The sequence below is a fragment of the Haladaptatus paucihalophilus DX253 genome, from assembly GCF_000376445.1.
GTDB lineage: Archaea > Halobacteriota > Halobacteria > Halobacteriales > Haladaptataceae > Haladaptatus > Haladaptatus paucihalophilus.
The window spans coordinates 2,059,674-2,116,858 of record NZ_AQXI01000001.1 but is presented as its reverse complement, the minus strand read 5'-3'; the positions used below and the strand labels follow the sequence as shown (position 1 = coordinate 2,116,858).

Sequence of the window (57,185 nt, the reverse complement as noted above, 5' to 3'; positions counted from 1 at the left end):
AAAGAGGAGTTCGTCGCCCTTTACAACGAAATCGCGGAGGATCTCTACGGCGAGCACGTCTCGCTGATGGACGGGTTCCACGACCTGCTCGACGGCCTGCGTGAGGACGGCGTGGAGGTTGCCCTCGTGTCGTCGTCGCCGCACGACTGGATAGAAATCGTCATCGACCGCTTCGACTTGGAGTTCGAGGAGGTCGTCAGCGCGGACGACATCGACGCGCCGGGAAAGCCGGAACCCGCCATCTACGAGTACGCGGCCGGACTGCTCGACTATCGAGCGGACGAGTGTGCGGCGGTCGAGGACTCGGAACACGGCGTCGAATCGGCGGCTCGGGCGGGGACGTACTGCGTCGGCTACCCGAACGGCGCGAAGGACCTCGACCTCTCGATGGCGAACGTGGTGGTCTCCTCGCCCGCGGAGTTGCGTGAGGAACTGCTCACTCGACCCGCACGGACCGAGCGTCAGTAAATGGAAGAAGGGGGACGTCGGGGAACGCGACGCGGACGGTGAACTCCATCTCGTCGTCGGTACCGCCGAAGACGCCGACGGGGACGGTCGTTTCCCCGTCGAGGTAGGTCGATTTCGTCGTCATCTCGACCCCGTTGACGGTCACGTCCATCGCGGCCTGCTCGCCGTCGCCGTGATTTCGCACGGTGACTTCGCGCATGTCGTTTTCACCGCGACCGATTCGGGTCGGGAACGACCCCCACTCGACTTCCACGTCGGGGAGTTTCCGCGCGCTCGCTTCGACCTGTTCTGCGACGCCTTCCGAGAGGCCCGCAGCGACCAGTCCATCGACGCCCGCCTCGCACACGTCGGCGGGGGTTTCGAGGCCCTCCGTCGCCAGTTTGCTGGCTCGCCCCGCACCAACGCCGTCGATTGCGGTGAGGCCGACCGAACGCTCGCCGACGCCGTTCTCCACGCGGGCCTCGATTCTGGTGACGAGGTTCGCGGCGAACGGCCTGTCGAGGCGCTTCAGGAACGCCCGGAGCGCCGCGAACAACCGGACCGCGTTCTGCTGGATGACCCACGCGTCGCTTCTGAGGTCGCCCGGCGTCGAACCCGTCATGCTGGAGCGGAGGATGGCGAGTACCTTCCGCCCGCCCGCTTCGAGGTCGCCCGAATCCTGCCCGACGAGGACGGAGTTGATGGCGTCGCGCTCTGACTGGCGGGAACTCACGCTGTCGAACTCTGCCGCACCGGCGACCGTCTCGAGGATTTTCGACGCGTCTATCTCCTCGGTTTCCGCGAGACGGCGGAACCGTTCCGCCGTATCGAGGTCAAGGTAGAACTTCGAGGCGAGCACGGCGAGCGCCGTCCCCTCGATTTTGAGGTCGTCACCTCGCTCGACGAAGCCGCGCGAGACGAGGCGCTGAAGGGTGTTTCTGACGCGTTCGCGGTGGTTCTCGAAATCGTACTCGTCGGGTTTGCTCTGGGCGCGGACGTAGTAGAACGTCGTCCTGAGCCACGACATCACGTCGTCCAAGTCCGATATGGTCCCCATGGCGATTTCGGCGTTGAGGTGCGAGTCCAAGTCCTCCGCCAGTCTGGATTCTATCTCCTTCCCGTCGCGCAGGAGCTTCCGGTATTTGTCCGCATCTTTGAAGTCACAGACGACCCACCCGTAGCCCACGTCGTCGTAGCCGGGACGGCCCGCCCGGCCGAGCATCTGGAGCACGTCGAGCGGACTCATGTCCACCTCGCCTTCGAGCGGGTCGTGCAGTTTGGTGTCGCGCAAGACGACGCACCGGGCGGGGAGATTGACGCCCCACGCGAGCGTCGAGGTGGAAAAGAGGAGCTGAATCTTCCCCTGCTTGAACCACTCCTCGACCCTATCGCGGTCGTTCTTCGCCAGTCCGGCGTGATGGAAGGCCACCCCGTCGAGCACGGAGTTCCGCAGGGTTTCGTTGCGCAGTTCCTGCGTTTCGGTGTGGAAATCGTAGTCGCCGCGAGCGCCGATGGGGATGTCGCGCTCGGCGATTTCGTCGCAGGCCTTCTTCGCGGCCTGTACGGTGTCCTGTCGGGAGGCGACGAAGACGAGCGCCTGCCCGTCCTCGCGGATGTGCGGCTCCGCGAGGTCGAGGGCACGGTAGAGTCGCCGGTACTTGTCCGCGAAGGAATTGTCCCCGTGGGTGTACGTCTTCACGTCCGCGTGCAAATCGACGGGACGGTAGTCGTCCCCGAACTCGAAGGTGGTCTCCGGCGGCGCGTCGAGCCAATCGGCCACGTCGCTCACGTTCGGCATCGTCGCGGACAGCGCGACGACGCGGGGGTCACAGAGGCGGCGAAGGCGCGAAATGGTGACTTCGAGGACGGCACCGCGCTTTTCCGAATCGAGCAAGTGCACCTCGTCGATGACACAGCAGTCGATGTCGGTGATGAACGAATAGCGGGCCGAATCGTGTTTCCGGGTCGCCGAGTCGGTCTTCTCGGGCGTCATCACGAGGATGTCGGCGCGCTCGGCGCGCCGCGGATTCAAATCGCGCTCGCCCGTGACGACGTAGACGGAGTAGCCGAGGTCCTCGAACCGCTCCCAGTCGCTTTCCTTCTCGTTCGTCAGCGCCCGGAGCGGGGCGATGAACAGCGCGGTTCCGTCGTCGCGCAGCGCCTTGCAGATGGCGAGTTCCGCGAGCGCCGTCTTTCCGCTCGCCGTCGGCGCGCTAGCGACGACGTTCTCGTCGCTTTCGAGCAGCGCAGGAAGCATCTCGCGTTGCATCCGGTTGAACTCCTCGAAGGCGAACGCCTCCGCGAACTGTGGAACCGCCTCGGAGACCTGCATCGTTTCGTAGGGGGAGTGGGGAACAGAAAGGCGTTTCTGTACCGGTTCGATGAGTTCGGTGGACGTAGCGGGTCGGATACGACCGCCGAAATCCGAATCGGTGTATCTCAAATGGTTCTTTGAGTCATGACAAGATAGTTTCATGGGCGGTGCTGACACTCCCTATGAGACGACGGACCGTTTGTGCGTCGGTTGGCGGGGTAGTAGCTCTTCTCTCCGATTACAGGGGTCTCCTCACCGAATTCGGAAACGGTACATCACTCAGTACCGGCAGAATCGAGGAGACCGAATTCGAGGCCGAGACTCACATGGAACCACTGTTCACGTGCTGGCAGGACGGCGTCACCGTTTCTCGAATCGGCGCAAAAAACCAAATCCGGATTGCCGGGCAAATCGAAAGCGGGGGACGGAGTTGTATGGAGACGGTGCTGGAGACGGTCGGAATCGACGAAGATACCGACACGCTCCTCGTCGTCGTCGCCGACAGACAACAGCAAGGAGCAAGCAGTTGTACGCTGGAGGAAGCACTCGTCAGGTACGATGCGACGATGACGTTGAAAGATGCCGTTCCGAACCGAGTTCGGGTCCGACATCGGAGTGAGCTCGGACGGGGTGGGAGTCACGACCAGTTCGACGAAACAGTCGTCTTCGAGACCGGAGAGGGGGAAACGAGAACCGTTTCCTGTTGATCGACGGCAAATCGAATCGATTTCCGACCGACTCCCCAGCGAGTAACCGTGAGCGCCACAGATATTCACTCAAAATCGGTCTCTCTTCTTCCAACCGTCACCGAATTCCCGGATTCGGTTCCCAAACGATAAAGCGTCGCAAAAACTACCGACAACCATGCTAGAGCTCGAAGACGTGCTGGCGGCGCGGGACCGGGTAGCCGAGACGTCCCGCCACACACCGCTCGACTATTCTCACACGTTTACTCGAATGACCGGGGCGGAGGTCCACATGAAACTGGAGACCTTCCAGCGAACGGGGTCGTTCAAGATTCGCGGCGCGACCAACCGCATCATGACGCTCTCGGAGGCAGAAAAGGACGCGGGCGTCGTCACGGCCAGCGCGGGCAACCACGCACAGGGCGTCGCGCTGGCGGCCACTCGGAGCGGGGTCGATTCCAAAATCGTCATGCCGAAACACGCGCCGATTTCGAAGGTCCGCGCGACGGAGAACTACGGCGCGGAGGCGGTGCTCCACGGCGAGGACTACGACGAGGCCGCCGAGCACGCCCACGAAATCGAGGAGATTGAGGGTCGAACCTACGTCCACGCCTTCGACGACGAGAAGGTGATGGCGGGGCAGGGGACCATCGGACTGGAGATCATGGACGACCTTCCCGAGGTGGAAACCGTCGTCGTTCCCATCGGCGGCGGCGGCCTCATCAGCGGCATCGCAACCGCCGTCAAGGGTCGAAACCCGGACGTTCGCGTCGTCGGCGTGCAGGCGGACGGCGCGTCCAGCGTCGCCGACTCGCTCCAGAAGGGGTCGGTCCAGACCCTCGACAGCGTGGACACCATCGCGGACGGCATCGCCACCCGGAGCGTCGGCCAGCAGACATTCGACGTCATCGACTCGCGCGTGGACGAGGTGGTCACCGTCTCGGATTCGGAAATCGCGGTGGCGCTCGCCTACCTGCTCGAACGGGGCAAGACGCTCGTGGAAGGAGCGGGTGCGACGTCGCTCGCCGCAATCCTCGAAGGCGCGTTCGACTACGAGGACGGGGAGGTCGTCGTTCCCGTCCTCAGCGGCGGCAACATCGACATGAACCTCCTCACGACGGTCATCGTGCGCGGGCTGGTCGAAACCGGCCGCTACGTGAAGCTCAAAACCGTCCTCAAGGACCGACCGGGGTCGCTCCGAACGCTCCTCGACGTCATCGCCGACGCGCAGGCCAACATCTACGCCATCCAGCACGACCGCACCTCGCGCGATATCGGCATGAACGCGACGGAGGTCGAACTCGACCTCGAAACCCGCGGGCCGGAACACGTCGAGGCACTCCTCGACTCGCTCCGCGAAAACGGGTTCGACGTGGAAGTCCTCGTCTGACTTGCAGGTCGTTCGATTTTTCGCACCCTTTTGACGTAGGTTTAAGTTATAGGAACCGAAGACACCGACATGAAGCGAACTATCAGCACGCAGGACGCCCCGGAAGCAGTGGGAGCGTACAGCCAAGCGACGACGAACGGAGACATCCTCTTCACCGCGGGACAGATTCCGATGACACCCGACGGCGAACTCCTCGACGACGAGGAAATCGCTGTCCAGACGCGCCAGAGTCTGGAGAACGTCAAGGGCATCCTCGAAGAGGAGGGCCTGACCATGCAGGACGTGCTGAAGGTGACGGTGTTCATGGACGACATCGAGGACTTCGACGAGATGAACGAGTCGTATCAGGAGTACTTCCAGGACAACCCACCGGCGCGGAGCGCGGTGGAGGTCGCCAACCTGCCCAAGGGCGTGGGCGTCGAAATCGAGGCCATCGCCAGCACCGAGTAACCGTGAATCCCCGCGTCAAGACGAGTCTGCTGTGGGGCGCAATCGGCGTCCTCTCGTTTCTCGTCCTCCTGCAAGGCTACGAGCTAATCAGCGGCTATCGATATTCGATAGCGGTCAAGGCAGGGGCGACGCTCGTCGTCGCGGTCGGCGCGCCGGTCCTCAGTTACGTCGGCGAAGGGGTACTCAACTAGAACAGAAGGGTTTAAAAGCAACACCGGGTAACGAATTGGTAGGCCGGGATGGCCGAATGGCAAAGCGCACGCCTGGAAAGCGTGTTCCCTTATGGGATTCTGGGTTCAAATCCCAGTCCCGGCGTATTTCTCCGCGAAGCAAATCCGTAAGCACCGCGTAGCGTGTGCTTACGTCGACTGGAGCGAGAAATCGCTGAGGGATTTGAGCAGACGAGTCGCATGCCCGGAAAGCGAACGAAGTGAGTGACCCGGAACGTCTCGGCGAGCTCAAATCCCAGTCCCGGCGTTTTCGAGTGAACTAACCGATGAGCACCCGCTCTGCGGTGCTCATCGAAGCGGCGAACAAGAAAACGTTATACTGGATTCGAGCAGCCCGGACACGGCCCGCGCAGCCGAACGAATGTGAGGCGAGCAGGAATGTCCGGGCGAGCTCAAATCCCAGTCCCGGGGTTCGGTATCAGTCAACCGACGCCCACTCCCACTCCTCGTCCGGTTCCGCCACCGAATCGTGGAGGTGGCACGCCGCCGGATGTCCGGCACCGGTCGCCCGTTCCTCGGGAGCCCTCCGTTCGCAAATCGTCGAGAACTCCACCCGAAGTCGTTCGTCCGCATCTTCGATGGTCCCCGAAACGACGTCCGAGAGGGCGGCCGACAGCGCCGATTCGGCGTCAGCGTCGGTCAACTCGTCGGGAATGTCGTACTCCTCGCGGAGCGCGGAGCGGAGGTGGGTATCGGTTACTGCCCCTTCGCTCTCGGCGGCACCACGTGCGACTGCAAGTTTTCGAAGCGCGTCGAGGTTCACGTCCTCGTCCGCGACCGCGACGCGGAGGTCCATGACGGACCGCCACTCGTCCTGCTCGAAGTCGTACCGCTCGGGGGGGATGACCGCCGGGCAGCGCGGATGGAACCGACACCCCGTCGGCGGCGAGGCGGCGTCGGGAACGTCGCCGCGGAGGGGAACACGGTCGGTTGCCGCATCCGGGTCCGGCGTCGGAATCGCCGAGACGAGGGCTCGCGTGTAGGGGTGTTGCGGGTCGCGGAACAGGTCTTCGGTCGGACCGCGTTCGACGATTTCGCCGAGATACATCACCGCCACGCGGTCACAGATTTCGCGGACGACACCCATGTCGTGGCTGATGAGGAGCAACGAGAGGTCGAACTTCGACTGCAAATCCGAGAGCAGGGACAGAATCTCGGCCTGCACCGACACGTCCAGCGCCGAGACGGGTTCGTCCAAGACGAGCAAGTCGGGGTTCAGAATCAACGCCCGCGCCAACGCCGCACGCTGTTTTTGCCCACCGGAGAGTTCGTGCGGGTAACGGTCGAACTCCTCCGCCGATAGGCCGACGCGACCGAGCAAGTCCTCGGTTATCGTCCGGCGCTGGTCGGCGTCGGTCATGCCGTGAATAGAGAGGGGTTCCGCGACCGACTCGCCGATTGTCATCCGCGGGTCGAACGTCGTCGTCGGGTCCTGAAACACCATTTGAGCGCGGCGGCGGAACGCCTTGGTTTCGGTGCGGTCGAACGTACCGATGTCGTCGCCGTCGAACACGACCGTTCCGTCGGTCGGGACTTCGAGCGACAGCAGCGTCGTCGCGGCGGTCGATTTCCCGCTCCCCGACTCGCCGATGAGTCCGACCGTCTCGCCGGGGAACACGTCGAAGGAGATGCCGTCCACCGCGCGGATTCGGCCCGTCTCCTTTCGGGTGATTCCCTCCGTGACCGGATACTGCTTTTTCAGGTCGCGGACCGAGAGGAGCGCGGAATGGTACTCCTCGTGCGGGTCGGCCGTCGCGTCCGTTCCGGTCGGGTCGTTCGCTTCATTCGCTTTCATTGCCGTTCCTCCGGTATCGGTTCGGGATCGGCGCCGAGGACGACCGACGAATCGCGGTCCTCGCGGTAGAAGATACACGACGCGTGTTGGGAATCCGTCACGCCCTGCAACGGCGGTTGTCCGCTCCGCTCGCAATCGTCGGTCGCGTGCGGACACCGCGGATGGAACCGGCACCCCGACGGCGGCGATACCGGGTCGGCCATCGACCCGCCGATGGGTTGTAAACTCGCGCCGCGACCGGGGAGACACGCGAGCAACGCTTGCGTGTACGGATGGGCGGGATGGTCGAAGATGTCGTGAACGCTCCCTCGTTCCATCACCTTCCCGGCGTACAGCACGACCACGCGGTCGGCGATTTGGGCGACGACGCCGAGGTCGTGGGTGACGAACAGAATCGCCATGTCGCGCTCGTCCTGTAAGTCCGCGAGCAACTCCAGAATCTGAGCCTCGATGGTCACGTCGAGCGCCGTCGTCGGCTCGTCCGCGATGAGCAGGTCGGGTTCGCCCGCCAGCGCCATGGCGATGACGACGCGCTGGCGCATCCCGCCCGAGAACTCGTGGGGATAGTCGTCCGCCCGAACCTCGGCCTTCGGAATCCCGACGCGGTCGAGGAGTTCAACTGCGCGGCGACGGGCCGCGCTCTTGCTCACGTCCCGATGGTAGCGGACGGATTCGGCGACTTGACGTCCGACGCTGTACACCGGGTCGAGCGCGTTCTGTGGGTTTTGAAAGACGTACGCGATGCGGTCGCCTCGAATCTCGCGGAGTTCGCTCGACGAGCAGTCGCGGACGTCCTCGCCGTCGAAGACGATTCGACCGTCCGTGATTTCGCCCGGCGGCGTCGGAATTAGCCGCGTTATCGACTCGCAGGCGACGGTCTTCCCGGAGCCGCTTTCGCCGACGAGACAGACCGTCTCCCCGCGGTTCACGTCGAACGAAACGCCGTCGACCGCCTTGACGGTCCCGCGGGACGTTTCGAACGTCGTCCGGAGTCCCGACACGGAAAGCAACGGGTCGGTCACAGTCCCTCCCTCGTTCTGGGGTCGAGAATCTCGCGGAGCGCGTCGCCCAAAAAGCTGAACGAGGCGACGGTGAGGACGATGAGGACCACCGGGATCACCTCCGCCCACCAGAGGAACGTCGGGTGGAAGTCGTTGTGGAACGCGGCGTAGATGAGATAGCCCCACGAGTTCTGCCCGTCACCGTGGAGTTTGAAGTAGCCGAGCATCGCCTCGATGAGGACGAGGGTCGGAATCTGGAGCGTCACGGAGACGAGGACGGTGCTCGATACGTTCGGAAGGAGGTGGTCGCGGATGACCCGGAGGTGGCCGCTTCCCGCACCTTTCGCGGCGCGGACGAACCCGAGTTCGGTCTTCTGGAGCGCCTCGCTCCGAACGAGCCGGGCGGTGCTTCCCCAACTGAGCAACCCGAACACGGCGATCATGAGCAGGATGCTCCCGCCGTAGAGGGCTTGGAGGAGGAGAAAGACGAACAGCGGCGGGATGGCCTGTTGGAGGTCCACGTAGCGCATCAGCACTTCGTCCACCCTGCCGCCGAAGTAGGCCGCGACGGTTCCGACGGCGGTCGCGAGCGGCGCGATGAGCGTCGCGCTGATGAGGGTCACTTCGAGCGCGACGCGCATGCCTTGGAGGATTTCTATCAGCAGGTCTTCCCCGCTTCCGGTCGTTCCGAGGGGGTGAATCAGACTTCCGTGACACGCGTTGTTCGCCAACTGGCCGACACAGCGCGTGATGCCGATGCCGTAGAACGGGACGGTGAACCCGAACGGGGGCTGGTACGGTGTGATATCGTATCGGAACCCGTCCGCGGCCACGATGGCGTCCCGAAGGGGAGAGAGGAACATCGGCGCGACGAGTCCGGTAACGAAGAAGAAGACGAGATAGCCGAGACTGGCGACGGCGACCGGATTCGCTTTGAGTTGCTCCCAGCGACGGCGAGTTAGTTCCCGATTTTGGGCGAGCGGGACGAGAACGTAACAGAAGAAGATTGCGAGCGAAAGCGTGAATATCCAATCCAGCGGGGTCGGGTTCCACTCGAAAACGAGGGGTTCGGTGTCGGGAAAGAAGAAGAGGTCGTAGAGAAACCCGAGAGCGACCGCGAGCGCGACGAGCGAAAACGCTACCGTTCGTCGCGCTATCGACCGCGAGTCGGTCGTGTACTCGCTCCATTCTATCGTATCGAACGTGTCGTTTCGTGTAGCCATGGGCGGTCGAATCCTTCTCTCGTATCCCGTGACGGCGGGAGTCTCACCCGCGGACGAGACAATTCAATGACAGACTAACGCTAACAATGCAACAGGGGTATAAAAAATATGGCCATCGGTAGGCGGGCCGTCCGTCGGGGTGCCCGATTCGACATCGGCGAGAGGTCTGTAACACAAGAAACATTTATTCGGGAGGGACGAATTGTGGGCATCAATAGCATGGGGACGAGTTCACTGCCGACTCGACGCGGGACGGCACCGATAACGCCGGTCGAGGACGAGGAACCGCGAGCGGACGGGGTGCCGTAGCGTGCGTCGATACATCGCCAAACGGGCGCTCTGGACGATATTCGCGGCGTACCTCCTCCTCTCATCCATTTTTCTCGTGTACGCGTACGCGCCGGACCCGAACCAGAGAACCGCGGGGCTCTTAGCGGGGATGGGTGGCGGGTCGGTGGAGAAGGCCGAACACGCCTACGGTGCGGCGAGGAACTACGACCAACCGATACTCGACCGGTACGTGAAGTGGATCGTCGCGTACACGACGTTCGACTGGGGGACGAACATCGGGGGCACGCCGGTAACGAATCTGTTAGCCGACGCGGTTCCGCTCACGCTCGTCTATCTGATTCCCGCCGTCGTGTTGTCCACCATCCTCGGAACGTACATCGGCCTGTACTCGGCGGTGCATCAGCACGGCTACGTGGACCGCCTCGTCACCGCCGTCACGTACCCGGGATTGGGGATGCCGGGCTTTTGGCTGGCGAGTTGGTCGTCGCTCATCGTCCTCGAACGGGTGAGCATTCAGGCGTCGTACTTCGACGGTCGATACGGACTCTGGACGTCCCAGAACCTCCCGTTCATGCTGCTCCCGATATTCGTCGTCACGGTAAACTTGCTCACCGTGCAGATTCGGTACGCGCGGTCCACGTCGCTCGAATACGTTCCCTCCGAGTTCGTGAAGACGCTCCGGGCGAACGGTGCGAGCGCGCGGGACGTCGCACGGCACGTGCTCCGGAACGCCGCGCTACCGCTCGTCTCGCTGTTCTTCACCGAGACCCTCACCATGCTGTTCATCACGCTCCTCGTCGTGGAGATGGTGTTCGGCATCCCCGGGTTCGGGTCGCTCGCGTTCCAAGCCATCAAGAGCCGCGATGCGGGTCTGATTCTGGCGACGACGATGATACCCATCCTCATCGGACTGGTCGGTAACTTCGTACAGGACGTGGCCTACGTGCTCGTGGACCCGCGGGTCAACTACGAGTAGTTCAAGGGACACCGCCCGGACATTCATCTTCGCCGGGGTCGAAAGGCAGACGAATGCGCTCGCTCGTTCCCGTCGCCCTCGTCCTCCTGACAGTGCTGTTTTTCGGGTCGTACTTCGCGGGCTATCACGTTCCCGGCGAACGGACGCTGGATTCTGCACAAGGCGCACGAGTCATCGACGTGCCACACGACCGGCCGGGACGGCTCACGAACCCGAACACGACGCGGTTCCGTCGCTGGGTCGAGTTCTACGTTCACGTCGCGGTAAACGAGGAGCGGACGAAACACGGACTCGACCCGCTCGAATTCGACGCCGCGTTGCGCGACATCGCGCGAAATCACAGCGCCGATATGGGACGGAAAGGGTATTTCGAACACGTCTCACCGACGGGTGTCGACCCCGGCGACCGCTATCGCCGAGAGGATTACCACTGTCTTCGCGGTGCGGGGGAAAACATCGCGTACACGTACTTCGATTTACGAGTACGAACCGATACCGGAGACGTCGTTCGGTATCGAACCGCGAGAGCGTTGGCTCGCGGACTCGTGACGCAGTGGATGCATTCGCCCGAACACCGAAAAAACATCCTTTCGAAACACTGGGAACGAGAGGGAATCGGCATCACCTACACCGAGAGCGGACGTGTATACGCAACGGAGAACTTCTGCTGAATCCGGGCAAAATATTAAATAGCTTGAGACACCTCTCGAAAACAAACATTCGCGGTCGACGGGTCGACATCTAATGAGTAAACGAGCCGACGGGATGGAGAAGACGCCGCTGTCCAGAGACATTATATTTCAGATACTTAGTAATCGACGCCGACGATACGCGATTCACTACTTACGACGGAACGAAGGACCGGTCGAAATCGGCGAGCTCGCGACGCAAATCGCGGCGTGGGAAAACGACGTCACCGTCGAGGAAGTGACCTCACAACAACGCAAGCGGGTGTACAACACGCTGCAACAAGCCCATCTTCCGAAACTCGACGAAACGGGGTTCATCGATTACGATGCGGCACACGGCGACGTCACGCTGACGGAACAGGCGGAACCGCTGAACACGTATCTCGAAATAATCCCCGACAACAACCTCCCGTGGTCCGAGTACTATTTCGTGTTGGGCTGTATCAGTCTCACACTGCTGACCGGAGCGTGGTTCGACGCCGGACCGCTCGGCCTGGTCCCGGACATCGGGTGGGCGGTCGGACTCGCTGCACTGGTGACCGTCTCCGGGGCGACACACATGTACTACTATCGAAACCTCAGGCTCGGCCACACGGAAGTGCCGGAAGACGAGTAATCCGCGACGAGCCACGACGAGGGAAACGGGGAGGATAAGAAACGGAACGAAGCACTCGCCAGCGAATGCGTCGAGCGAGGAAAGGAGGAAGAAAAGTGGCAACGTTCGAGCGAGGAGCCACCGAGCATCAGAGCATATAAATAGAAGTTTGAGACGAGTGTCGAAGAAAAAGAGACGTGTTAACCACCGACACGGATTTCCGCATTTCCGGCCGCCTTACAGTGGTTTCCAACGCTGACAAGATATCGAATACCGTATCCTAACGAACGCCTGGATAAAGATTTATATAGAAGCACAAACATAGTCGCTCTTGTACTATGAGTCAGCGCATGCAAGGTCAGCCGATGATCGTAATGTCCGAAGATTCCCAGCGAGTCAAGGACAAGGACGCGCAGGAACACAACATCACCGCGGCGCGAGCGGTTGCGGACGCGGTACGCTCCACACTCGGCCCGAAAGGGATGGACAAGATGCTCGTCGATTCGATGGGCGACGTCACCATCACGAACGACGGCGTGACCATCCTCAAGGAGATGGACATCGACAACCCGACGGCCGAGATGATCATCGAAGTCGCCGAAACCCAAGAGGACGAAGCGGGTGACGGCACGACGACGGCCGTCGCGGTCACGGGTGAACTCCTCAAGAACGCACAGGACCTCCTCGAACAGGACATCCACCCGACGGCGGTCATCAAAGGGTTCCACCTGGCGAGCGAGAAGGCCCGCGAGGAAGTCGACAACATCGCCGACGAAGTGGATACCGACGACGAGGAACTCCTCCGCAAAGTCGCCGAAACCAGCATGACCGGCAAAGGGGCCGAACTCAACAAGGAAGTCCTGAGCCAGATTATCGTGGACGCCGTGCAGGCGGTCACCGTCGAGGGCACCGTCGACCTCGAATACGTCAACATCGAGACGCAGACCGGCCGCTCCGCGGGCGAGTCCGAACTGCTCGAAGGCGGCGTCATCGACAAGGACCCCGTTCACGACAACATGCCGACCTCGGTCGAGGACGCGAAGGTTCTCCTCCTCAACGAAGCCGTCGAAGTCGAGGAGACCGACGTCGACACCGAAATCTCCATCAACGACCCCGACCAGCTCAAGAACTTCCTCGACCGCGAGGAAGCCCAGCTGAAGGAGAAGGTCGAGCAGATCAAGGACACCGGCGCGAACGTCGTCTTCTGCCAGAAGGGCATCGACGACCTCGCACAGCACTACCTCGCCAAGGAAGGCATCCTCGCCGTCCGCCGCACGAAGAAGAGCGACATCAAGTTCCTCCGCGAGATTCTCAACACGACCATCGTCTCGGACCTCGACAGCGCGAGTGAAGACGACGTGGCGGAAGGAAGCGTCACCCGCGACGAGAGCGACGAGCTGTTCTACGTCAGCGGCGGCGACGACGCACACGGCGTCACGCTCCTCCTCCGCGGCTCCACGGACCACGTGGTTGACGAACTCGAACGCGGCATCACGGACGCGCTCGACGTCGTGGCCCAGACCGTCAGCGACGGCCGAATCGTCTCCGGCGGCGGTGCCATCGAGGTCGAACTCGCCTCCCGACTCCGCGACTACTCCGACAGCGTCGAAGGCCGCGAACAGCTGGCCGTCGAGGCGTTCGCCGACTCGCTCGAACTCGTCCCGCGCGTCCTCGCCGAGAACGCCGGACTGGACTCCATCGACACGCTCGTTGACCTCCGCGCAGCCCACGAGGACGGCGACAAGCGCGCTGGCCTGAACGTCTTCAGCAGCGACGTCGAAGACACGTTCGAGGCGGGCATCGTCGAACCCGCACACGCCAAAGAGCAGGCGCTCTCCAGCGCCACCGAGGCCGCGAACCTCGTCCTCAAAATCGACGACATCATCTCCGCCGGCGACCTCTCCACCGACAAGGGTGGCGACGAAGGCGCTGGCGGCGCACCCGGCGGCATGGGTGGCATGGGCGGCATGGGCGGTATGGGCGGCGCAATGTAAATTTCGACGAAAGGAGAAATTTCATTGCACGGCCGAGGTTGCCTCGGCCAAGGCTATGTAAGCGAGGTTTCGAAGAAACCTCGAATGTCGAACGGGCGAAGCCCGTGAGACGGAAATCGGTCAACGGCCGATTTCCGCCCAACCGCACCCGAAGTATCGTCTATCGAACTCGAACCGATTTTTTGAACTCGTACCGGATAGCGGTGCGTTTCCGGTACATTCGCTAGTTCTAACAGGTCGTTTCGAGAATCGTGCCAGAATTGCTATTTTCACGCCGCAGAGATTCGAAAGTACCGTGTCCACCCCGAAAGACAACGCGGACGAGAACGATGTACAATCACGAAAGTTCGGTCGTCGCCGCCTCCTCACGGCCGGTGCCGGAGTCGCCGTGACCGCAGTCGAAGTTCCTTCCCTCAGCAGTACCGCAGTCGCCCACTTCCCGCAGAAACTCGACATCGACGTGAAACCGGATAGCGAATCGAACGAAATCGACCTCGACAGCCGCGGCGTCGTCCCCGTCGCCGTCCGCCAAACCGATGCGTTCGACCCGACCGGCGAGGCAGTTCGGTATCGATTCGGCGCTCCGGACGCCGTCGCCGACGGCGGCGGAGCGTGCCTGATTCACGACGGGCACGTCGAAGACGTCGATGGAGATGGCAGCGACGAATTGGTTCTGCACTTTTCCGTCGCGGATGTCGAATTCGACGCCGACGAGACGGAGGCCGAACTCCGCTGGGAGCGGGACGAGTCCGGCGAACACGGGTTTTCCGGCCGGGATTCCGTGCAAATCGTGGGTCGTGGCGACGAGCACAGTGGAGAAGACGACCCGATGGACGGAAGCGGGAACGGAAGTGAGCACGATAGCGGAGGCGAACACGAACAGGGCGGCGACGGGCAACACCAGCACGGAAGCATGGAGAAGGACGGAGATAGGTGCTGACGGGGGTCGTTCCCGGAGGAACCCACATCTGTTCGTATCGGGTTTCGGCCGTCTTTCGTCGGCCTCGTCCGAGAAATGACCGTTAATCGGATTTGAACCGATTTCTTGGACACAAGTCGATGAGTGATACCTTTGCCGGATACGACTGCCAACAGCGGTTCGAGAGTGGATATCAATTCAACCGTCGTAAAGGATAATTTTCTGCATGTTTCGTAGTGACATATATCCAAAATCGCCGTACTCGACGGTGGAAGCGGCCCGAAATCGGTAAGAGATGGAACTAAGTGGGAACCGCGTATCCCTCAAAATATGGAGACACTCCTGCTCAACCAGGATGCGGTCGACGAGAACACACAGATGCCCGAACTCATCCGGGCCATCGAGGACGCCTTCGCGGCCTACGCGCTCGGCGACGCGCAGATGCCCGCAAAATCGTACATCGACCTGCCCCAGTACAACGGCGACTTCCGGTCGATGCCCGCCTATTTGGATGCCGACGGGTGGGACGCGGCCGGAATCAAGTGGGTCAACGTCCACCCCGACAACCCCGAGGAGTTCGACCTGCCGACGGTCATGGGCACGATGATTTACAGCGACCCCGAGACGGCGTTCCCGCTCGCCATCATGGACGGGACGGAGCTCACGATGAAGCGCACGGGCGCGGCCGCCGCCGTGGCGACCGACCACCTCGCCGTCGAAGACGCGACGAGCATGGGACTGGTCGGCGCTGGCGTCCAGTCCTACACCCAGTTGGAAGCCATCTCGAAGATTCGCCCCATCGAGGAAGTCGTCATCAGCGACCTGGACGAGGAAGCGGTCGCGGACTTCATCGACTACTTCGACGACGAGTTCGACGTTCGTGCCGGATCGATTTCGGAAGCCGCGTCCTGTGACATCCTCTCGACCGTGACGCCCGTCGAGACGCCCATCGTCTCCGCCGATGCCGTCGGCGAGCACACCCACATCAACGCGATGGGTGCCGACGCGGAAGGCAAGCACGAACTCGCGGACGAACTCCTGCTGGACGCGAAACTGGTCATCGACGACCACGCCCAGACAACCCACTCGGGCGAAATCAACGTCCCGTACAACGAGGGCACCCTCACGGACGACGACATCCACGGCGACATCGGCGACATCGTTATCGGCGAACTGGAAGGGCGTACCGAGGACGACGGCGTGACCGTCTTCGACAGCACCGGACTGGCGATTCAGGACGTCGCGGCCGCCCACGTCGTCTACGAGCACGCGAACGAGAACGACAACGGCTACCCGTTCGACCTCCTCGGACTGTAACGACGCGACCCGAGCCGCGAACACTCGTTTTTAGGTGTTGACGCTCGCGCCGAGCGCGTTGTCCACGACGGAATTTGCGCTCGCGGTGAGCGTCGAATCCTGCGTGACTTCGTAGCCGTATCCGGCGGAGTTACGAACCGTGGAGTGTCGTATCGAGAGCCGTGACCCGTTCGTGACGGCCACGTTCGCGTGTTCCTTCGCGTTCCAGAATTCGTTCCCGCCGCCGCCGTACTCGACGACGCAGTAGCGCAGTTCGTTCTCGGTGCGATTCGTGTCGTCGAAGTAGATGCCGCGCCAGTAGCCCCGGGTCTTCTGCTCTCCGGTGAACGTGATGGGTTCGTCTCCCGTCCCGACCGCGGACAGGATACCGCCGTCGTACATCCGAAGGCCGGTGTCCTGCCCGAATTCGAGGGTCGCGCCCGGTTCGATGGTGAGCGCGCCGTACACCGACACCGCGCCGGTGTCGATGAAGTAGGGAACGTCGATGGCGTCCCACGTCACGGCCATCGATTCGCGGATGTCGTCGCGCTGCCAGACGTACACCCGGTCTTCGTCGTTGCCGGTGTAGGTGCTGGTGTCGGAGAGGAAGTGGGCGGTGTCGTCGCGGACGTGGCCCGCACCCTCGGCGTTCGCGGTGACAGTGTTTCGGGTGAACGAATCGACGGACACGTCGTCCGAGAAGTCGAATCCCCACGCGCCGCTTTCGCGGATGGTACACCCGTCGATTCGCGCCCGGGAGCCGTTCGAAACGGCGACGTTGGCCTTTGCGTCCGCGCTCCAGTACTCGTCGCCACCGCCGCCGTACTCGACCACGCAGTTCCGCAGTTGGTTCTCGGTTCGGTCGGTCTGCTGGAAGTAGATGCCCCGCCAGTAGCCCCGCGTCTTTTGACCGCCCGTGAACGTTATCGGTTTGGACTCCTCGGTGTCGGGCACGATTCCGACGGCCGTGAGGGTGCCGCCGTCCAGCAGTTTCAGTCCGGCGTCCTGCCCGAACTCGACCGTCGTACCGGGGTCGATGGTGAGGTTTCCGTACGTCTCTATCGCGCCGGTATCGACGAAGTAGGGGACATCGATGGCGTCCCACGTCACGTCGAGGTCCGTTCCGATGTCGTCGTGCTGCCAGACGTACACCCGGTCCACGTCGTTGCCGGTGTACGTCCCGGTGTCGGAGAGGAACTGCGCGCGGTCGTCGCGGACGTGGCCCGCCCCGGTCGCGTTGCGTGTCACGGTGTTGTTCACGAACGAGTCTATCGTCACCGCCTCGGCGAAGTTGAAACCGTATCCGCCGCTCTCCCGGAGCGTCGAGCGAGTGATGCGGGCGCGAGCGCCGCCCCCAACGGCGACGTTCGCGTGCGCGTCGGCGGTCCAGTACTCGTCGCCACCGCCGCCGTACTCGATCACGCAGTTCTCCAGCACGCTCGGAACGCGGTCCGACGTCTCGAAGTAGAGACCGCGCCAGAATCCGCGGGTCTTCTGCTCGCCCGTGAACGTTATCGGTTTGGATTCCTCGGTGTTGGGGTCGATACCCGCGGCCGTCAACTGGGACGACTCCGAGACTTTGAGGCCCGCCTCCTGTTCGAACGAGAGCGTCGTTCCGGGCGCGATGGTGAGGTGGGCGTCCGTTCGCAGTTCGACGAGTTTGGCCACGCGATAGCGGGCGTCGAGCGCGTCCCACGTCGCGTCGAAACCGGCCCCGAGTCCGTCGCGGCCCCACACGTGAACGATGTCGTCGTCGTTCCCGGCGTACGTCCCGGAGCCATCGACGTGATGGGCGGAGGCGTCGCGGACGAAGCCCGCACCCGCGGCGTTCGCGGTGACGATGTTCTTCGAGAAGTCGTCCACGTTCACCTCGGGACCGAAGGTGAATCCCCACGCCGCGCTCTCGCGGACGGCGCAGTTCGAGGCCGCGAGTCGGGAACTTCCGCCGACCGCGAGGTTCGCGTTGTCGTCCGCCTGCCAGAACTCGTCTCCGCCACCAGCGTATTCGACGACGCAATAGGCCATCGCGTTGGGGTTGTCGGAGTCCTCGAAGTAGATGCCCCGCCAGAAGCCACGGGTCCGTTGCTGGCCGGTGAACACGACGGGACGCTCGCACGTTCCCTCGGCGACGAGCGTCCCGTCCGCGGCGATCTTGAGTCCGGCGTTCTGCTCGAAGACGAGTTCGGTTCCCGCCGTCACCGTGAGCGTCGCGCCGGTGACGTCGATGGTTCCCTCGACAACGTATCGATTGCAGTCGCCCCCGAGCGTCGTGTCTTCGGTGATGTCGTCGGTGAGCGTCTGCGGTGAACACTCTCCGGGGAGAACGCCGGTACAGTCGCCGAACGCGACCCGTTTCCCGTCCGACGGCGGCGCGTCGGTTCCCGCGGTCGTCCCGTCTTCGGTCGTTTTCGAAGCGGTGGAGGAAGCGGTCGCTTTCGACGTCTCGTTTCCATCTTCGTTCCCCGTGGAAACCGAACTACACCCCGCGAGACCGCTCGCGAGCGCTCCCGCACCGATGGTCTTCAGCAACCGTCGCCGTTTCATCTCCGCGTCCGTTGGTTCGCATGTCATGAGATATCGTTCCGACCGTCAGTGACGCGATTCGGTGACAGACGTTCGATAGTTCCGCGTCGAATGCGCGTCCCGACGCATACCGGTTGATATCAGTACGGATTGATATACGCATTGAGTGAAATAATTCCGCGATGTGGAAAAATACGGGTCCGAGAACACCGTTCGGGTCCGTGTAGGACTCGTTCGTCCCCGGTCGCTACTCCTCCCCGATGGGTGCCCGTCCGGCGAGTTCGTCGGTCAGTTTCGAGATGACCCACGCGATTATCAAAAACGGCAGAAGCGGAACCAACAGGACGAGCAGGCCCAGAAACACCGCGACGCCGATAGTGTTCATCTCGTTGTCCGAGTGGCCGCGGGAAGGCGGCGTGACGGTTCGCAGAACTTTCGTGACGGGGTGGTCCCCCGAGTCCCCCTGACTCATGTGGAAACCGGCAACGGCCTGAATGATAAGCGTTCGCACAACACAACCGATTTGCTCGTTCGGTGCCAGATTCGACACGATGGGCCGACGGGATGGGTGACGCGGACGATAGAGACGTGACAGGAGAATCGGACGGGCGGTGGGGTAGTTGGGTCGTGAGCTATTCGTCGGCGAGTTGGTTGGCCCGGACGATGATATACAGCAGGATGATACCGGACCCGACGGCGAGGACGAGCTGTGTCAGGAACGTGAACAGGAGTTCGAAGAGGGAAGCCAACCCGAGGATTTCGAACAGGGTGGTTCGCAGGAGTATCGGGATGAACGCGACCACACCGACGGCCACGACGAGTTTGGCGAGGGGGAGCGCTTCGTACAGTATTTGATTCGTATCGAGTTCCTCCTCGGGAGCGGTGAAAAACGGTCTGTCGGACGACATACCCTCACGATGAAAATCGCTACGCAATGAATCTTGTGTAGCCCTCCGACTGGTGGGACGGAGACGGACGAACGCCGTCAGCCTTCCAGATGGATAGCCGGGCGGAGCGGGGCGGCGTGTCGCGCCTTGTCCTCGGGGTCGGGCACGTCCGCACCTTCGCGGTACACCTCGACGTCGGCCTCGAACTCGCGTTCGAAGAAGTCCCGCGCGTCCTCGTACACTTCGACCTCGTTCAGGTCGGCCAGCACCGCGACCTGTTCGTCGGGACGTTCGCGCACGTCCTCGACGAGTTTCTGGACGAGTTGGTTCACCTCGTCTCCCTTCTCGCGCAACTCCTCGTCCTGCATGACCTCGCCCATCACCGCACCGACGTTCGGGCCGGTATCGACGACAGCGGCGAGCACGTGTCGCTTCCAGTCGGCGGCGACGTACACCCGAATCGTCTCGGGGTCGGTGTCGGTCACGTTCACGATGTCGCGCACGTCGTCGGTCAATCCTTCGACCAGCGACTCCTCGATTTCGGTGACGGTGCTCTCGAAGTCCGAATCCACGTCGGGCCATTCGGCCTCCGCGATGGGGTTCCCCGTCAGGCGCTCGTGCAGTTCCGTCGCCATGAACGGGATGAACGGAGCCAGCAGGCGCAGGCGGGCGTTCAGCACGGTCCGGAGCGTCCAGCGCGCGCCCGACCGGTCGGTGTCGGTGCGCTTTCGGTACCACTTCAGGTGCTCCTCGAAGCCGTAGAAGGCGTCCTGACTGGCGGTTCGCGTCTCGAACCGGTCCATCGCGTCGGTGACCTCGCGGACGGTTCCCTGCAGTTTCGACAGCAACCAGCGGTCGATGCGTTGCAGGTCGCGTTCGCCCTCGGGGGCCGAGATAATCTCGTTCGCGCGGTTCCAGAACCGCCGCAGTTGGTTCCCCGTGCTCTCGACCTGCTCGCTCCGCCAGTCGTAATCCTGCCACGGTTCCGCGCTGTTCATCAGGAAGAATCGCACGGTGTCGGCACCGTACTTCTCGATGGCGTTCTCGGGCAAAACGACGTGGCCCTTCGAGGAGGACATCTTCTCGCCCTCCAGCAGACCCATGCCCATCACCGTGATTCCCTGCGGCCAGTTCGCCGGGTCGAACAGCTCGGCGTGGTGGAACAGGAAGAACGTCAGGTGGTTGCTGACCAAATCGTTCGCGGAACAGCGGTAATCGACGGGGTACCAGTAATCCCACTCCTCGCGCAGGGCGAGGGCGGTTTCGTTGGGGTCGTCAACCGCCTCGCTTCCATAAAACAACGTGTCGAAGAACTCCTTGTCCAGTTCCTCCACCGGAACGTCCGAGATTCGGTGGGCGATGGTGTAGTAGGACATGTAGATGGTCGAGTCCGACAGGGGTTCGATGACGAACTCGTCGTCCCACGGCAGGCGCGTTCCCAGTCCGTAGTTGCGGATGCAGGGCCACTCGTTCAACCAGTCGATGGTGTGGTCGTACTGCTCGCGGGTGTTCTCGGGAATCGCGTCCAGTTCGGCGACGACCTCGTGGGCCTTCGCCTTCCACGCCTCGTCGTTGTACCGCAGAAACCACGTGTCCTGTTCGGCGACTTCGACGGCCCCGCCGCAGCGACAGACGACCTCCTCGCTGAACTCGTGCATCGTGTCGAACGACCCCTGTTCCTGAAACTCGGCCTTCAGGTCGTCGCGGACGTCCTCCACGATTTCGCCCGCGTAGTCGTCGTACATCCCGCGCAGTTTCCCGCTGTGGAACTCCCGGTTGTACACCTCTTGGGTGGCGTCCTCCAGCGCGGGGTCCGAGGAGTCCTCGATGCCGTGTTCCACTACGGCGTCCTCCGCCGGAAACTCGCCGTAGCCTTCCACGTCGATGATGGCCTTCGGTTCGATTGCCGCGACTTCCTCGGGGTCGATTCCGTACGCTTCCATTCGGGCGTCGGCGGCGTCTCGCGGGCTCTGCCCGCTCGACTGTTCCGCGGCCCGTCGCGCCGCGCTCTTGGCCTCCTGCAAAGCCACCCAGTCGTCGGGGCTGTGCGCCGGGACGGACATGACGACGCCCGTCGCGTTGTCCGCGTCCACGAAGCTCGCGGGCAGGACCAGCACGTCGTCGCCCGTGACGGGGTTCGTGACGTGCTCGCCGACGAGTCGCTCGCCGCTAAAGTGGTCCCGGATTTCGACGTCGTGTGCCTGCAGTTCCAGTTTCTCCGCCGCGGATTCCGAGACGAGCCACGTCTCGCCATCGACAGCAGCCTCGACGTACTCCGCGTCCGGGTCGATGTAGGCGTTCGTCACGCCGTGGACCGTCTCCGGGCGCAGGGTCGCCATCGGAACGGTGATCGCTCGCGGTTCGCTTCGCTCTCCGCTCGAACGGTTCGCGGAACGCCGTTCCGCGCTACTCGCGGATTCCGAGGCGCGCTGCGCCTCGTCGTCCCATCCGAATTTGACCAGCGTGTACTCCTGGAACTCGGCTTCCTCGCCCTCCAGCAGGTCGTGGGTCGTGACGGGATTCCCCTCGTTCGTACAGTATTTGACGGGGTGCAGGCCCTTCTCCAACAGACCGCGCTCCTTCAACGTCTCGTACTGCCACGTGATGAACTTCGAGTAGCGCTCGTCGTTCGTCGTGAACTCGCGCCGCCAGTCGATGGAGAGCCCCAACGACTGCATGTTCTTCTTGTAACTGTCCTCGATGAAGTGGCGGGCGAACCCCATCGGCGTCTCCATCTCGGACAGGTCCTCGTCCGAGACGTTGTAGGTGTCCTGTAAAACGGACATCTGTTCGGGTTCCCGCTTTTTCAAGCGCTCCACCGCGCCGACGATGGGCGTCCCGGTGACGTGCCACGCGATGGGGAACAACACGTTGTCGCCCTGCAGGCGGCGGTAGCGCGCCCACACGTCCGGGACGGTGTAGGTTCGCGCGTGGCCGATGTGCATTCCCCCGCTCGGATACGGATACGGTACCGTGACGAAGGTGGCCTCAGACTGGGATGGATCAACCTCATACCGACCATCTTCCGCCCATCGAGACTGCCACTTCGACTCAATTTCCCGTGGCTCGTAGTCGCTCATGTCCTAGCGAAGACGTGCGACGGTAAAAGAAGTGTCTACCTGACAGATAATTGTGAACGGACGGAGCGGGGGTCGAACGGCGCTCACAGATGACAACGTATAGAAGCCGAACGGAACAAATAGTGAACAACCCGGATTCTCGCATGCAAACACGACGACAGTTCGACCACACGGAAATCGAGCATCGCTGGCAGGAGGCGTGGGACGACGCCGACGTCTTCCACATCCCGGATGAGGCGACCGACCCGACGTACGTCCTCGGGATGTTCCCCTACACCTCCGGCCAACTCCACATGGGCCACGTCCGTAACTACACGATAACGGACGCCTACGCCCGATACAAGCGCATGGACGGCGAGAACGTCCTCCATCCGATGGGCTGGGACTCGTTCGGTCTCCCCGCCGAGAACGCGGCCATCGAACGCGACACGAACCCGCGCGACTGGACGCTCTCGTGTATCGACACGATGCGCGAGCAGATGGAAGGGATGGGCTTCGGATACGACTGGGAGCGCGAAATCACGACCTGCCAACCCGACTACTATCGGTGGAACCAGTGGCTGTTCACCCGGTTCCGCGAGGAGGGTCTCGTCGAGCGCGAGGCCGCCGAAATCAACTGGTGTCCGTCGTGCGAGACGGTGCTCGCCGACGAGCAGGTCGAGGGCGACGCGGAACTCTGCTGGCGCTGTGACACCCCGGTCGAACAGCGCGAACTCGACCAGTGGTTCCTGAAGATCACCGAGTACGCCGACGAACTCCTCGACGACTTGGACGACCTCGACGGCTGGCCGTCCAACGTCCGCCAGATGCAGCGAAACTGGATCGGTCGTCAGCACGGGGCGACTGTCGAATTCGAGGTGAGCGAGGCAGCTGCCTCGGAAACGTCGAGCGGCAAGCAGGGCGAGTCGCGGGACTACGGCCCCGTCGAGGTGTTCACCACCCGACTCGACACCATCTTCGGCGTCACGTTCTTCGCGCTCGCACCCGGCCACCCCATCGCCGAGGAACTGGCCGCGGAAGACGACGATATCGCACACTTCGTGGAGGAGGTCGCCGACCCGGAGGGCGACGAACCGCAAGGCGTCCCCACCGACCTGACCGCGACGAACCCCGCGACGGGCGAGGAGATTCCGGTGTTCGTCGCCGACTTCGTGCTCTCCGACGTGGGAACGGGCGCGCTGATGGGCGTCCCGGGTCACGACTCCCGCGACCACGCCTTTGCAACGTCGATGGACGTGGACATCGTTCCCGTCGTCGCGCCGAGCGAGGACGACGTGCCGGACGTGAGCGAGGCGGCCTACACGGAGGACGGCGTGCTCGTCAACAGCGGCGACTACGACGGCCTCGACAGCGACGAGGCCCGCGAGCGGTTGGAGGGCGCCATCGAGAGTGCCGCCCACGACGTGCAGTATCGCCTCCGCGACTGGGGAATCTCGCGCCAGCGTTACTGGGGAACGCCGATACCCATCATCCACTGCGAGGAATGTGGCCCCGTCAGCGTCCCGGACGAGGACCTGCCGGTCGAACTCCCGGAGTTCGTTCGGACGACCGGTAACCCGCTGGACGCGGCCGACGAGTGGAAGCACGTGAACTGTCCCGAATGCGGTGCCGACGCGCGCCGCGAGACGGACACGATGGACACGTTCATGGACTCGTCGTGGTACTTCCTGCGGTACGTCTCGCCGCACCTCGACGACGCCCCGTTCGACACCGAACAGGCGGACGACTGGATGCCCGTGGACCGGTACGTCGGCGGCATCGAACACGCCGTCATGCACCTGCTGTACTCGCGGTTCGTGACGAAGGTCATCTCGGACATGGACATGCTCGACCACCGCGAACCGTTCACGAACCTCGTCACGCAGGGGATGGTCCTGCTCGACGGCGACAAGATGTCGAAGAGTAAGGGCAACGTCGTCTCGCCGCAGCGCATCGTCGAGGAGTACGGTGCGGACACGGCGCGCCTGTTCACGATGCAGGCCGCACAACCGGAGAAGGACTTCGACTGGACCGAAGAGGGCGTCAAGTCGAGCTACGAGTTCCTCCAGCGCCTCGCCGGGGCGGTCGAATCGTTCGCCGAATCGACGTTCGACGGCGACCGCGACGAAATCGCCGAATACGTCGAGCGCGAAATCGACGCCACCGTCGCCATCGCAAACGACGAGTTCGAATCGCTGACGTTCAACGGCGCGCTCCGCGAGACGCAAGAACTGACCTCGCTGCTCGCACGCTACCGCGAGGAGACGTCGCCGCACGGCCCGACGCTCGAACGCGGCCTGCGAACCGTCGTCAAACTGCTGGCACCCGTCACCCCGCACATCTGCGAGGAACTGTGGAGCGAACTCGGCGGCGAGGGCTTCGTCGTCGAGGCCGAGTGGCCCGAACCGGAGTCGGACCCCGCCGAACTCGAACTCGCCCGACAGTTGGTCGAGAACACGCAAGAGGACGTCCGGCACATCATCAGCGTCGCGGACATCGACGACCCCGAGCGCATCGATATCGTCGTCGCCGCGCCGTGGCAGTTCCGGGCGCTCGATTTGGCCCGCGAGTCCGACGCCGACAACATCATCGGCGAACTCATGCAGGAAGACGAGATACGAAAGCAGGGCGACGACGCCGCGAAGTACGGACAGGAACTCCAACAGGAGCGACAGTCGCTCCCGGAAACGCTCTCGCCGGAGCGAGAGCAGGTCGCGCTTCGACGGGCGAACTGGCTGTTCCAGCGCGAGTTCGGCGCCGACGTTCGTCTGCTGACGGCCGACGAGGCCGACAGCGACGTGGCGTCGAAGGCCCGCCCGGGTCGCCCCGCGATACACATCGACTGAGAGACCCGTCTATCGACTGCAACGTTTTTAGGGACCCGCTCCGTCGGCCAGCTCGTGGGCGAGTTCGCCGAGACCGTACGCGATTACGTCCGCGATACCCTCGCCGAGCGACTGCCGCGGTTCGACTGGGAGACCGAACATCGAATCCGGCGAACGCCCGTCGATGTCGTCGGACGAACCGACGACCGCTTCGTCGCCGTCGAACTGGAGTGGCGCAGGGCCGACTCCGTGAACAACACGGCGAAACTGTTCTACTACGTCGATTCGGGCGATTTGGACAGGTACGACCGAATTTCGGTCGTACAGGTGTTCACGGGGTACTACGACCTGTCGTCGGGCGGCGTCTCCTCGAAGCGCGAAATCGCGGAGTTCGTCGGGACCGTCACGGCCGATTCGTTCGAGCACGTCTCGTTTTCTCCCGTGACGTTCGGACTCGAACCGCCGAAGCGAGGTGGCGAGTGGCCCGACGGGTGGCGGGCCGTCGCGGACGAGACGGTTCGAGAAATCGTTCGAGATATCTGAATCGGTCGAGGAAAAATCAGCGACGCTTATTTCAAGACGGCGAGTTCGTCGTCGAGCATCTCCTGCAGGACGTCCCGAGCGTGGCCGTCGGGGTCCACGCCGGGGTAGAACGCCTGCACTTCGCCGTCCGCGACGACGAACGTCGTTCGCGGGGTGAAGCCGTTTTCGACTTCGACGCCGAACGCGTCCGCGATGTCCTCGCCGTCGGAGTCGGCCAACAGGTCGAAGTCGAGGTCGAACTTCTCGGCGAACGCCTCGTGGCTCTCCACGTCGTCAGTGGAGACGCCGTACACGGTCACGCCCGCGTCGTGATACGTCTCCAGTTCCGCGTTGAACTGCTTCGCTTCGACAGTGCATCCCGGCGTGTCGTCGCGCGGATAGAAGTACACGACCGTCGGTTCCTCGAAGGACGGGGAAACCGTCTCGCCGTGCTGGTTCTTCGCGGTTACCTCGGGTGCGTCGTCGCCTGCATCGAGCGTCATATACGGCGATTGCGGCCGAATTGACAAGCCGTTTGTGGTCCCGGAATCAGTTGACTTCGATGTCGTGGGACTCGTCGCCGCCGCTCGCCTTCGGAAGCGTCACGGTCAGCACGCCGTTTCGGTACTCCGCCGAGACGCTCGATTCGTCCACCGCTTCGGGGAGCGTCAGCGTTCGACTCACCGACTGCTGGCGTCGCTCGCGTCGGAGGTAATCCTCGTCGCCTTCCTCGGTTTCGGCCCCGCTCTCGGCCACGATTCGGAGGCGGTCGCCCCGAAGCGAGATGTCGATGTCGTCCTTCTCGAAGCCCGGCAGGTCGGCGGTCACGACGAACTTCTCGTCGTGGTCCGCCACGTCGAGGGACATGCCGCCGGGTTGCCAGCCTATCCCCTTGGAACCGAACTGGTCACCCATGGTCTCGAACTGGCGGCCCATTCGTTCGAACAACTCTTCGATTTCGTCGAAAGGATTTCTGCGTCCGGCCATTGTATCGCCTCGTCGGACGTTCGACGCGCGACGGCTTAAAAATTCACGCCGACCGACATCAGCGACCACAGCGAGCGCCACCACAATGTCACAGCGACCGTCACCAACGACACACAGCGACCGACAGACGGCCGTTAGCCGTCGAGGACGTGTTGGGTATCGTACGAGCCGAGGCGACGCACCCACCCGTTTTCGGCGAGGGGTTCGACCTCCGCGAGGGCTTCCTCCGCGCGCTCCTCGTACAGCCCCGCCTCGAAATCGAGGTGGAACACGTAGTCGCCCAGTCGTTCGCCGCTCGGGCGCGACTCGACGCGAGTGAGGTTGATTGCGCGCTCTGCGAACGGTTCGAGGAGCGAGAGCAACAGACCCGGATAGTTCGCGCCGGGATAGACGACCAGCGAGGATTTTCCTCCCGCGCGTGAGCGCTCGTCCGCGGGCGCGACGACGAAGAAACGGGTCGCGTTCGACGTTCGTTCCTGGATGTCTTCCGCCAGAACCTCCAACTCCTCGGCGTTGTCGGGGTGAGCGATGGCGGCGACGGACGAGTCGGCGCGGGCGTGTTCGACGCCGCGGGCGGTGCTCGTCACCGCCTCCCGCTTCGCGTCGGGGTACTCGGTTTCGAGGTAGGACCGACACTGGGCGAGCGCCTGCGCGTGGCTGGCGACCGTATCGAACTCCGCGCTCTGTGCCATCAGGGCGTGGCGAATCGGCGTCACGAGTTCGCGGACGACCGCGACGTCGTTGTCGGCGAGGGCGTCTAGCGTTCCCGTAACGCTCCCTTCGATGCTGTTCTCGATGGGGACGACGCCGCGGGGATAGTCGCCGTCGGCGACCGCCTCGACGATGCCGGTGACGGACTCCAGAAACTCGACGTCCTCCGCGACCGCGCTCGCGGCCCGGTGTGAGTACGTGCCCGCCGGTCCGAGGGTAACTGCTTGCATGCCGGGGAATTTTGGTCGGGTGGTCAAAAGCCCGTCGGGGACGGTAGATTATGCGTGTTCCGCCGCGGTCGTCCGGTCCACCAGCTCGTAGAAGCCGCTCGCCCCGTCTCGGTCCTCCCGGTCTCGATACACGAAGGCGAGTTCTTCGGCCTCGAACTCCCGCAACCATTCGCGCCAACTGATGGTCGATAGCTCGTCGCCGTCCGTGTCCGAGAATTTGATTCGAAGATACCCGACGCTGTGGTCGCACGTCTCGGCCGTTGCCGGACTGCCGTCGTGTTTCTCCACCCACTTCGTTATCGTCTCGTGGTTCGTCGTCACCTGCCCGTAAATCGTATCGGTCACATCGCGCGACATGAGTATTCTCGGTTCGACCGTTGATTCGACCGATTTCGGCGTGAGTTCCGTGGTTGCACATTCAGGGACGGTTTATTATCGCTTCCCGACCCCGATATCGAGGGGAACGAGACGCCGACGAAACCCGAGACGGCGGTCGGATTTAAGGCGAAGAACGGAGAAGAGTCAACCATGGTGAGTGATTCAGGAGAGACGCCGGACGAGGATATCGACGTGGAAGAAGTCGAACTCGGACAGCCGGTTCACGACGAGGACGGAAACAAACTCGGTACCATCCGTGGGTTCGACGAGGACGGGTTCTACGTCACGATACGAGAGGGCTACGAAGCACTCTCCATCGGTCACGCACGCGCTGGCCACGATTTCGGTGAAGCGGAACTGATGTGGCGCTGTTCGGACTGCGGCGAGATGGGCGACTTGGACGACAACCTGCCGAACACCTGTCCCAACTGCGGCGCGCCGAAAGAGGACCTCTACTACTGGACGGAAGACTGAGACGACACCGGCAGACGCCCTACTTTTTCACCCACCGCTTCCTCGGTCGAGTATGAACTTCGTCGTGTTCGGTGCGGGAAGCCTCGGAACGCTGGTCGGCGGCCTGCTCGCCCGCGAACACGCGGTGACGCTCGTCGCCCGCGACCCGCACGCGACCGCCGTCCGCGAATCCGGGCTCTCCGTCGCGGGCGAATTCGACTTCCTCGTGGGGGCGGACGCGACCACCGACGGAACCGACCGCCGCGCCGATTGCGCCATCGTGACCGTCAAAGCGTTTCACACCGAAACCGCCGCGCGCGAGTTGGCGACGGGCGAGTTCGACGCCGTGCTGTCGCTCCAGAACGGGATGGGAAACGAGGACCTGCTTGCGGCGCACCTCGACTGCCCCGTTCTCGCCGGAACCGCGACTTACGGTGCGGTCCTGACCGAACCGGGCCGCGTCGAATGTACCGGAATCGGCGAGGTCGTCCTCGGGGCACGCGACGGCGGGCAGTCCGACCCGGCCGACCGCATCGGGACCGCGTTCTCCGCGGCAGGAATCGAGACGACCATCGCGGACGACATGCCCCGACGGCTGTGGGAAAAGCTCGCCGTGAACGCGGGCATCAACCCGACGACGGCCCTCGCACGGGTGGAAAACGGTGCGCTTCGCTCCGGCGACGCAGAGGAAATCGCCGCGACGGCAGCCCGTGAAACGGCCGCCGTCGCCCGAGCGGAGGGCGTCAAACTACCCGACGAGGACGCGGTGGCGGCGGTGCGGACGGTCGCCGAGGCGACCGCCGCGAACACCTCCTCGATGCGCCAAGACGTCGAGGCGGGCCGCCGAACCGAAATCGACGCGATAAACGGCTACGTCGTCGCACGCGGGGAAAAGCGGGATATCGACACGCCCGTCAACCGAACGCTCGCCGGACTCGTAAAAGCGTGGGAGCAGGAGAACGGACCGTAGAGAGGACAGAACGTGGGGGTGCAGAACGCGAGAGGTACAGAACGTAAGAGGTGCAGAACGTGGGAGTGCAGAACGCGAGAGGTGCGGAACGTAGGGAGTGCGGTGGGTCTTATGAGCGCATGATGACGAACAGCGACGCGATGCCGCCGATGAGGAGGACGAACCAATAACTCGCCACGCGATAGACGATGGCGGCGGCCACGCCCGAACTCCACGGAATCGCCGGAACGAGCGCGACGATGAGGACGGTCAGCGCCGCCTCGACGCCCGCAAGTCCGCCCGGCGTCGGCGTCAGTCCGGCCAACGTGCTCGCCGGAACGATGAAGAGCACGAGCACCAGCGGGAGCGGCAGGCCGAGCGCCCGCCCCGCGAAGTACAGCGGCAGGGCGAAGAAAATCCAGCCGGTGTACGAGAAGACGAGCGCGAACAGCAGTTCGCGCGGCTCGTTTGCGATTCGTTCGAGGGAATTGTAGAAGCGGTCGATGCGTTTTCGAATCCCCTCGACAGTGATGCGAGACGTGCGAGTCGCAATCGGTGCCGCGAGTCGAATCACGAGGTCCTCGACGCGCTGTCGATACCGCCATCCGACGTACGCAATCGCCGGAACGCCGAACGCCAGCACCACGAGTCCCTGCGCGAGCGTCTTCGCGTTGTCGGGGAGCGACGCGCGGATGAGCAGGTAGCTCAGGCCGAGCGCCGCGAAGTTGAAGAACGGCAGGAGGTTGAGCAGGTCCGCCGTCACGACGCTGGCGAGGCTATCCTCGTAACTCGCCTCCGTGTCCCGCGAGAGGATGTAGGCGATGAACGGTTCGCCGCCAGCCTGCCCTAACGGGGTGACGTAGTTGGCGAACGTCGCCGCGAGGTAGGTGACGACGAGGCGTCGAAACTCGACTTGGATGTCGAGCACCGCGAGGACGATCTGCCACGCCTTTCCCCACGCGGCGAGGCCGAGAAACGTCGAAAGGCACGCCACCCAGACCCACGTGTAGTCCGCGCCCTCCAAGGTGTCGAGTACCCGCCGCCACCCGGAGGCGACGACGAGCAGGTAGATGAGGACGACCGCGACGACGAACCCCAGCAGTAGCTTGCCGGTCCCCAATCGCTCCGACAGTCCTGCGGACAGCGCCTTCCCGCCGTCCGGAGCCGACTCGTCCGTCACGTTAGTCGATGTAACCGAGGTCTTGGAGTCGGTCCTTGGCGTCGTCGCTCATGTCGCCGAGCACGTCGTCGTCGGAGACCTCCTTCCACTCGCCGCCGACCGTCTCCTCGAACGCGGAGAGGGCGGCTTCGAGTTCGACCTCTTCCTCGGTTCCCTCGCCCGTTACGTCGTTCAACTCGCCGGGGTCGTCGTCCAGTTTGTAGAACTCGTCCTCGATGCGCTCGTTGCGGATGTATTTGGCGTCCGGCCGCCGCGCGGCCCGCATCCGCGAGTAGAAGCGCGAGTTTTCGTCCAGCGTGATGTTCGCGCGCTTCGCCTTCTCCTCCAGCTGTTTCAGTTCGACCACCGGACGGTAGTACTCCACGAACGCACACTCGCCGTCGCCCGGCACGTCCTCGGCGAACGAGCGGTAGTCCGCGTTGAGAAGCGACCGCGCCTCGTCGAGCGGTCGGGTCGAGTTCGACCCGGAGACGCCCGTGTGGTCGAGGACGGTGTGGTACAGGTCGATGAGTTCGACCTGTTCGTCGCTCACGCCGGGGTCCATCTCGGGATGCTTGACCATCAGCGGGACGTTGACGAGCGGGTCGTAGATGCAGAATTCGTGGCCATACAGGTCGTGTTCGCCGTGCAGTTCGCCGTGGTCCGCACAGACGACGACCATCGTGTCGTCCCACTCGTCGTTCTCCTTGAGCCACGAGAAGAGACGCTGGAGTTGGTCGTCGATGTGGCGGATTTCGGCGTCGTAGAGGCCCTGAATCGCACCCCATTCCTTGTCGCTGATGTCGCGCGCGCCGCAGTTGTACTCCTTCGAGTTCTGGCACACCTTCGTCGAATCGACGTTAGGCGCGAACTCCTCACGGTACTCCTTGGGCGGATGGTACGGCAGGTGGGCGTCCATCAGGTTGATGAACGAAAAGTACGGGCCGTCCGAGTCGTCGATGAACTCGATGGTCTGGTCGATGACCTGCGGCGTCTTCGAGTCCGCACCGTCGCCGCTGGCGAGATACTCGTGAGCCACGTTGCCGAGGCTGACGAGTTTGTCGGCGACCTTCCGAAGCGACTCGTTGTCGTTCATCGTCTTCCACGCCTTCGCCATCGGGCCCGAGAGGAAGTCCCCCGGCATCACTTCGAAGAAGTTGTCTTGGTCGTCGAAGCCGTCCGTCAGGTGCGTGTACGGCGTAATCCACGCGTTAGAGGAGTAACACGCCGTGTCGTATCCGGCGGCGGAGAGGGTCTGTGCGAGCGTCGTCGCCCCCTCAAGATAGGGATTTTCTTGGCTCGCGCCGTGTTCGCTGGGATACATTCCAGTGAACAGGGAGGCATGCACCGGTAAGGTCCAAGGAGCGGGAGAAACCGCTTGCTCGAAGACGGTCGCTTCCTCCGCGAACCGTTCGAGGCCCGGCGTCGTCGGGCGGTCGTATCCGTAGACGGAGAGGTGGTCCTTACGCACCGTGTCCATCACAACGAATACGACGTTTTGCGCCGCGGCGTCGTCGTTCGTCATACTGTCGCCTGCTACACCGTCCGGTGGGATAAATATCGTGATTCAGCGCCTGGAATCGGCCGAAAGGTAAAAATATCGGGACTAGAAGGGAGCCTGCGGACCTTCGTCGTCCTCGTCGTCCCCGCTCGACTCGCCGGGGAAGGACGGACTCATACCGCCGCCCATTCCGCCATCGCCGCCCATACCGGTTTCCGCGATGACTTTGTTGATTTCGGGAATCTCTTTCACCATGCGGCTCTTGATGGCCTGAATCGTCATCGGGGAGATGCCACAACCACTGCACGCACCGCCCAGCATGATGGTGACTTCACCGGTTTCGCGGTCGATCTGCTGGATTGCAGCACTCCCGCCGTGCATCTGAATCTGCGGGAAGTTACGGCGCAGGAAGTTGCTGACCCGTTCTTCGAGGTCGTCTCCGTCTTCCTGAGTCTCGGTACTCATGTGTCGGAGTATGGTGCCAGCATCCTTAGGCCTTTCCACTGTCTCACGGTCGAAATCCGGCACGAATCGCCGATGAGTCGTGACTTTTCGGCGATTTCAACGAGGTAGAAAACCGCAAGCGTCGTCAGTTTTCGTCCGGGTCGGTCGGGTCGAATCCGAACACACGTGCCAGTTCGTACTCCAACCGCTCGACGTACACCGAAAGCGTCTCTTCGAGTTTCTCGGCCTCGACGACGACGCTCCGCACGCGGTCGGTCGGGTTCTCGGGGAGTTCGATGCGGAACTCGCCGTCCCCCTCGTAGAACGGCTCGCTCTCGTTCAGCACCTCCTGATCGATGGCGTGGATGAGTTTGGAATCGTACCGCTCGTTCATGTAGTTGAAGGCGTTCTTGTACCCGCGCTGAAGTTCGTTGAAGTAATGGACGTACTTGTCCTCGAACTTCTCGGCATCGAATTCGGCCATGACTGGAACGTGGGGAGGAGGAAGTAAAAATGCGGGCGATTCGAGTGTCACAGTCTCCAAACCGAGAGAGATTATGTCATACGGAACAACGGTCATGGTATGCCGGAAGTCACGCTCATCGACCGCGGCCGCGTTCGCGCCGACACCGCCTACGTCATCGACGGCTATTCTATGGCGAGCGCAGAGAACCCGAACCCCGACCACGAACGCATCGACTTCGTGGTCTGGAACGCCGTCGTCGAGACGGATGCCGGAACGTTCCTCTGGGACACCGGGTGCCCGACGGACGCCGCGGAGTACTGGCCCGACCCGCTGTACGGCGCGTTCGAAGCCTACGACGCCGAGGAGCACCCGCTCGAAGGGGACCTCGCGGATTCCGGATACGAACTCGACGACATCGACGCCGTCGTGATGAGTCACCTCCACCTCGACCACGCCGGACAACTCGGGGCGTTCGAGGGCCGCGACGTCCCCATCTACGTGCACGAGGAGGAACTGAAGTTCGCCTACTACTCCGCGAAGACGGACGACGGGTCGATAGCCTACCTCGCATCGGATTTCGACCGCGATTTGAACTGGGAAATCGTCCACCGCAACACGCACACGATTGCCGACGGGTTCGAACTCCACCACCTGTCGGGACACACGCCCGGCGTGCTCGGCGCGCGAATCGAGACGGACGACGGGACGCTCCTCATCGCGGGCGACGAAGCCTACGTCGATGCGAACTACGCCGACGAGGTGCCGCTCGGTCCCGGCCTCCTCTGGAGCGAACGCGCGTGGCGAGACAGCCTGTACACCCTGAAGGAACTCGAACGTGTCCATGACGCGGACGTGCTTCACGGCCACGACCTCGAACGGTTCGAGGAACTGGCGGCGAAATACTGAACACCGATATCGCGTTCGAAAACCTACCCGAGTTGCTCGCCGACCAGTTCGTCAGCGTGTTCGACGAACGCCTCCTCTTTCCCTTTCGGAACCGTCGCACCCGCCGCGACGTTGTGGCCGCCGCCGTCACCGCCGACGGCTTGAGAGGCCGTTTTCATCACGACCGAGAGGTCCAAACCCTTCCGGGTGAGGGCGGGTGTCCCGCGCGCGGAGACTTTGACCTCCTCGTCGTTCTTCTCGGCAAAGGCGAGAATCGGGACGTTCCGGTCGATGCCGTTCGCGCCGACGGCCATGCCCGCCACGATGCCGACGATGGTTTCGCGCACCCGGTCTTCCGCGTGGAACCACTGGACGTGTTCCTCCTTCGTGACGCCCTCCGATTGGACCCAACTGATGGCCTCCGAGAGGTTTCGTCGGTGGTTTTTCAGCAGCGTCCGCGCCTGCTCCAAGGCGGCCTCGCGGTCGCCGAGACAGACCGCGAGGCCGACGTCCGCCCGGTCGTAGCGCGCCGTCGCGTTGAGCAAAGTGGAAAACTCGCTCACGTCGCGGAGTTCGGTCCCCTCCGGTTCCGCGGCGAGCGTGTAGGTGGTGCCGACCAGTCCCTCGATTTTGCTCGCCGAGACGCCCTTCCGCATCGCGCGCTGGACGAGCGCGCTGGCGACGGTCTGGCGTTCGTCGGCCGTCAAATCGACCCAGCGCCGCCAGTCGCCGTCCTCCTTGAGGTCGATGCCGACGCCATCGAGGAACCTGAGGACGCCGTTCTGGTCGTTCGAGATGCCGGGGATGTACACGTCCGTCGCGTACTCCAGCAGTTTCGGTAGCGGACGCGTCTGCTTGCCGTACAGCGCGAGGTCGGTGCCGGTTTCGACGACGCCCGCGTCGATTCCCTCCTCCACGATACCCGTGTTCGCGCCGACGAGTTCGCCGTCCGAAATCTGCATGTCGCCGACAGCGCCGACGACGGCGAGCGCCGCGAGGTCGCGGTTGTCTCCCGCGTCGGGTTCGAGGGCACGGGCGAGGACGTAGCTTGCGCCAGCACCCGAGAGTTCGGACGAGCCGTCGAGACCGAACAGGAGCGGATTGAGATGGAACTCCGTGTCCGCGTCCGCCGGTTGGTGGTGGTCCGCGATGACGGGTTCGAAGTCGCCCGCCGACTCGTGTTCCGCGATGATGTCGAGTTGCCCGCTGCCGAAGTCGGTGAAGAGGACGGTCTCGTGGTCGGTCGCCGCGATTGCCGCGAGCGCCTCGGCGTCGAGCTGTTTGCAGAACACCGTTTCGAACGGAAGTCCCGCGCGTTCGAGGGCGGATGATGCGATGGCCGCGCTCGTCAACCCGTCGGCGTCGATGTGCGAGGCGAGCAGTACGTCGTCCGCGTCGCGTAATCGGTCCGCACAGGCCGCCGCACGCGCGCTCAATTCCGGAACTGGGCCGCTCATAGATAGGTCCTTGTCACGGCTTCCGGTTTAAACTTCAGCCTCGTCGCCACCGTCGGTAATGCGTTCGACCGCTTCGCGCGCCAACCGGTCGAAGGAGGCCGTTTCCGGGACGACATCGACGCGGATGTCCAGTTCGCTGGCGGTATCGTGCGTCGGGTCGCCGATGGCACCGACGGTCGCGTCTTCGAGACCGTCCACGGCCTCCGCTCGGATTCCGCGTTCCTCGGCGGCGTCGAGGAAGTGGTACACGGTGAGCGAGGACGTGAACAGCGCGGCGTCGAGGTCGCCGTCCGCGGCGAGTTCCGCCGAGCGACCCGACCCCCCGGGACGGACGAGTTCGTACAGCACCGTTTCGTGAACGTCCGCACCGGCGTCCGCGAGACCGTCGGTCAGCACCTCGCTCCCGTGGTCGCTCCGTGCGACCTCGACCGATTTGCCGTCCACGCGGTCGGCGAGGGTTGCGACCAATCCCCGCGAAGAGAACTCATCGGGGACGATATCCACGTCGTAGCCGTACTCGCGGAGCGTCGCGGCGGTGCGCTCGCCGATGGCACAGACGGTCGCACCGTCCGGACTCCACCCGGCCTCGTGGGCGAGTTCGACGCCGGTCTTGCTCGTCAGGACGACGTACTCCGCGTGTTGCGGGGCGTTATCGGTCGGGCGGACCGCGAGCATCGGGTCGGGAACGGGGTCGGCACCGAGCGATTCGAGCAGGTCCACCGCCTCGTCGAGGCGTTCGTCGTCCGGGCGGAAGACGGCGACCTTCATTCGCTCCCCTCGCGCGCCGCCGCGATGAGGTCGCGGGCACCGCGGTCCGCGAGCTCTTCTGCCACCTTCTTCGCGCCGGTGACGTGCGTTTCGACCGGCACGTCGCGCTTTATCGAGATGACCTCGGAGCCGTCCTGACTGAACACCTGCGCCTCGACGTGGACGTTTTCGCCCTGAATGATGCTGTGAACGCCGATGGGGGCGATACAGCCGCCGTTCAGTTCGCGGAGAATCGTCCGCTCGACGGTCGTTTCGACCCGCGTTCGCGGGTGGTCGAGAACCGTGTGCAGGTCCTGTGCGAGTTCGCCGTCCAACGTCATGACCGCCAGCGCGCCCTGTCCCGGCGCGGGGACGAACTGCTTGGGCGGCAGTCGGTCGTACTCGACGTGATGGGCGAGGCCGCTCCGTTGGAGGCCCGCTTCGGCGAGGACGATGCCGTCGTATTCGGTTTCGATGTCGCGTTCGAGCGCGCGACGCTCGACCTCCGAGAGGTCGTTGAACCACTCGTCGATGGTCTTGTCGTACGGGAACTCGTAGCTGTCTTTCTTCCCGACGTGGCCCTTTCGCTCCTTTTCCTCCTCGGTTCGCTCCTCGTGTTCGGCCTGAAGGACCGGGGCAAGCAGTTTCTCGATTCGCGTATCGACGTTGCCGCGGAGCGGTTTGACGGTGAGGTCGGGGCGGAAGTTCAGCAGTTGGGCCTTCCGTCGAAGGCTGGACGTGCCGACGACGGCACCATCCGGGAGCGCGTCGATGGGCTTTCCGTCCGGCGTCACGAGCACGTCGTTCGCGCTCGCACGCTCGGGGACGGCCGCGACGACCAGTTCGTCCGGGTGGTCGGTCGGCATGTCCTTCATGGAGTGAATCGCGCCGTCCACCTCCTCGTCAAGCACCTCTTGGTCCAGATTACGGACGAACGCGCCCGTTTTCCCGAGTTCCGTTATGAGTGCGTCGTCCAGTTGATCACCCGTCGTCTCCACTTCGACCAGTTCGACCGAGAACCGGCGGTCTTCCAGTGCCGCCTTTACCTCCCCAGACTGTCGGATTGCGAGGTCGGACCCTCGCGTGGCGAGACGAAGTTCCGTTCCGCGATTGCTCATATTCGACACTGAGAACCCGACATTGAAACCACCTTCGCAACCCGTTCAGGCGGATTAGAGAGTGGTCGCGCTCGGAAACGAAGCATCGTTTACTCACATCATCACACTATGTTTATAACAAGGAACCGTGTAGTGGCACATAGTAATGAGTGGAGAGGAATCATCGGCCGATACCGATGATACCGAAGAAATCGTCGAGGTGAGACGGTACGATTGGACCTCCGTGGCACCGAGCATCGCCGTCGCCGAGGTAATCAGCGACGTAAAGAACAGCGATGCAAACGAACTCGCCCCGCTGTACGAGCACATAGACCCGGAAGCAATAGACCAAATCATCGACCCGGAGATAGCGAGCCGGTTCGACACCCTCAATAGGGTTTCGTTCACGTACGACGACTGTCGGGTCACTGTCCGGAGTAACGGGGAAGTGACCGCCCGATGGGACGGGTCGCCGGGGGACGAATGAAATATCGAAGAATATCGACGGCGGTAGCGGAACTATCCCCCCGAGCGCCGTCACCGTTCGTCGGCCATCGGTAGACTACCGGCTGTCCCTAATCCCGTCGCCATCAATCGGCGGGCGATGATCACGATACCGTTGTCGAACCCGCGCCCGAAGACCGCTTTTTCGCTATCGGTTTCGTCGATCGTGATTCCCCGTTCGGAACTGATCAGAATCGTGCGTCCGTCGACGAGCAGGAGCCGACTGATTACCGCATCGTCGTCGGGGTCGACCGGCGACGTGTCCAGCCACTCCAATCCGGAGACGAAGACGGTTGCGTCGGGGAGTTGCTCCTGGATGAACTCGCGTAACGTCTCGTTCGATGTGCCGATGAGAACGTCGATTCCGGACGTGTGAGCCACCCGTAATCGTTCGATGAGGTCGTCGGTGATGGACTTTTCGTGACCGACGATGAGGAGAATCTCGTCCGTGGCCTCCTCGATGAGTTCCTGCGTCCGCGTTCGAATCGGCTCGGTCCCGGCCAGAGCCCAGACTTCGTGCGTCGCGTCCTCCTCGGCGCCCGGTTCCACTGGCTCGATATCGCTCATCGTCTCGACGAGGGTTTCGGTCCGCGATTCGTACTCTTGGCGGAGCGTCTCGGCCGCCTCCTCTACCGAAACAGATCGAAACTGCTGTGGATTCGAGTGTTGAACCTCGACGAGTCCTTGGGTTTCGAGCGCACGAATCGCGTCGTAGACGCGCGTCCGAGGAACCTCCGAAATTTCGCTTATCTCCTTCGCCGTTCCCTGCGGAATGCGTGTCAACGCGACCAAACATTTCGCCTCGTACTCTTTCAATCCGAGTTGCTGGAGCAATTCGACTGCCTGCTGGTGATTAGATACGTCCTTCATGGGTCCCAACCATGCTACCGGTCGCCGCCGGTGCCGTCTGCGATGTTTTGACGCCGCTCATAAGTCAGTTCCTTTCCTGTCCATTTGATTCGTTTGACAGGTTTGTTTCACCTATTCGTTTAGACCCTTCGTGCGTATGAATGTCACTAGTAAAATAACATATAATTCGGTCCCTTACCGTATGGAGATTCTTCACTTCGAGAAAGAAGCGTCAGGTCGGAGCTGTGAGGCGAAAAACCGGCACACTGGAAGGACTTCATTCGACGAAAACGGTATTTTGAAATGGTAATTCATTCCATCATTCACCCGAATAATCACAGTAAGGTTATACCGAGGTAGTTCGAAACGATACTCGGTACGGAGTTCGACAGGGTCCCAACCAACTGTCTCCGTACCACCCTCTTTCCCGTTTCGCTGGCGATAACCGCGGTTGAGGCAACGATTCGTCGAACAGCAGAGTGATAGTTGTTTGTAACTGACGTATCGTATGACGAACGAACGCGAACAGTACGTCGGTCAAATCACGCAGAAAGCCGTCCTCTTCGGCCCGAACGGGAACGTGCTGGTGACGAAAGTAGCGGACCACTGGGAACCCCCGGGAGGCCGATTCGAGTACGGCGAAACGCTCGTCGGCGGACTTCGGCGCGAACTACGGGAGGAACTCGACGTGGACGCCAGAATCGGACCACCAGTCGATGCGGCGTACGGCGGATGGGTGGACGCCGAAACCGGAAATCCGGTCGTGACGCTCGTCTACCGATGCGAAACGGACGAGACGGAGATAGTCCTGAACGATGAGCACGACGGCTACGAGTGGGTTTCGCCCGAAACGGCGGCGGAGCGGCTGAAAGCCATCTTCGGCGGACGAATGGCGCGCGCCGTCGAGCGCGCCGCAACTCTCGACGACGCGGAGCCGTTCGCGGCAGTGACCGACCCTTACGCGGACACGGAGATGACGACGGAAGAAGTGTTGGCGGAGCTCGCCGCCGCGCGTGCCGCGGACCCGCTCGAGACGGGCGATATCTGAGCGCCGTTCCCGGTCACGGAACGCCGAGGTTGTCGTGGCGTTCGCGGAGGTAGTACAGCGCGAAGGGGACGCTCAGGACGAATCCGGCGATGACCGCGGACGAGATATCGCTCGTCAACAGCCAGACGACGACCGCGGCGGCCAGTCCGAGGAGGCCGGTGAGCGCGTAGTTTCCGCTCGGCGGTTTCCAGCCCTGTTCGGCGCGGTGTATCGCCTGCGTGTCTTGAAACACCGCGAACGGAAACACGGCGATGAGGACGGCGAAGGGGATGCCGACCGCGACCAACGAGACGAGAGCGGCGTGGACGATGGGCGAGTCGTACGTCGAGGGGAGGATGTTCGGTTCCAGCGAGATGGCGAACGCGACCCACGCGACCGTCACGACCCAGAAGACGAACACCACCGGCACCGCCGCAATCCAGTACCACCAGCGCGACTGTACCCGGTCGCCGGAGAGTTTTGGGCGTTGCATCTGTTCGTCACTTGGGACGGAGGGATAAAACGAATGTCGTCTCTCAAACGTCCCCGTCCGGAGAAAGAATCGTCGGAGTCGTCGAGGGTTGTCTGTTAGGTCGGGAGTCTCGTCAGGCAGCGAGTCCGTCGAGTAGAGGGGGTCTCGTCCGGTTCGGCGGCCGTTACAGCGCGTCCTTGTACGCCTCCAGCGTCTGCTCGATGTCCTCCTCGGTGTGAGCGTAGCTGATGAACTGCGATTCGAACTGATTGGCCGTGAGGAAGACCCCTTGGTCGAGCATCGCGGGCCAGAACAGTCGCTCCCAGCGTTCGGTTTCGGCGCGGTTCACGTCGCCCTTGTCCTTCGGACAGTACTCGAAGCGAGGACAGTCGGGGTCCTGACTGCATCCGGCCGCACACTGGCCCTCCAAGTCGCGGGGGCCGTCGCGCGTGAAGATGACTTTGAACATGCTGTCCGTGCCGACGACGGTGTACTCCGGCGCGCGGTCTTCGAGGATGTCGGTCAGCCCCGCGCGGAGTTGGTCGCCGAGCGACCGAACGTGGTCGTACACGTCGTTTTTCGCGGCGTAGCGGAGCGTTTCCAGTCCGGCGGTCAGCGAGAGCGGATGGCCGGAGTAGGTGCCCGCCTGAAACACGTCGCCGGTCGGCGCGAACTGCTCGATGATATCCGCGCGGCCGCCGATGGCACCGACCGGGAACCCGCCGCCGATGACCTTGGCGAGCGTCGTCAGGTCGGGCGTGATGCCGAACTTGCCCTGTGCACACTGCAACCCGCCGATGCGGAACCCGGTCATCACCTCGTCGAAGATGAGCAGGGAGCCGTGGTCCTCCGTCAGCTCGCGGAGGGTCTCCAGATACCCATCGACCGGCGGCACGCTGGCGCAGTTGCCCAGAATCGGCTCGGTGAGGACGCAGGCGATTTCGTCGCCGCGCTCCTCGAAGAGTTCGCGGGCCGCGTCGGCGTCGTTGAACGGGAGCGTGATGGTCTCCTCGGCGAACGCGGGCGGAATTCCGTTCGAGCTCGGCTCCGAAGCCATCCCGGCGGTGCCCTGCACGAGCGTCGATTCCTGTGCGCCGTGATAGCTGCCCTGCATGACGACGATTTTGTCGCGCCCGGTGTAGCCGCGGGCGAGGCGCACGGCGGAAGAGGTCGCCTCCGTCCCGCTGTTGACGAACCGAATCATCTCGACGCTCGGGACGTGGCGGGTGACGAATTCGGCGAGTTCCACCTCGACTTCCGTCGGCGCGCCGTACATCGGCCCGTCGGCGAGTTGAGATTGGACGGCCGACTGCACCGGTTGTGGCAGGTCGTGGCCCAACAGGAGCGGCCCGTAGCCCATCACGTAGTCGATGTACTTGTTCCCGTCCGCGTCGATGACGTGTGCACCGTCGCCGCGTTCGACGAAGAAGGGATACGGTCGGACGGCCCGAACGGGCGAGTTGACGCCGCCCGGCGTCACTGACAGCGCGCGGTCGTACAGGTTTCGTGAGCGCTCGCGGTTCATGTTCGGCCGGTTCGGACTCCCGCGTAAAGTTTGTGTCGAGAGGTGCGCGGGAACGGGGGAGAGGTCGGGTGGGAGCGAGTGGGGTAGAAGCAAGTCGGTCCGGTCCGGACCCATGCTGTACGTTTCCATGCGACATGTGAGTATCGAATCGGCGGAAAAACGACGCGAGCGGTGAACGAACGTCACGGACGGAAACACAACACCGACCGTCCGATGGTGATCGTCCCTACTGCTGGAAGTGGTTCTGAAGGATTTCGAGGGTCTGTTCCCTGTCGTCCCAGTCCACGAACAGGGCGACGCTGGTCGCGCTGGTGATGAGGTCGTGGATGTTGATGTGCGCTTCCGCGATGGGGTCCACGAGTTCGTGGATGATTCCCGGTTCGTTCGGGAGTTCGCCGCCCGTCACCCGAATCACGGCGATGGGGTCGTCCACCGTCACGCTGGAGAGCGATTCCTCGTCGATGACTTCCTGATGAAGGATGTTCTCGGCGCGTTCGGCCTCCTCCGTGTCCACGTAGAACGTGATGCTGTCCATGCCGCTCGCCACCGCGTCGATGTTGATGTTGCCCGTTCCGAGCGCGGTGGAGAGGTCGGCGAGGATGCCGGGGCGGTTTCGAATCGCACGTCCCGCCAAGGTCATGCAGGAAAGCGGCGACTCGCGCATGTCGATGAGGTTCTCGAACTGTCCCGTGACGTTCGTCCCGCCGGCCAGCAGGTCGCCGTGCTGGTAGTGGACGACGCGAACGTGTAGGTTGTCGTCCTTGTACGAGAGCGCCGACGGCGCGACGACCTCCGCTCCGCGGAACGAGAGGTTTCGGAGTTCGTCCACCGTGATTTCGCCGACGTTCCGCGCGCCTTCCACGACGCTCGGGTCGCCGGTCATGACGCCCTCCACGTCGGTGACGATGACCACTTCGTCGGCGTCCATGTAGGTGCCGAGCATCACGGCCGTCGTGTCGCTGCCGCCGCGGCCGAGCGTCGTCACGCCGCCCTCCTCATTCTCGGCGAGGAATCCGGTGATGACGGGAACGATGCCGTCCAACTCCGACGCGAGTTCGGCGGCGCGTTCCTTCGTCGCCTCGACGTTGACTTCCCCGCGCTTGTCGGTGATGACGGGCCACTGCTCGCTGCCGGGTTCGAGAAACATCGCGTCCACGCCGCGCGCGGACAGGGCGGCCTTGAGCATGCGGACGCTCGTGCGCTCGCCCATGCTGACGATTTCGGCGCGGTCGGGTTCGTCCGCGTCGAAGTGGATTTCGTCGAGGAGTTCGTCGGTCGTGTTGCCCATCGCGCTGGCGACGACGGCGATTTCGTGTCCTGCTTCGACGGCTGCTGCTACTGAATCTGCGGCACGGTTGATGCGGTCACCGCTCCCGAGGCTGGTGCCTCCGAACTTGGCGACTACGCGCACCGAACCACCGTCCGTGGTCGGTAATTCATGGGGTGGCATTGCAACGGCGGCCAGATAACTGCTTGCATGTCAAGAATTTCTGCCAGTTATTCCGCTGACAGTATCGGGGCGGTTCGGAGACCCCGACGCCAACCTCGGCAGGTCGAACGGTCGGTGACGAAGACTCAGTTCGTAGAGAGTCGAACGGTCGGTGACGAAGACTCAGTTCGTAGAGAGTCGAACGGTCGCCGTGTCGGTGGCACCGTTCGCATCCGTGACTTTCAGTTCCACCGTCAGCGACCCGCACGTCGGGATGGTAGCCGAGACTACCGAACCGGACTCCTCGTACTGACCGTCACCGTCGATGTCCCACGCGAACTCCAGTTCTCGCCCGGTCGAACAGGAAGCGGCGAGTCGAACGATATCCCCGACATCCAAGGAATCTAAATCGAGATTCGATACGACATCGATACACACGTCGAGCGGCGGGAAGTCGTCCCCTCCGTCGGGGCCATCGGACGGAAGTCGCTCGTCGCCGTCCGGTCGCCGGTCGCACGGCCCGAGGACGAAGAAGTTCGAGTAGTAGGTGTACTTGTAATCGAGCGTCGCGTTGGCTGGATACGTCACGGCGTACAGTTTGCCATCGGTAACGACGGGTTCCCCTGCGGCCGGAGCGTCTTCCGGCGACGTTTCCAAGCCGTCGTTGTCGAGCAGACACGACCACCGCAGGTCGCCGGTCGCGCTATCGACGGCGTGAACGAGTCCGCTACCGGCCGCCGGGTTCAACTTCGGCGCGTACCGGGAGCCCAAATATACCGTCTCGTCACCCACGACAGGACTGCTGAGGAACCGTCCCTGTAGTTCCGTCTCCCATGCCGTTTCGCCGGAATCCGCATCGAGCGCTCGAAGAGTCGATTCGGCGTCCAAATCGACCAAAAAGACGTGACTGTCGGTGATGGCAGGACGGCCGTCCCACCTGTTGTCACCTTTGGATTCGTACGTCCACTCGACCTCCCCGGTGTCGGACGACCGAGCTTCTATCTTGACGGTCGTGTCATCGGCGGCGATGTAATCGGTTTGAGTGTAGTACACCATCTCGCCGTTCGTCGCGGGCGTGCCGAGGGTCGCGTCGTCCTGGGGCGTACGCCACTTCACCGACCCGTCCGTCGCGTCGAGCGCGTTTCCGTCGCTCACGAAGACCGTTTCGTCAGCGTAACTCAGGGCATCGCCGACGTCCTTCGCGAGTCCGCTGACACCATTGGTCTTCCACACGATTTCGCCGTTTTCGCGGTCGAAGGCGTACGTACCATCGCGGTTCGACGTGAATAGCCGGTCGCCCGCGACGACGGGCGGGGACCACACGTCGTGGTCCGTCCGCTTCCACGTCGTCGCCCCCGACTCGGCGTCCAGCGCATATAACCCGTCCCCGTCGGCTTCCTCCGAGGTGTGTGTGGAAAAATAGAGCCGTTCGCCGTCGGTCGCGGGGGTCTTCGGACTGAAGACATCGGTGCGCTTCCACCGTCTGTCGCCGGTTTCGATATCGTACGCGCCGAGATAGCCGGACCGTTCCCCGGGGGTGTTGTTCGTCGTCGCGGCGAGGTACACGACATCATCGGCGACGACGGGTTCGACGTGGTACATACCGCCGTCCAAGTCCATCTTCCAGTCGAGTGTGGGAAACGGGGCGGGACCGCTATCGCCGGTCGCTCCCGCCCTACCCGGGCCGGACCGAGGTCCGTTCCAGCCGTTTTCCCGTCCACCCGTGCCATCGCCAGCGACGGAGACGGTACTCCCGTAGCTTGCGACACCTATCGTAATACCGACGGTTTTCAGGAACGTTCGTCGGTCAGTGCCCGTTCGCGGTGGTGATTCTCCAGACATTATTCGAGTATAAAAACAACCGTTTTTAGTATTGTTATGACGTTCCTGAATCCAATATTCAATCTTCAGGTAATCCATAACAATAGTGAATCCAGTTTTTGTACGAAGCATGCGCCACGGAGAAATCAGTAACGGAAGCACACAAGCATCCGATATCGTGGACCGAACCCTCGTTGCAACGCGAGAACATTTCATCGGGCGGCGGTCGAAGGAGGGGCGCTGAATGCCGACCTACGATATCGTGGAGGAGGGTGCCGATAATACCGGGGACACGGCGATCGATTCGGTTCTCGACGACCTCGTGGGTAGCGATACGACCATCATCTTCCCGTCGGGAACCTACCGCCTCAACGAACTCGTCGTCCCCTCCGGCATGGACGATCTCGAACTCGTCGCGCCGAACGGCGCGCGACTCGTTCCCGGACGGTCCGGCGACGACGTGCGGTGGTTGGAGGTGTCTTCGAGGGGGTTCGTCTTGGACGGATTCGAACTCGACATGCGGAACACGGAGGTCCCACCGTTCGTTCGGATGAACTCCAACTCGGGGAACTGGGAACTCAAACGGCTCGTGACCCGCGGAAAGGTTCGCGCCGCCACCGACACGAACGTCGGGTCGAACGATTCGAGCGATGCGCGCACATACTTCCGGTTGTCGGCGGACGCCGGAACCCGCGGACTCGTACAGGATTGTTACTTCCACGAAGGGGCGTGTGAACCCGACGAAGCGAGCAACCGACGGGCGGTGCTGATCGAGTCCGGGAGCGGGAAACTGCTGTTCAACCGCTGTTGGTTCGAGCAGTGGGCCGAGAACACGATATACGCGAAGAAACCCGCGGGAGCGGTGAAGGTGTACAACTGCTTTTTCCGCAACACGCAAAACGGCATGCGTCTCGGCGGAAACTCCGAGGTGAACAACACCGTCTCGATAAAGGACGCACAGCACGCGCGACAAGCGTGGTCGAACGGGTCGCTACAGCGCGGCGTGAACAGCGAGGCGACCGTTCCGACCGACCTCTCGGAGGGAATCGACAGCTACAACGGGACGCTCGTCGTCGTCAACAGCGACTTCTATCACCGATACCCCTCGTCGAGTTGCGGCGGAGCGATCACGGCACCGCACCCGTGTCAGAATATCATCGTATCGAGAGTCCGCATCAGCTACGATTCGACCAAGAACCACGACGCCATCTACACCTACGAGGGGCAGATGAACGACGGGAGTCCGGTGAACCTCGAGTCCCTCCGACTCCAGAACGTCCACGTGCGCAACGACCACGATTCGGAGTACGCGGTGTTCATCGGCGAAGAGCCGGACACGTGGGGAACGGTTTCCGGTGTCCTCGGCGGCACCGGAGCGGCGACCAACTCGTCGTACGTGCAAAACCGGATGACCATCGATGGGGACCCCGACCCACCGGTTACGGAACCCGCACTGCCGAGTCCGCCGCCGCTCGGGGAGGTCCCGATGCAGTCGGCGAAAGTCGTTCGCATCGATAACACGGGTAACAGTTCGGAATCGACCTTCGAAATCGAGGGAGGCGATCTCGTTCTCCCGAGCGGGGATGACGGCGCGACGGTGAACATGGGATGGGCACGGCCGCTGTCGGCGCGACGGGTCCCGAACTCGACGCAGGCCAAGGGAACAATACCGCCCGGTGAAGTGTACGCGTTTTACGTGACGGGCGGTATCGAGTCGACGCAAGGGAGCGGTCCGGCGACGTGGACGGTGGACGGGGAACCGTTCACACCGGGAACGACCCTCGCAACGAAGTCGTTCACCACGAACCAACCGGAGGAGGACACGTGGTGGAATGCCGAGACGGGCGTTCCGGAGACGCGGGTCGTGGTCATGAAACCGCTCTCGTACAACGGGGGTGAACCGTGTCACACCCGTCTGCGGAACGTCGGGGACGGAAGCTTCCAGTACAAACTCGAAGAGTGGGAGTACTTGGGCGGAACACACACGACCGAAACGGCCCACATGCTCGCGGTGCAACCGACCGAACGAGAGGTACCGTTGGGCGACGGGAGCACGTATTCGGTGACAGCCGGAACCGTGACAGTGAACGATAGCTTCAGTACCGTTTCGCTGGGCGATTTCTTCGACGCGCAACCGGTCGTGCTCACGAAATCACAGACGTTCAACGGGTCCAACCCGATAGTCACGCGAGTGAGGGAGGTATCACAGGGGTCGTTCGACGTGCGAGTACAGGAGGAGAGCGGCCTCAACGGACACGTGACCGAAACGGTCGGATACATCGCACTGGAACAAGCGACGGGGCGGCTCGACGGTGAGCCGTTCGAAGTGGGGCGGACCGGGATGTCCGTGACGGACGAGTGGTATCGTATCGACTTCCAGCAACAGTACGACTCGCCGCAGTTCATCGCGGACATGCAGACGTTCCACGGGTTGGATACGGCGGAACTTCGCTACCGGAACCTGACGGGGACCGGCGTCGAAGTCAAAGTCGAAGAAGAACAGAGTGGTGACGAGGAGACGAGTCACGCCACGGAAGCAGTCGGGTACGCAGTCTTCGAAGGAGCCAATTGATGCTCTCCCCGCGCTGAAGGGAGAGGATTCCCGACCGGGGTCACTCGTCCAGATTTGATTCGCCGGACTCCCCGGGGACGTCGGTTTCGTCGGCCGACCCTCCGCCGGAATCGGCGGAGGACCGATTTTCCGACGCTATCTCCGGGGATTCGCCCACGAAGTTACCCGCCTTTTCGAGTTCATCCATCGGGTCGAACGCGACGAGTCCGTTACCCCCGGTGTACTCGTAGGCGACCCACTCGGGAATCGTGAGGACGCCGTTCATCTTCCGGATGCGAACCCGTTTGATGAGCACGTCCTCGATTATCGATCCGTCCAACTGCAAGTCGATGATTCCGTCGATGACGTAGGCCATGTCGTGGGGAAAGGCGTCCTCTTCCCCGGTGAACGTCGCGCCCGCGAAGACGATGACGAACCGGCCTTTGCAGATGTCCGCTCGGATGTCCTTGACGAAATCGTACGCTCGAACGGGTTGGACGAGGGATCCGAATTCGGTCAGCGAGTCGATGGCGACGACGCCGGTGTCGCTCATAGACAGCGATTCGAGGCAGTTGTCGAGTTTGTTCTGGAGTTCGCTCGTGTCGCTCGGGTCGCGGACCGTCGTCGTCGCGTCCGCGACGATGCGGTGGAGAAACTGGTTCCACTCGTCCATCCGAGTGAACATCCGGTCGCGGTCGCTGACGCGATACGTGAAACAATCGAGGATGTGTAGGAGACCGGATTCGAGGTACGGGAGGACGTTCCACTCCAACGAGAGGAACTGCTCGATGACGGAAATCGGAGGTTCGGTGAAGCTGACGACGATGGCGGGTTCGCCGCGCCGAAGCGTCCGCCAGACGAGTTCCGACTGGATGGCGTTGTCGCGGGTTCCACCCTCACCGGAAAGGAGGACGAACGAGTTCCGCGGCAATCCCTCCGGCAGGTGGTCGTCGAGCGCCGAGACACCCGTGTTTATCTGTCGAAAGCCGTGGTAGGTCGTGAACACGCGGTCGCTTCGGCGCATCTCGTCCCGGCAGGTCCGCGAGCAGAAATCGTAGGTGGTATCGCCGTACTCCAGCGATACCGGAATCTCGGGACACGGCAGACGACAGAAATCACACCGTGTTCGGTCGGCGTTCCGGGGGTCGTCACTCATAGTCACACGTTAGCATCCGAAGGGAATGAAGCTACTCCCGGCCGCAAACCATCGGTAATCGGTATGTCGGGAACGATTGGGCTGGGCTGAAGAGTTAATGCGAGGGAGCGAGAATAGCCACTCATGCGCGTCCGAGACGCGGTAGAGGCAGACGGGGGACGCCTCGCGGCACTCGCCGACGTACCGACCGAGGTGATGGCCGACGTGGTTCACGACCGGACGGTTCGCGTGGCGGAATCGGATGGAGAAATCGACGCCTTCGTCGGGTTCGAAGCCGACGAGGAGACGGTGCACGTCACGCACCTCTTCGGCGCGGAGGCGGCCTGCGAACACCTCCTCGACGAACCGATTCGATTCGCGGAACGGGAGGCGATGCCCGTCGAAATACTGCTGCCCGAACCCGAGACCGATATCGTCGCCGTCGCCGAGAACGTCGGATTCGAAGAGTCCGACCCCGGTCCGTGGTTCGACGGCCACCGAACCCGTCGATTTCGACTGGAGAATCCGACGACCGAGACGGAATGAGTGCGAGTAACACGGCAGAAACCACCATACGCGACGTTCCTTTCCGAAACGTATTTTAATCTCTCCCGATTACCACGACATGCGTGTCCGGGTTGGGGTAGTGGACTATCCTCCAGCCTTGTGGAGGCTGGGACGCGGGTTCGATTCTCGCACCTGGACCTTTTTCGAACATTGCTTCGTGAGCGGGTAGTTCTCGGAACCATCCGCGAGCGACTCACGCGCGACGTTCCCGAAACGGACTACTTCGGTTTCCAGTCGAGTTTTATCGAGACGGTCTCCCGGTCCCCGCGGAGCACGGAGGACGACTCGCGGATGCCGATTTCGTAGCCGATCTTCTTCCGCGGCGAGAGCGTGACCGTCTTGTTACCGACGTCGATATCGGCGGAACCTTTCCCGCGGAGTTGGGCCGCGATATCTTCGAGGAGGTCCGCCGCTTCGTCGCGCGTTACTTGTGCTTCGTGAAGCGTCTTTTCGGACATGGACGAAGGCGTACTTCACACTGGAAAATAGCTGTTGTGGGCACGATGTTCGGACGAAACCCGCGAACGGAAGGTTCGGCCGGGCGAAATCGACCGGTACGGAGGGTGGTACGCTATGTTTCCGTCGGCGTCGGTTTTGCGGGCGAAAACCTGTCGAGTACGAAGTGGCACCCGTCCGCCGGTGTCCTCGTCGGATTCGTGGCGTTCGTCCCGCTGGTGTTCCTCCTCTAATCGACCAACTCGCCGAGCGTGTCGAGCCACCGCGTCACCTGCTCGAAGACCAGGTAGGTGTCCGTGACGTGGCGCTGGGCGCTGTAGGACCAGTCGTCCCACCGCTCGGGCGACCCGAGCACGTCGTCCAGCGTGCGGGCGACCGATGCCGGGTCGCCCGAGTCCGGGACCAACCGTCCGTCCTCGCCGTCGCGGATTTGGGCGCTGATGCCGCCGGTGTCCGCGCCCATCAGGACGGCCCGTTTCCACATCGCCTCCGTCACCGTGAGACCGAATCCCTCCTGAAGCGAGTTCTGGGCGACGACCGAGGAACACCGCTGGAGGGCGTTGATGACGAGCGCGCTGTCGTGCTGGTCCGGCGGCATGACGACGACGGCGACGTCGGACCGTACCTCGGGGTCGAGCGCCAGCCATTCCTCCTCCAGATTTTCGAGCGCCTGGCGTCCCTCCGGGTCGTCCGCCACCGAGGAAGGGTCGGGACCGACGAGGAGGAGACGGGCGTCCTCGATTCGCTGACGGTGAGCGGCGGAGCGCTCCGAATCGGTCGAATCGTCGCCGCCGTTCGCGGCCGTCTTCACGGAGGCGTCCACGTCTTCACGAACGTCGCGTTTGAGTTCGGCGAACCCGCGCAACAGGGGAACGAATCCCTTGAGACCGTCCCAGCGGGAGATCTGACAAATCGTCGGACGGAAGAGCAGGCCGATGTCGTCCGGGTCCGTCGCGGGCGCGAACGTGCCGTCGGCCTGTAATCGCCGCGCCGGTTGGTCGAACCGCTCGACCGGGTGGTCGGTGTCGATGAGGTCCGCCCGCGCCAGAACGGTGGCGGCCTCCTGCGGCTTGAGACGGCGGTTCTTCGCGCTGAACGGGTCGATTGCGGGCGGGATGATGTCGGCCTCGGTTTCCAGAAACGCGGGAACGTACGCGGGGAGCGTGAACACCGTCCGGTCGTAGTCGGCTATCCACGGGCGGAGGAACTCCCACGCGGTTCGGGATTTTTCCGAGTGCTCCTCGGAACCGATGTGACACCGCCAGACGGCGGGAACGTTCAGCGCGTCGGCGACCATCGAACCCGCCGCGAGCGGTTGCGGGTCGTGGACGACGAGCACGTCTTCGGGTGCGATGTGGTCTTCGAGTTCGTCGGCGACCGAGCGACTCGTCGCTTCGTAGATCGACCGCTCGTGGTCCACGAGGTCGGGGTCGCCCGCACCGTGCAGGAGGTTGTGAATCCCCTTCGTGAATTCGAAGAACACCGGTTCGTCCACGTCGATGACCGCCCATTCCGCATCGATACCGAGCGCGCGGAAGAGGCCGACGAGTTTCGGCATCATCTCGGCGACGCCACCGCCGCTCGCCGTCGAGTTCACCATCCAGACGGTGCGCCCGTCCAGCGCTGCCACGTCGTCGGTGACGGCGTTTTGCATCGTTCGGACCGAATCCCGAAGGACGGTATCGGTCGCGTACTCCTCGATAGTGTGTTCGACCTCGATGTCGATGAGTCGTATCATTGGTACCGCCGCGATGCTATGTGGGATGACAGCACACCGTAAACAGATTGTGTTCGAAAACTGGCAAACGAACGGAGAGCGGCGGACGAATTCGGGTCAGTCGTAGGTACTAAAATCTACTGGAAAATACTATTTTACACTGAAAAATACTAAATGGCATCGAATACTACTGAACTCGTTTCTCGACTACTGAACGCTACTCGACCAGTCGGGAACGGGCGATAGACGAACCGTCATCGTTCGCTAACGGTCGTCGAAACGACGGTCCCTTCGTTATCGACGGTCAATCGAAGCGCCTCGGAATCGAGAGGGATGCGGAGACGGAGGCGGGGTGGGTCGTCGTCGAGGACGGTCAGATAGTCACGGTGGAGCGCCCAGTCGAGGTCCCAAAGATACCGCTCGTCGAGTGAGACGCCGCGTTCGGCGTGAAAACCAACGACTCGGGGGTCGTCGCGGACGAGACACCCGACGGGGAGGTTCGCCATCGCCCAGCACGCGGAACAGGAGACGCGGAGTCGGTACGGCACGTTTCCGGTACCGAGTTCGGGTCGGTAGTCGGTGAGGGTGCCGGACATCCGGGAACCGCATTCGGGACAGGTACCGGCGGCCGCGAGGGCGTTCCAGCGGCGGGTCCACACCTCGAAAGCGTCGAGGAGGTCGTCGCGGCGGGTCGTCGGCGCTGGCGGAAAGGGGTTGTGCAGGAGTTCCTCGCCGCAGGATTCACAAGCGATGTGGACGCGTTCCTCCTCGTAACGGGCGAACAGCGCCGCGTCCCCGCACTCGTAACACGTTCCGGGTGCGTCGAGCGTCGTCCCGTCGGCCTGCTCGGTGAACACGCCCGCAGTCAGCGCGCTCGCCACCTTGCGGCCCGCGTAGGTGAGCGCGTAGCCGTCGGACGATTTTCTGACGAACTGCCCGACGAGGCGCTGGAGGTGATAGTTGAAGTTACCGCTGTCGCGGAGGCCGACCCGTCGTTTGAGGTCGGCGTAGGGGAGCGAGGAGTGACCCTCGCGGAACGCCTGCTGGAGTTCGTAGAGAATCGAGACGCGGCGTTCGTTGCCGATAGCGGCGAGCGCGTCGGCCGGGTCGGGTCGCTCGTCCTCCATGTTCGGTCGTTCGGCGAGGGCGAATAAAACCCCCGTGAAAAATGTCAGCGTTCTATGTGCAATCGAGTGCGCAGAAGGAACTCGGTGCTGTCGCACGGTCGAGTAGGTATGTGGCAGTCGAATCGGAACATCGGCCTCTACTACGCCTACAAGTCCACGAAGGCGGTGGAGTTCTACCGGCCGATAATGTATCTCTACTTCCTCTCGCTCGGGTTGGATTACACCGGAATCGCCATCCTCGAAGGAATTTACAACGTCACGACCCTCGTCTCGGAGATTCCGACGGGATACGTCGGCGACCGGGTCGGCCGACGGAACAGTCTCCTCATCGGGACGACCATCATCACGCTGACGCTCGTGGGCATCGGTTTCGCGGGGAACTTCGCACAACTCGCGGTGCTGTACGCCTGCTGGTCGTTCGGCTACACCTTCCGGTCGGGGAGCAGCGACGCGTGGCTCTACGATACGCTCACCGACGACTTGTCGGAGGACAGGTTCGCCCACGTGCGCGGACGCGGGCAGGCGGTCGCCCTGCTGGTCGGCGTCGTCGGGTCCGTACTCGGCGGCTATCTCGGGAACATCGACCTCGCCTACCCGTTTCTGGTCGCCGCCGGGGTGACTGGAATCGGCGTCCCCGTCCTGCTCGCAATGGACGAACCCACGAGTTACGAGGAGAGCGAATCCGACGAACTCGGCGTCCGGGAGGCCGTCGGCGTGATTCGGGAGACGCTTTCGAATCCGCGGCTTCGGGCCTTCGTCGTCTACTACTTCGTCCTCTTCTCGGCGGTGTCCTACCTCGTGTTCATGTACGTCCAACCGGTGTTGGAGACCGTCCTGCCGCAGGTCGGCGTTCCGAAGGGAAGCGTCGAACCCATTCTCGGCTGGTTCTACGCCGCAATCAGTCTCCTCTCGGCGGGACTGAGCTACTACACCGGCGCGATTCGGGAGCGAATCGGCATTCGAACGTGGTTCCTCGTGATTCCGTTCGTCGTCGGCCTCGGCCTCGTCACGCTTCGTTTCGTCCCGGTACTGGCGATTCCGGCGTTCCTGTTCGCACGCGGTATCGCGGAGACGACCCGCTCGCTGGCGTCCCAATACGTCAACGACCGCATCGAGACGCTCGGACGGGCGACGGTGCTGTCCGCGCTGGCGATGGTGAGTTCGCTGACCGTCATCCCCTTCCAACTCGGGAGCGGACTGCTCTCGGACGCCGCCTCCCCGCTCACGGCGCTGGCGGTCGCGGGCGGCGTTCTCGTCGTCGGGTCGCTCGCCGTCCTCGGCTGGGAGTCGCCGGTGAAATCAGCCACCGGACAGCGCGCTGAGGCGGAGTAGCACCCGTATTCGGAATCTCTTTGAAGGCAGAAACCCCACGCCCCCACATGAAGGTGTTCGGGTCGAGCGGGACGAGAGGGGTCGCCAACGACGAACTAACCCCCGAGTTCGTGCTCAAAATCGCGAAGGCGGCGGGGACGGTCTGGCGCACCGACCGAGTTGCGCTGGCACGGGATACACGGGCTACGGGAGACATGCTCGCGGACGCCGCCGCGAGCGGGTTGGCGAGCGTTGGGTCGGACGTGGACCGACTCGGCGTCGTTCCGACGCCCGGCGCACAGGCGTACGCCGAAAGCGAGGGCGTTCCCGCGTTGATGATAACCGCCTCGCACAACCCGCCGGAGTACAACGGCGTGAAACTCATCGGCGACGACGGTATCGAACTCGCCGTCGGCAGCCTCGAACGAGTCGAAGAGAAGTTCCTCACCGAGAAGTTCGAGGAGGTTCGCTGGAGCGAGACGGGTCACAGCCACCTCATCGAGGACTCCCGCGAGCGGTACGTCTCCCAACTGCTCGAATCCATCGACAGGGACCGAATCGCCGACGCGAACCTCACCGTCGCACTCGACCCCGGACACGGTGCAGGGTCGCTCACCTCACCCGAATTCTTCCGCAAACTCGGCTGTACCGTCGTCACGACGAACAGCCAACCCGACGGCCACTTCCCGGGTCGTGACCCCGAACCCGTCCCCGGAAATCTCGCCGACCTCGGCCGGTTGGTCGAAGCAAGCGGCGCGGACGTCGGCATCGCACACGACGGCGACGCCGACCGCGCCATCTTCTACGACGAGAACGGCCAGTACATCGAGGGAGACGCCACGCTCGCCGCGCTCGCCGCCGCACAACTCGAACCCGACGACGCCGTCGTCTCCGCCGTCAACGTCTCACAGCGCCTCGTCGATGTCGCACACGAGACGGGCGCGAGGCTCGAACTGACGCCCATCGGAAGCACCAACATCATCACGCGAATCAGAGAATTGGAGGACCAAGGCGTGTCCGTCCCCGTCGCGGGGGAGGGCAACGGCGGCGTCTTCTTCCCGACCTACCGATTGAGCCGCGACGGCGCGTACACCGCCGCGAAGTTCCTCGAACTGCTGGCCGACGAGCGCGCGAGCGCCATCGTCGAACCGTACAACGGCTATCACAACGTTCGGACGAACATCTCCTACACGACGGACGCGGAACAGGACGCGCTCCTCGCCGCCGCCGAGCGGGAGGCCGAGAAGTCGAACGCGGAACTCAACACCCGCGACGGGTACCGACTGGACTTCGGCGACGCGTGGGTCCTCGCCCGCCCGAGCGGGACGGAGCCGATGGTTCGAATCTACGCCGAGGCGCGCGAACGCCACCGCTCCGAAGAACTCGCAGAAGAGATGGAAACAGCGCTCCGCGCGGCCAAAGCGAACGTCTGAGCGCGGTTCGTTTTTTCGACCCGAACGACCCTACCGCGAGGGATACTCGTCGAGCGCGTCGGAGAGCGTGTCTTTTCGCTCCCGCGCCCGTTCGAGTTCGTCTGTCACGTCGCCACGGGCGAGTCGGTCACGCTCCTCGTTGGAGAGTTCCGAGCGCGCTCGTGCGGCGGTGCGGAGGCGTTCGAAGTCGTCGTCGCGGGTGAGTCGTTCCACCTCGCGGAGCCGCGTGATGGCCTCCGGCGGTGCGAAGCGGTCCGCGACGCGAATCGCCTCGTCGCACCACCAGCGGAGTTCGTTCGCGGCGGCGGGCGGCCAGTCGATGGTGAGCGGTTCGGGACCGAGACGGTCGAGGTACGTCTCGTTCGTGGCGACGGCACGCTTCAGCGCCGCGGGGTCGGCGACGTAGTGTTCGAGTTTCGACCGGGAGTAGTGCGCGTATTCGAGCAGTTCGGGGAGGGTGAGGTCCCCGGCGTCGCTGTCGAGGAGGTACGCGCGGAGTTCGTCCGGCGGCGGTTGGAACTCGATGAGAGGATAGTGTTCGGTCGCGGCGAGGAATTCTATCAGTTCGCGGACGTTCTCGTCGTGAGTGAACGATTCGAACGCCTCGGTGATGGCGTCGTTGGCGGCGTCGATGGGTTCCCGAAGCAGTTCCGTCGGGGCGTCCAAGTCGGCGTCGCCGAGTTCTCGGAGTCGTTCGAGGTCCGCGATTCGCTCCTCAAGTTCCGTTACCCGTTGTGAGACGGTGTGCCGGACGTCCCGGTAGCGCTTGCGGGCCTCGTTTCGCTCGTCCGAGAGGGCGACGATATCTTCGGCGGGCGAAAGGGCGCTCCGTCCGTTTTCGAAATCGCGCTCGCTCAGCCGACGTTTGTCGATGGCGTTTTCAGCCCGTTCGAACGCCTCGCGCGCGGGCAAGTCGTCGGGAAGGTTCTCCACGAAGTCGGCGAACTGCCCTTGGAACTGGACGAACGCCTGGAAGTCGCCGGTTCCGGTCGCCTTCCCCTCGTAGCGGTCGAGGAGGTGCGTGGCGCGGTCGTAGGCGTCGGCGACGGCGCGGATGGACTCCTCGCCGTACTCCGCGACGGCGGCGTTGGCTTCTCGGCACGCCTCGTCCGCGTCGCGGAGTCGGGTCAACGGGTCACTCATAGGCCTCGTCGGGGTCGAACACCCGTTCACCGACGACCGTCGTTTCGGCGGTTACGGCGGACGCGTCGGTGGGGTCGGTCGATTCTTTCTCGTCCCGATTCACGGAGTCGAGGGTTTGGTAGAAACAGGACTCGTAGCCCGTGTGGCAGGCACCGCCCTCCTGCTCGACGCGGTAGAGGAACGTGTCGCCGTCGCAATCGACGCGAACGTCCGCGACGCGTTGGACGTGACCGCTTGTGCCGCCCTTCTTCCAGAGTTCGTCCCGACTCCGGGAGTAGTAGTGAGCGAACCCGGTTTCGAGTGTCTTCTCGATTGCTTCGGGGGTGACGTACGCCAGCATCAGCACGTCGCCGGTGTCGGTATCCTGTGCGATTGCGGGGAGTAATTCGGTGTCATCGAACGCGAGGGCGACTTCGGACGACTCGTTCATGAATGAACGAACGAATCGGTGAAGAATATGCTTTTCCGCTCGGGGAAGAAATGGTTTTTATCCATCATTTTCGGAGGAGAGGTCAGTCCTCGACCAGTCCCGCGAAATCGGC

At 63.1% G+C, this 57,185-nt stretch carries 54 protein-coding genes and 2 tRNA genes (2 of these 56 cut by a window edge); 25 read left to right on the top strand and 31 right to left on the bottom strand.

From position 1 onward, the window contains the following. Window positions 1-468 carry the 3' portion of an HAD family hydrolase gene (locus B208_RS0111835; RefSeq protein WP_007982291.1) on the top strand. The gene continues 195 nt to the left of window position 1, outside the view, so only the last 468 of its 663 coding nucleotides appear in the window; the start codon falls outside the window, past its left edge; its stop codon occupies window positions 466-468. Here B208_RS0111835 and B208_RS0111830 read toward each other — a convergent pair. Then, window positions 437-2,779: a DEAD/DEAH box helicase gene (locus tag B208_RS0111830; protein ID WP_007982289.1), complete on the bottom strand. Its 2,343-nt coding sequence runs from the start codon at window positions 2,777-2,779 to the stop codon at window positions 437-439. The genes B208_RS0111835 and B208_RS0111830 overlap by 32 nt on opposite strands. A 308-nt stretch (window positions 2,780-3,087) precedes the next feature. Here B208_RS0111830 and B208_RS0111825 point away from each other — a divergent pair, with 308 nt between their 5' ends. From B208_RS0111825 to B208_RS0111805, 5 genes are all read left to right on the top strand, one after another. Beyond that, window positions 3,088-3,468: a hypothetical protein gene (locus B208_RS0111825; RefSeq protein ID WP_007982286.1), complete on the top strand. Its 381-nt coding sequence runs from the start codon at window positions 3,088-3,090 to the stop codon at window positions 3,466-3,468. A gap of 157 nt (window positions 3,469-3,625) precedes the next feature. Continuing rightward, window positions 3,626-4,837 (top strand): threonine ammonia-lyase, encoded by a 1,212-nt coding sequence (gene ilvA / locus B208_RS0111820; RefSeq protein WP_007982284.1) that lies wholly within the window; start codon window positions 3,626-3,628, stop codon window positions 4,835-4,837. Window positions 4,838-4,906: 69 nt separating this feature from the next. After that, window positions 4,907-5,287: a Rid family detoxifying hydrolase gene (locus B208_RS0111815; protein ID WP_007982282.1), complete on the top strand. Its 381-nt coding sequence runs from the start codon at window positions 4,907-4,909 to the stop codon at window positions 5,285-5,287. Window positions 5,288-5,289: 2 nt separating this feature from the next. Continuing rightward, the gene (locus B208_RS0111810) at window positions 5,290-5,478 is read left to right on the top strand and encodes a hypothetical protein (protein WP_007982281.1); all 189 of its coding nucleotides are present in this window, start codon (window positions 5,290-5,292) and stop codon (window positions 5,476-5,478) included. Window positions 5,479-5,520: 42 nt separating this feature from the next. Beyond that, a tRNA-Ser gene (locus B208_RS0111805) sits at window positions 5,521-5,602 on the top strand. A 333-nt stretch (window positions 5,603-5,935) separates the two neighbouring features. Here B208_RS0111805 and B208_RS0111800 read toward each other — a convergent pair. Genes B208_RS0111800 through B208_RS0111790 form a run of 3 tightly spaced genes read right to left on the bottom strand, consistent with a single transcriptional unit; the run spans window position 5,936 to window position 9,536 of the window. Further along, window positions 5,936-7,312, bottom strand: a complete 1,377-nt coding sequence (locus tag B208_RS0111800; RefSeq protein WP_007982280.1) for an ABC transporter ATP-binding protein — start codon at window positions 7,310-7,312, stop codon at window positions 5,936-5,938. Next, window positions 7,309-8,334: an ABC transporter ATP-binding protein gene (locus B208_RS0111795; protein WP_007982279.1), complete on the bottom strand. Its 1,026-nt coding sequence runs from the start codon at window positions 8,332-8,334 to the stop codon at window positions 7,309-7,311. The genes B208_RS0111800 and B208_RS0111795 overlap by 4 nt, the downstream gene beginning before the upstream one ends. Beyond that, window positions 8,331-9,536 carry an ABC transporter permease gene (locus B208_RS0111790; RefSeq protein WP_007982278.1) on the bottom strand — a complete coding sequence of 402 codons (1,206 nt, stop codon included), beginning with the start codon at window positions 9,534-9,536 and terminating at the stop codon, window positions 8,331-8,333. The genes B208_RS0111795 and B208_RS0111790 overlap by 4 nt, the downstream gene beginning before the upstream one ends. Before the next feature lie 310 nt (window positions 9,537-9,846). Here B208_RS0111790 and B208_RS0111780 point away from each other — a divergent pair, with 310 nt between their 5' ends. The 6 genes from B208_RS0111780 (at window position 9,847) to B208_RS0111755 (ending at window position 16,317) form a co-directional block, all read left to right on the top strand. Then, a complete protein-coding gene (locus B208_RS0111780) occupies window positions 9,847-10,803 on the top strand; it encodes an ABC transporter permease (protein WP_007982277.1) in 957 nt (318 codons plus the stop codon). 53 nt (window positions 10,804-10,856) lie between these two features. Beyond that, the gene (locus B208_RS0111775) at window positions 10,857-11,474 is read left to right on the top strand and encodes a CAP domain-containing protein (RefSeq protein ID WP_007982276.1); all 618 of its coding nucleotides are present in this window, start codon (window positions 10,857-10,859) and stop codon (window positions 11,472-11,474) included. Between the two features lie 73 nt (window positions 11,475-11,547). Next, window positions 11,548-12,108 carry a DUF7344 domain-containing protein gene (locus B208_RS0111770; protein WP_018128888.1) on the top strand — a complete coding sequence of 187 codons (561 nt, stop codon included), beginning with the start codon at window positions 11,548-11,550 and terminating at the stop codon, window positions 12,106-12,108. A 317-nt stretch (window positions 12,109-12,425) separates the two neighbouring features. Next, a complete protein-coding gene (thsB, locus tag B208_RS0111765) occupies window positions 12,426-14,081 on the top strand; it encodes a thermosome subunit beta (RefSeq protein ID WP_049805640.1) in 1,656 nt (551 codons plus the stop codon). 295 nt (window positions 14,082-14,376) lie between these two features. Next, window positions 14,377-15,021: a hypothetical protein gene (locus B208_RS0111760; protein WP_007982270.1), complete on the top strand. Its 645-nt coding sequence runs from the start codon at window positions 14,377-14,379 to the stop codon at window positions 15,019-15,021. 309 nt (window positions 15,022-15,330) lie between these two features. Then, entirely contained in the window at window positions 15,331-16,317 is a 987-nt protein-coding gene (locus B208_RS0111755; RefSeq protein WP_007982268.1) for an alanine dehydrogenase, read from the top strand. 30 nt (window positions 16,318-16,347) lie between these two features. On the opposite strand, the gene B208_RS0111750 is transcribed toward B208_RS0111755, so the two are convergent. The 4 genes from B208_RS0111750 to leuS (B208_RS0111735) form a co-directional block, all read right to left on the bottom strand. Further along, entirely contained in the window at window positions 16,348-18,867 is a 2,520-nt protein-coding gene (locus B208_RS0111750; protein ID WP_007982266.1) for a right-handed parallel beta-helix repeat-containing protein, read from the bottom strand. 199 nt (window positions 18,868-19,066) lie between these two features. Beyond that, on the bottom strand, window positions 19,067-19,291 hold the full coding sequence (locus B208_RS0111745; protein ID WP_026177822.1) for a DUF7535 family protein: 225 nt from the start codon (window positions 19,289-19,291) through the stop codon (window positions 19,067-19,069). Between the two features lie 160 nt (window positions 19,292-19,451). After that, entirely contained in the window at window positions 19,452-19,727 is a 276-nt protein-coding gene (locus tag B208_RS0111740; protein WP_007982264.1) for a hypothetical protein, read from the bottom strand. Window positions 19,728-19,804: 77 nt separating this feature from the next. Beyond that, window positions 19,805-22,786 carry a leucine--tRNA ligase gene (gene leuS / locus B208_RS0111735; protein WP_026177821.1) on the bottom strand — a complete coding sequence of 994 codons (2,982 nt, stop codon included), beginning with the start codon at window positions 22,784-22,786 and terminating at the stop codon, window positions 19,805-19,807. A 143-nt stretch (window positions 22,787-22,929) separates the two neighbouring features. Here leuS (B208_RS0111735) and leuS (B208_RS0111730) point away from each other — a divergent pair, with 143 nt between their 5' ends. Both leuS (B208_RS0111730) and B208_RS0111725 read left to right on the top strand, forming a co-directional pair. Further along, entirely contained in the window at window positions 22,930-25,611 is a 2,682-nt protein-coding gene (leuS, locus tag B208_RS0111730; RefSeq protein ID WP_007982262.1) for a leucine--tRNA ligase, read from the top strand. Between the two features lie 54 nt (window positions 25,612-25,665). Next, window positions 25,666-26,133, top strand: a complete 468-nt coding sequence (locus B208_RS0111725) for a hypothetical protein (RefSeq protein WP_007982261.1) — start codon at window positions 25,666-25,668, stop codon at window positions 26,131-26,133. A 26-nt stretch (window positions 26,134-26,159) separates the two neighbouring features. Here B208_RS0111725 and B208_RS0111720 read toward each other — a convergent pair whose 3' ends face one another. From B208_RS0111720 to B208_RS0111705, 4 genes are all read right to left on the bottom strand, one after another. After that, complete coding sequence (locus B208_RS0111720) at window positions 26,160-26,615, bottom strand: peroxiredoxin (RefSeq protein ID WP_018128886.1); 456 nt, start codon at window positions 26,613-26,615, stop codon at window positions 26,160-26,162. Between the two features lie 46 nt (window positions 26,616-26,661). After that, entirely contained in the window at window positions 26,662-27,099 is a 438-nt protein-coding gene (locus tag B208_RS0111715; RefSeq protein WP_007982259.1) for an Hsp20/alpha crystallin family protein, read from the bottom strand. Between the two features lie 134 nt (window positions 27,100-27,233). Further along, the gene (gene pheA / locus B208_RS0111710; protein ID WP_007982257.1) at window positions 27,234-28,040 is read right to left on the bottom strand and encodes a prephenate dehydratase; all 807 of its coding nucleotides are present in this window, start codon (window positions 28,038-28,040) and stop codon (window positions 27,234-27,236) included. A 48-nt stretch (window positions 28,041-28,088) separates the two neighbouring features. Then, window positions 28,089-28,385 carry a hypothetical protein gene (locus B208_RS0111705; RefSeq protein WP_232423782.1) on the bottom strand — a complete coding sequence of 99 codons (297 nt, stop codon included), beginning with the start codon at window positions 28,383-28,385 and terminating at the stop codon, window positions 28,089-28,091. 183 nt (window positions 28,386-28,568) lie between these two features. Here B208_RS0111705 and B208_RS0111700 point away from each other — a divergent pair, with 183 nt between their 5' ends. Then, entirely contained in the window at window positions 28,569-28,892 is a 324-nt protein-coding gene (locus B208_RS0111700; RefSeq protein WP_007982253.1) for a DUF7130 family rubredoxin-like protein, read from the top strand. Window positions 28,893-28,944: 52 nt separating this feature from the next. After that, complete coding sequence (locus B208_RS0111695) at window positions 28,945-29,841, top strand: ketopantoate reductase family protein (protein WP_007982251.1); 897 nt, start codon at window positions 28,945-28,947, stop codon at window positions 29,839-29,841. Between the two features lie 109 nt (window positions 29,842-29,950). Here the strand turns inward: B208_RS0111695 and B208_RS0111690 are convergent, their stop codons facing one another. From B208_RS0111690 to B208_RS0111675, 4 genes are all read right to left on the bottom strand, one after another. Next, the gene (locus B208_RS0111690) at window positions 29,951-31,000 is read right to left on the bottom strand and encodes a lysylphosphatidylglycerol synthase transmembrane domain-containing protein (protein ID WP_007982249.1); all 1,050 of its coding nucleotides are present in this window, start codon (window positions 30,998-31,000) and stop codon (window positions 29,951-29,953) included. A 1-nt stretch (window position 31,001) separates the two neighbouring features. Continuing rightward, the gene (locus B208_RS0111685; protein WP_007982248.1) at window positions 31,002-32,504 is read right to left on the bottom strand and encodes a sulfatase; all 1,503 of its coding nucleotides are present in this window, start codon (window positions 32,502-32,504) and stop codon (window positions 31,002-31,004) included. Window positions 32,505-32,585: 81 nt separating this feature from the next. After that, window positions 32,586-32,945, bottom strand: coding sequence for a NifU family protein (locus B208_RS0111680; RefSeq protein WP_007982247.1), 360 nt, complete (start codon window positions 32,943-32,945; stop codon window positions 32,586-32,588). A gap of 124 nt (window positions 32,946-33,069) precedes the next feature. Beyond that, window positions 33,070-33,408, bottom strand: a complete 339-nt coding sequence (locus B208_RS0111675; protein WP_007982246.1) for a DUF5783 family protein — start codon at window positions 33,406-33,408, stop codon at window positions 33,070-33,072. Between the two features lie 99 nt (window positions 33,409-33,507). On the opposite strand from B208_RS0111675, the gene B208_RS0111670 reads away from it, so the two are divergent. Next, window positions 33,508-34,296 (top strand): N-acyl homoserine lactonase family protein, encoded by a 789-nt coding sequence (locus B208_RS0111670; RefSeq protein ID WP_007982245.1) that lies wholly within the window; start codon window positions 33,508-33,510, stop codon window positions 34,294-34,296. Between the two features lie 23 nt (window positions 34,297-34,319). Here B208_RS0111670 and B208_RS0111665 read toward each other — a convergent pair whose 3' ends face one another. From B208_RS0111665 to hemC, 3 genes are read right to left on the bottom strand one after another with little or no spacing between them, the layout of a single operon-like run. Continuing rightward, window positions 34,320-35,732: a single-stranded-DNA-specific exonuclease RecJ gene (locus tag B208_RS0111665; RefSeq protein WP_007982244.1), complete on the bottom strand. Its 1,413-nt coding sequence runs from the start codon at window positions 35,730-35,732 to the stop codon at window positions 34,320-34,322. A gap of 27 nt (window positions 35,733-35,759) precedes the next feature. After that, complete coding sequence (locus tag B208_RS0111660) at window positions 35,760-36,500, bottom strand: uroporphyrinogen-III synthase (protein WP_007982242.1); 741 nt, start codon at window positions 36,498-36,500, stop codon at window positions 35,760-35,762. Continuing rightward, window positions 36,497-37,597, bottom strand: a complete 1,101-nt coding sequence (gene hemC / locus B208_RS0111655) for a hydroxymethylbilane synthase (RefSeq protein ID WP_007982240.1) — start codon at window positions 37,595-37,597, stop codon at window positions 36,497-36,499. Before hemC ends, B208_RS0111660 begins: the two co-directional genes overlap by 4 nt. 145 nt (window positions 37,598-37,742) lie before the next feature. Between hemC and B208_RS0111650 the strand changes: the two genes are divergently transcribed. Then, window positions 37,743-38,063 (top strand): HalOD1 output domain-containing protein, encoded by a 321-nt coding sequence (locus B208_RS0111650; protein ID WP_007982239.1) that lies wholly within the window; start codon window positions 37,743-37,745, stop codon window positions 38,061-38,063. A gap of 50 nt (window positions 38,064-38,113) precedes the next feature. Here the strand turns inward: B208_RS0111650 and B208_RS0111645 are convergent, their stop codons facing one another. After that, window positions 38,114-38,950: a TrmB family transcriptional regulator gene (locus B208_RS0111645; protein WP_026177819.1), complete on the bottom strand. Its 837-nt coding sequence runs from the start codon at window positions 38,948-38,950 to the stop codon at window positions 38,114-38,116. A 487-nt stretch (window positions 38,951-39,437) separates the two neighbouring features. Between B208_RS0111645 and B208_RS0111640 the strand changes: the two genes are divergently transcribed. Then, complete coding sequence (locus B208_RS0111640) at window positions 39,438-39,977, top strand: NUDIX domain-containing protein (RefSeq protein WP_007982236.1); 540 nt, start codon at window positions 39,438-39,440, stop codon at window positions 39,975-39,977. A 13-nt stretch (window positions 39,978-39,990) separates the two neighbouring features. On the opposite strand, the gene B208_RS0111635 is transcribed toward B208_RS0111640, so the two are convergent. The 4 genes from B208_RS0111635 to B208_RS0111620 form a co-directional block, all read right to left on the bottom strand. Then, entirely contained in the window at window positions 39,991-40,449 is a 459-nt protein-coding gene (locus B208_RS0111635) for a hypothetical protein (protein WP_007982235.1), read from the bottom strand. Between the two features lie 163 nt (window positions 40,450-40,612). Next, window positions 40,613-41,953, bottom strand: a complete 1,341-nt coding sequence (gene hemL, locus B208_RS0111630; RefSeq protein WP_007982233.1) for a glutamate-1-semialdehyde 2,1-aminomutase — start codon at window positions 41,951-41,953, stop codon at window positions 40,613-40,615. 226 nt (window positions 41,954-42,179) lie between these two features. Then, entirely contained in the window at window positions 42,180-43,364 is a 1,185-nt protein-coding gene (locus B208_RS0111625; RefSeq protein ID WP_007982232.1) for an aspartate kinase, read from the bottom strand. Between the two features lie 201 nt (window positions 43,365-43,565). Then, entirely contained in the window at window positions 43,566-45,224 is a 1,659-nt protein-coding gene (locus B208_RS0111620; protein WP_232423781.1) for an outer membrane protein assembly factor BamB family protein, read from the bottom strand. A gap of 223 nt (window positions 45,225-45,447) precedes the next feature. On the opposite strand from B208_RS0111620, the gene B208_RS0111615 reads away from it, so the two are divergent. Next, complete coding sequence (locus B208_RS0111615) at window positions 45,448-47,775, top strand: hypothetical protein (protein ID WP_007982230.1); 2,328 nt, start codon at window positions 45,448-45,450, stop codon at window positions 47,773-47,775. A gap of 40 nt (window positions 47,776-47,815) precedes the next feature. On the opposite strand, the gene B208_RS0111610 is transcribed toward B208_RS0111615, so the two are convergent. Further along, the gene (locus B208_RS0111610; protein ID WP_007982229.1) at window positions 47,816-48,910 is read right to left on the bottom strand and encodes an ATPase domain-containing protein; all 1,095 of its coding nucleotides are present in this window, start codon (window positions 48,908-48,910) and stop codon (window positions 47,816-47,818) included. Between the two features lie 123 nt (window positions 48,911-49,033). Here B208_RS0111610 and B208_RS0111605 point away from each other — a divergent pair, with 123 nt between their 5' ends. Both B208_RS0111605 and B208_RS0111600 read left to right on the top strand, forming a co-directional pair. Further along, window positions 49,034-49,435, top strand: coding sequence for a hypothetical protein (locus B208_RS0111605; protein ID WP_007982228.1), 402 nt, complete (start codon window positions 49,034-49,036; stop codon window positions 49,433-49,435). Window positions 49,436-49,521: 86 nt separating this feature from the next. Beyond that, window positions 49,522-49,594: transfer RNA gene (locus B208_RS0111600), tRNA-His, on the top strand. Window positions 49,595-49,674: 80 nt separating this feature from the next. Here the strand turns inward: B208_RS0111600 and B208_RS0111595 are convergent. Continuing rightward, window positions 49,675-49,914, bottom strand: a complete 240-nt coding sequence (locus B208_RS0111595; protein WP_007982226.1) for an amphi-Trp domain-containing protein — start codon at window positions 49,912-49,914, stop codon at window positions 49,675-49,677. A gap of 105 nt (window positions 49,915-50,019) precedes the next feature. On the opposite strand from B208_RS0111595, the gene B208_RS24935 reads away from it, so the two are divergent. Continuing rightward, a complete protein-coding gene (locus B208_RS24935; RefSeq protein WP_007982224.1) occupies window positions 50,020-50,145 on the top strand; it encodes a hypothetical protein in 126 nt (41 codons plus the stop codon). Here the strand turns inward: B208_RS24935 and B208_RS0111585 are convergent. Beyond that, window positions 50,142-51,650, bottom strand: coding sequence for a glycosyltransferase (locus B208_RS0111585; protein ID WP_007982221.1), 1,509 nt, complete (start codon window positions 51,648-51,650; stop codon window positions 50,142-50,144). The two genes, B208_RS24935 and B208_RS0111585, sit on opposite strands and share 4 nt — an antisense overlap. A gap of 233 nt (window positions 51,651-51,883) precedes the next feature. Beyond that, complete coding sequence (locus B208_RS0111580; RefSeq protein ID WP_007982219.1) at window positions 51,884-52,756, bottom strand: DUF7351 domain-containing protein; 873 nt, start codon at window positions 52,754-52,756, stop codon at window positions 51,884-51,886. A gap of 108 nt (window positions 52,757-52,864) precedes the next feature. Here B208_RS0111580 and B208_RS0111575 point away from each other — a divergent pair, with 108 nt between their 5' ends. Together B208_RS0111575 and glmM are read left to right on the top strand one after the other, a co-directional pair. After that, a complete protein-coding gene (locus tag B208_RS0111575; RefSeq protein WP_007982217.1) occupies window positions 52,865-54,088 on the top strand; it encodes an MFS transporter in 1,224 nt (407 codons plus the stop codon). Between the two features lie 47 nt (window positions 54,089-54,135). Continuing rightward, window positions 54,136-55,500, top strand: a complete 1,365-nt coding sequence (glmM, locus tag B208_RS0111570; protein WP_007982215.1) for a phosphoglucosamine mutase — start codon at window positions 54,136-54,138, stop codon at window positions 55,498-55,500. 30 nt (window positions 55,501-55,530) lie between these two features. Here glmM and B208_RS0111565 read toward each other — a convergent pair whose 3' ends face one another. The 3 genes from B208_RS0111565 to B208_RS0111555 all read right to left on the bottom strand — a co-directional run. Beyond that, entirely contained in the window at window positions 55,531-56,643 is a 1,113-nt protein-coding gene (locus B208_RS0111565) for a DUF7118 family protein (protein WP_007982213.1), read from the bottom strand. Beyond that, window positions 56,636-57,073: a phosphoribosyl-AMP cyclohydrolase gene (gene hisI / locus B208_RS0111560; protein ID WP_007982211.1), complete on the bottom strand. Its 438-nt coding sequence runs from the start codon at window positions 57,071-57,073 to the stop codon at window positions 56,636-56,638. Before hisI ends, B208_RS0111565 begins: the two co-directional genes overlap by 8 nt. Before the next feature lie 82 nt (window positions 57,074-57,155). Next, window positions 57,156-57,185 carry the 3' end of a GYD domain-containing protein gene (locus tag B208_RS0111555; protein WP_007982209.1) on the bottom strand. It continues 252 nt past the right edge of the window, so the window shows 30 of its 282 coding nt (coding positions 253-282); its start codon lies beyond the right edge, outside the window; its stop codon occupies window positions 57,156-57,158.

Bases quoted from the DNA above. Each gene is read 5' to 3' on its own strand.
- pheA (WP_007982257.1), bottom strand. From the start codon at position 28,040: ATGCAAGCAGTTACCCTCGGACCGGCGGGCACGTACTCACACCGGGCC.
- B208_RS0111670 (WP_007982245.1), top strand. From the start codon at position 33,508: ATGCCGGAAGTCACGCTCATCGACCGCGGCCGCGTTCGCGCCGACACC.
- B208_RS0111615 (WP_007982230.1), top strand. From the start codon at position 45,448: ATGCCGACCTACGATATCGTGGAGGAGGGTGCCGATAATACCGGGGAC.
- ilvA (WP_007982284.1), top strand. From the start codon at position 3,626: ATGCTAGAGCTCGAAGACGTGCTGGCGGCGCGGGACCGGGTAGCCGAG.
- B208_RS0111645 (WP_026177819.1), bottom strand. From the start codon at position 38,950: ATGAAGGACGTATCTAATCACCAGCAGGCAGTCGAATTGCTCCAGCAA.
- hisI (WP_007982211.1), bottom strand. From the start codon at position 57,073: ATGAACGAGTCGTCCGAAGTCGCCCTCGCGTTCGATGACACCGAATTA.
- B208_RS0111585 (WP_007982221.1), bottom strand. From the start codon at position 51,650: ATGATACGACTCATCGACATCGAGGTCGAACACACTATCGAGGAGTAC.
- B208_RS0111770 (WP_018128888.1), top strand. From the start codon at position 11,548: ATGAGTAAACGAGCCGACGGGATGGAGAAGACGCCGCTGTCCAGAGAC.
- B208_RS0111605 (WP_007982228.1), top strand. From the start codon at position 49,034: ATGCGCGTCCGAGACGCGGTAGAGGCAGACGGGGGACGCCTCGCGGCA.
- B208_RS0111790 (WP_007982278.1), bottom strand. From the start codon at position 9,536: ATGGCTACACGAAACGACACGTTCGATACGATAGAATGGAGCGAGTAC.
- B208_RS0111800 (WP_007982280.1), bottom strand. From the start codon at position 7,312: ATGAAAGCGAATGAAGCGAACGACCCGACCGGAACGGACGCGACGGCC.
- B208_RS0111750 (WP_007982266.1), bottom strand. From the start codon at position 18,867: ATGACATGCGAACCAACGGACGCGGAGATGAAACGGCGACGGTTGCTG.
- B208_RS0111635 (WP_007982235.1), bottom strand. From the start codon at position 40,449: ATGCAACGCCCAAAACTCTCCGGCGACCGGGTACAGTCGCGCTGGTGG.
- B208_RS0111695 (WP_007982251.1), top strand. From the start codon at position 28,945: ATGAACTTCGTCGTGTTCGGTGCGGGAAGCCTCGGAACGCTGGTCGGC.
- B208_RS0111680 (WP_007982247.1), bottom strand. From the start codon at position 32,945: ATGAGTACCGAGACTCAGGAAGACGGAGACGACCTCGAAGAACGGGTC.
- B208_RS0111650 (WP_007982239.1), top strand. From the start codon at position 37,743: ATGAGTGGAGAGGAATCATCGGCCGATACCGATGATACCGAAGAAATC.
- B208_RS0111830 (WP_007982289.1), bottom strand. From the start codon at position 2,779: ATGCAGGTCTCCGAGGCGGTTCCACAGTTCGCGGAGGCGTTCGCCTTC.
- B208_RS0111665 (WP_007982244.1), bottom strand. From the start codon at position 35,732: ATGAGCGGCCCAGTTCCGGAATTGAGCGCGCGTGCGGCGGCCTGTGCG.
- B208_RS0111720 (WP_018128886.1), bottom strand. From the start codon at position 26,615: ATGACGCTCGATGCAGGCGACGACGCACCCGAGGTAACCGCGAAGAAC.
- B208_RS0111755 (WP_007982268.1), top strand. From the start codon at position 15,331: ATGGAGACACTCCTGCTCAACCAGGATGCGGTCGACGAGAACACACAG.
- B208_RS0111640 (WP_007982236.1), top strand. From the start codon at position 39,438: ATGACGAACGAACGCGAACAGTACGTCGGTCAAATCACGCAGAAAGCC.
- B208_RS0111740 (WP_007982264.1), bottom strand. From the start codon at position 19,727: ATGTCGTCCGACAGACCGTTTTTCACCGCTCCCGAGGAGGAACTCGAT.
- B208_RS0111715 (WP_007982259.1), bottom strand. From the start codon at position 27,099: ATGGCCGGACGCAGAAATCCTTTCGACGAAATCGAAGAGTTGTTCGAA.
- leuS (WP_007982262.1), top strand. From the start codon at position 22,930: ATGCAAACACGACGACAGTTCGACCACACGGAAATCGAGCATCGCTGG.
- B208_RS0111775 (WP_007982276.1), top strand. From the start codon at position 10,857: ATGCGCTCGCTCGTTCCCGTCGCCCTCGTCCTCCTGACAGTGCTGTTT.
- thsB (WP_049805640.1), top strand. From the start codon at position 12,426: ATGAGTCAGCGCATGCAAGGTCAGCCGATGATCGTAATGTCCGAAGAT.
- B208_RS0111580 (WP_007982219.1), bottom strand. From the start codon at position 52,756: ATGGAGGACGAGCGACCCGACCCGGCCGACGCGCTCGCCGCTATCGGC.
- leuS (WP_026177821.1), bottom strand. From the start codon at position 22,786: ATGAGCGACTACGAGCCACGGGAAATTGAGTCGAAGTGGCAGTCTCGA.
- B208_RS0111565 (WP_007982213.1), bottom strand. From the start codon at position 56,643: ATGAGTGACCCGTTGACCCGACTCCGCGACGCGGACGAGGCGTGCCGA.
- glmM (WP_007982215.1), top strand. From the start codon at position 54,136: ATGAAGGTGTTCGGGTCGAGCGGGACGAGAGGGGTCGCCAACGACGAA.
- B208_RS0111610 (WP_007982229.1), bottom strand. From the start codon at position 48,910: ATGAGTGACGACCCCCGGAACGCCGACCGAACACGGTGTGATTTCTGT.
- B208_RS0111685 (WP_007982248.1), bottom strand. From the start codon at position 32,504: ATGACGAACGACGACGCCGCGGCGCAAAACGTCGTATTCGTTGTGATG.
- B208_RS0111620 (WP_232423781.1), bottom strand. From the start codon at position 45,224: ATGTCTGGAGAATCACCACCGCGAACGGGCACTGACCGACGAACGTTC.
- B208_RS0111825 (WP_007982286.1), top strand. From the start codon at position 3,088: ATGGAACCACTGTTCACGTGCTGGCAGGACGGCGTCACCGTTTCTCGA.
- B208_RS0111595 (WP_007982226.1), bottom strand. From the start codon at position 49,914: ATGTCCGAAAAGACGCTTCACGAAGCACAAGTAACGCGCGACGAAGCG.
- B208_RS0111675 (WP_007982246.1), bottom strand. From the start codon at position 33,408: ATGGCCGAATTCGATGCCGAGAAGTTCGAGGACAAGTACGTCCATTAC.
- B208_RS0111660 (WP_007982242.1), bottom strand. From the start codon at position 36,500: ATGAAGGTCGCCGTCTTCCGCCCGGACGACGAACGCCTCGACGAGGCG.
- B208_RS0111575 (WP_007982217.1), top strand. From the start codon at position 52,865: ATGTGGCAGTCGAATCGGAACATCGGCCTCTACTACGCCTACAAGTCC.
- hemL (WP_007982233.1), bottom strand. From the start codon at position 41,953: ATGAACCGCGAGCGCTCACGAAACCTGTACGACCGCGCGCTGTCAGTG.
- B208_RS0111815 (WP_007982282.1), top strand. From the start codon at position 4,907: ATGAAGCGAACTATCAGCACGCAGGACGCCCCGGAAGCAGTGGGAGCG.
- hemC (WP_007982240.1), bottom strand. From the start codon at position 37,597: ATGAGCAATCGCGGAACGGAACTTCGTCTCGCCACGCGAGGGTCCGAC.
- B208_RS0111700 (WP_007982253.1), top strand. From the start codon at position 28,569: ATGGTGAGTGATTCAGGAGAGACGCCGGACGAGGATATCGACGTGGAA.
- B208_RS0111745 (WP_026177822.1), bottom strand. From the start codon at position 19,291: ATGAGTCAGGGGGACTCGGGGGACCACCCCGTCACGAAAGTTCTGCGA.